Raw genomic sequence first — 57,671 nt, 5'->3', positions numbered from 1 at the left:
CTTATATTGGTACTTTGTTTACCGAAAAAAAGGAGTAGAGTTACCGAAGTGGCTTCTTTGGGGAGCTGCCGCCTGTGGACCCGTTATGTTGCTCGGTATTGAATTCGGATGGATTTTTAGTTGTAGTGGTCGTCAGCCATGGACAATTTATGGCATGCAACGCACGGTAGATGCTTCTACGCGCGCTGATTTCGTCGGTCCTTTATTTGTTTTATTCATCATTTTATATATCGGACTCGGTATTTTAACAGTCTTTGTACTACGGACATTCTTTAAGAAACATCCATTAAAGAATGATTTACATCACGAAGGAGGCGATTCTCGTGCATGAGGAAAGCATTGCAATCATCATCTTATGGGCTCTTATTTTCGTATATAGCATACTAGGTTCTATTGATTTTGGAGCTGGTTTTTGGGGCATGGTATACGCTAAACACCCGACACTTGCTGCCAAGCTTGCTAATCGGTACTTATCACCAACTTGGGAAGTAACAAATACGTTTCTTGTCTTTGTCGTCGTTGCTTTTCTCGGTTTCTTCCCAAAAGCGGCCTTTACCCTTGCAACCGTTATGTTTGTACCAGTTATGTTAATTTTAGTACTCGTTGCGATTCGTAGTACTTTTATGGTATTTGCTTACTCCCTGCCAAAATACCAACACCTTCTTCGGATTATTTCAGGTATTACTGGGCTCTTAATCCCAGCTCTATTAATTACCGTTCTGCCAGTTACAGAAGGTGCCTATATTACGATGTCTGAAGGAAAAGAAGTGCTCCTTTATGGAAAACTTCTTTCTAGTCCCGTTATTTATTGTTATATGCTCTTCGGACTAACTTCGGAACTATTTCTATCATCTCTCTTTCTTACTGATTTTGCTAGGGAACAAGGTTCTGAAGATACGTACCGAATTTATAGAAGAAATGCCATCATACTTGGTCCTGCAACGCTCGTGACTGCTATTATCGCTCTCGTTGTAATGGACCCTGAAACACACTGGCTTATGCAAGGACTCATAAAGCAATTCCCATGGTTTACAGTCTCTATCATTTTATTTGTTATCGGATACTCTTCCCTTTGGTGGACAAATAAGAAATATGGCACACTAGGCTTTCCTCGCATTGCAGTTTTAGCTGTCGTCGCTCAATATGCATTTGCAAGCTACGCTTACGGCGTCGCCCATTTACCTTATATCATTTACCCGGACGTAACTGTATTTACAAGCTTTACGACGGTCGAAACATTCTATGCACTTCTTATTCTTTACGCAATCGGGATTGCAATTTTACTACCAGGATTTATTTTCTTCTGGAATTTATTCTTAAAAGATCGAACATTTTTAAAGGAAAAATAGTAAATGAGGGGCATTCACACATTGAATGCCCCTCATTTATTAGACTCCTCTCCTAATAGTTATTACACTACTACTTATACTTGCCTTATTGCTCAAAATACACATATTCACTAGATTCAGGTAGATGCCTAGTTCTTCTTATTTTCTTTTGAATATAATGCTATATAAACTTGAGACAAGCTACATTTGTTCAAGGGAAAATAGAAAGGTAGGTTAAATATGAGCATTGAAATATGGATTACTATTATTGTATTCTTCTTAACGATGATTGTTATCTTTTGGCGCCCTCGTGGTATAAATGAGGCGTGGCCGGCAGCAGTCGGCGCCGGCATTATCCTCATTACTGGACTTGTATCAAAACCAGACGTCATAGACATTATAAGTAAAATTGGAGGCGCCTCCATAACGATATTAGCGACCATCGTTATGGCAGTTATATTAGAAAGCTTCGGCTTCTTCCACTGGTCCGCAGCAAAACTCGCAAATTTAGCGAAAGGTTCCGGACACCGCCTATACTGGTACATTCAATTACTATGTTTTCTTATGACTCTTTTATTTAATAATGACGGTAGTATTTTAATTACAACTCCAATTTTAATCCTTCTTCTGAAAAATCTTCAATTAAAACCTCATCAACAAATCCCTTATTTATTAAGTGGCGCTCTAATTGCCACTGCATCTAGTGCACCAATCGGTGTAAGTAATATCGTAAACTTAATCGCATTAAACATCGTCCATATGACTCTTTATATGCATACTGCTATGATGTTTGTACCTGCAACATTAGGACTACTGTTTATGTCATGGCTTATGTATACAGTTTTAAAGAAAAAGCTACCAGAAAGATTACCTGTTTCTTCATATGATATTGAAGAAATTTTCTTCACGAAAAACTTCCATCCGTTAAAAGGACAAAATTCTGTTAATACGAAACAAAAACGTACGAAATTCATGTTAAAAGTATTAGGCTTCGTCTTCCTTATGCGCTGCCTTCTATTCGTTGCATCCTTCTTATCGATTCCAATCGAAATTGTTGCCGTACTCGGTTCACTCGTTCTTCTCATCTGGAGATGGTACTACTTACGAACAAACCCAGTCGATATTTTGAAAAAGACACCGTGGCACATTTTAATTTTCGCCTTCTCTATGTACGTAATTATTTACGGGCTTCATAACGCAGGATTAACAGCGGCGCTTGTCCATTGGCTCGAACCAGTTGTAAGTCAGCATCTACTCTATGCCAGCTTTGCAATGGGCGGACTCGTTTCCCTCCTCTCTAACGTCTTCAATAACCACCCTGCACTTATGATTGGTACAATCACATTAACAGAAATGGGACTAGATCCAGTCACATTAAAAACGATCTACCTCGCAAATATCATCGGTAGTGACATCGGTTCACTATTATTACCAATCGGTACACTAGCTTCCCTCATTTGGATGTATATCTTAAGACAAAACAAAATTAAAGTGAAATGGAAAGATTATTTAAGCGTATCTCTCATCGTAATCCCACTCACAACAGTCGTCACATTATTCCTCTTATACTACTGGGTACAATTATTCTTCGCCTTATAGACGACAGAAGCCCCCTTTGCTACCGTCTTAGCAAAGGGGGCTTCTTCTATATTTAAGTTAGGTACAGTGTGATCAATCAAGTAAAGAGGTGTGACGTGTTATTGATATAAGTGACTACCAGTTTCTTTGAATTCTACCGCTTTCTCTTTCATTCCTTTTTCAATTGCTTCTGTCGTTTCTAAGTCATTTTCTTTCGCATATTCACGAATATCATGTGAAATTCTCATACTACAAAACTTTGGGCCACACATTGAACAGAAATGCGCTGTTTTCGCCCCTTCTGCTGGCAACGTTTCATCATGGTACTCCATCGCGCGTTCAGGATCTAAAGATAAATTAAATTGGTCGCGCCAACGGAATTCAAATCGTGCTTTTGAAAGTGCATCATCACGCTGATGAGCCGTTTTATGCCCTTTCGCAAGATCGGCTGCATGCGCAGCGATTTTGTACGTAATAACCCCTTCGCGAACATCATCTTTGTTCGGTAAACCTAAATGTTCTTTCGGTGTTACATAACAAAGCATCGCCGTTCCAAACCAGCCGATCATCGCAGCACCAATCGCTGAAGTAATATGATCATAACCTGGTGCAATATCTGTCGTTAACGGCCCAAGTGTATAGAACGGCGCACCCTGACAAATATCAAGTTCTTTCTCCATATTTTCTTTAATTAAATGCATCGGTACATGCCCAGGTCCTTCAATCATAACTTGCACATCATGTTTCCAAGCGATTTTTGTTAATTCACCAAGTGTTTCAAGCTCAGAAAACTGCGCTTCGTCATTTGCATCTGCAATAGAACCTGGACGTAATCCATCTCCAAGAGAGAACGAAACATCGTACTGCTTCATAATTTCACAAATCTCTTCAAAGTGAGTATATAGGAAGTTTTCTTTATGATGGAATAAACACCACTGTGCCATAATCGAACCACCACGCGAAACAATACCTGTCATACGCTTTGCAGTAATTGGAATGTAACGAAGTAATACACCAGCGTGAATCGTGAAGTAATCAACGCCTTGCTCCGCCTGCTCAATTAACGTATCACGATACACTTCCCACGTTAAATCCTCTGCAATTCCGTTTACCTTTTCAAGCGCTTGATAAATTGGCACAGTTCCAACTGGTACCGGAGCATTACGAATAATCCACTCACGTGTTGTATGAATGTTTTTACCTGTAGATAAATCCATAATCGTATCTGCACCCCAGCGAGTCGCCCACGTCATCTTCTCTACTTCTTCTGCAATAGAAGACGATACAGCAGAGTTTCCGATATTTGCATTTACCTTCACGTGAAAATTACGTCCAATTATCATCGGTTCCGCTTCAGGATGGTTAATGTTCGCCGGCAAAATCGCACGACCTTCTGCAATCTCCTTACGAACAAATTCAGGCTCTACCCCTTCACGAATCGCAACATATTCCATCTCAGACGTAATAATGCCATTACGCGCATAATGCATTTGCGAAACATTTGCACCTTGCTTCGCTCTAAGCGGCTTACGATCCATTTGCGGGAAAACAGGTGTATGTTTTGAAGCCACTTTCACACCGTCATCCTCTGGTTTCACTTCGCGCCCTTCGTATGCTTCTACATCACCACGCCCCACAGTCCAAGAGTGGCGCGGCGCCTGCAACCCTTTTTCCAGCTCCACTTTATACTCTGGATCTGTATAAGGTCCACTCGTATCATACACACGGATTGGCGGATTTTGAACACCGTTCGTATCGCTTTGTTCAATCTCGCGCATTGGTACTTTCATACCTTCACGTGTTCCATCCACATACACTTTCTTACTTCCTGGTAAACTCGATTTCAATTCAATTTGCTCAGCTGAAACAGACTGTTTCATAACCTTTGTTGCCCCCCCTGTTCGTGACAAGGACAAGATATGGCCAGCGCATGCCAAAATAAAAAGAGCCAGGTCCATAAAAGAATAAGGACCTGGCTCATAAAGACATAATTATGTAAAGCCGTTAACTTCCCTACGCTGGTACGAGCCAGATCAGGTCCAAAGGGTTAAGAAGTTCACACGCTTCTCTCTCAGCCTACGCATACGTTAGGCACCCCTAGTTTATCACTGATTTAATTTTCAATACTTTCCCATCATACACTATAATCTGAAAAATGCAAAGTTTATTTCTTTTGTTGTTTACGGAATCATCCAAGTTAAATAATAAGCCTGCACATACGTCATAATCCCAACAATAGTAACGAAGAATAAACTATGCTTCAATGTAAAGCGGAACAAATCTGACTCTTTCCCAGCAAGTCCAACTGCCGCACAAGCAATCGCAATTGATTGCGGAGAAATCATTTTACCTGTTACACCGCCCGTTGTATTTGCTGCAACGAGAAGTACTTCAGATACACCGACTTGCTGCGCTGTAATTGCTTGTAAATTCGAGAACAGTGCGTTCGCTGACGTATCTGATCCTGTTAAGAATACGCCAATCCATCCTAAGAATGGTGAGAAGAACGGGAATAGTCCGCCAGTTCCTGCAAGTGCTAACGCTAATGTAGAAGATAGACCAGAATAGTTTGCGATAAATGCGAATCCTAATACGAATCCAATAGATAGAATTGGCATTTTTAGTTCATTTAACGTTTCTTTAAATGTTGCTACTGCATCTTTTGCACTCATTTTCAAAATAAAGATAGAAATGATACAAGCAATTAAAATTGCTGTTCCAGTCGCTGATAAAACATCTAATTTCAAGATTGCTTCATAAGGTGTTGGTTTATTTACAATAGGCTCTGCTTTCATTACTAAATTGTGCAAGCTTGGAACTTCAAATTTAAATACGAGACTTTCTAAAGCGCCGCCCGGGGCGAATAACGCTTTAAAGAAACTCTGGCTCCAGATGACTACCATCACAGTCAAAATAATGAACGGAGACCACGCTTTTACTACTTTTCCTACCGTTAGTTTCGGCATAGATGTCGTTGTCGTCGCCGCGGCTACTTCACTATTCGCTTGCTTAGTTTGATAAATTTCTTTCGGCTGCCAAACTTTTAAGAATAGCGATAAACTTACTAAACTTACAAGCGCTGACGTAATATCCGGAAGTTCTGGTCCTAAAAACGTCGCTGTAATAAACTGTGTAATTGCAAATGAACTACCCGCTACAAATAAAGCAGGCCACGTTTGTTTTACTCCTTTAAAGCCATCCATTAAAAATACGATAAAGAACGGAACAAATAAAGATAAGAACGGTAATTGATGCCCAGCCATTTGTCCAATTTTATGCGGATCAATGCCTGTTACTTGTCCAGCAACTGTAATCGGAATCCCCATCGCTCCGAACGCTACTGGTGCAGTATTTGCGATTAAACAAAGACCTGCTGCATATAAAGGATTTAGCCCAAGGCCTGCCAGAAGCGCTGCCGTAATCGCTACTGGTGCACCAAATCCTGCTGCCCCTTCCAAAAATGCTCCAAATGAAAATCCGATTAAAATAACGAGTAAACGATGGTCATTCGTAATGGATAATACAGATGCACGAATGACATCAAATTGACCTGTTTTCACAGAAATTTTATATAAAAATACTGACATAATGATAATCCACGCAATTGGCCATAATCCGTATAAGAAACCGTATCCGGTCGCTGCCATTGCCATTGCGAATGGCATTTTATACGCAAATAACGCCACCAAAATCGTTAATACAACTGTAATAAATCCTGCCACATACCCCTTCATGCGGAAAACTGCTAAAGCTAAGAAAAAAAAGATGATTGGAATAAGTGCGACTGCTGCCGAAATCCAAATGTTACCGAACGGATCGTAAACTTGTGTCCATGTGTTCATTGTTCTCTCCCCCTAAAGAATCCCCTTTTAAATAAGATATAACCTTATCAATAGACTACCAGGTCATCATACCTTTGAGTCTAAAAAATATAAAACGTTTAAGAAAACGTTTTCAATAATTTTATCACAACAATTTTCATTTAAAAAGATTTTTTTGAAAATTTTATCATTTAAAAAGGAAATCTTACAAAAGCGTCACGTTCTTGTAATGTTAATCGATAGGAAGCTCGCCAAATCTACTGCATACTAAAGGTATAACAACGAACATTACTTATGAGGTGATATATATGAACGGAAACAAAATATTAGCAGCTTTATCATACTTTAGTGTATTATTTGCGCCTATCTTATTCCCTATTATCGTGTGGATTGTGGGCGATTCTGAAACGAAACCACATGCAAAACGTGCTCTGTGGACACATATCGTTCCAAGTATCGCAACATTTATTGGATTAGTTATTTTAGGAATTATGGGCATCGGATCTGATCAACCAGACGTAACACTTGGAATTGGAGCAATCATCGTCTTATGCATTTGCGGAATCATTAGCTTATACTACTTCATTTGGAATATCGTGAAAGGTATTAAGATACTGAAAGCTTAGTTTTAAACAAACGTTTGATTAAAAAGAAACTGTCCAAAAATTAATGTCGCATGATCGTAAATGAAATTTTATCGGCGATTCGACAAGGAATATCGACTTAACTACAAAATACGACAAGAATAACCTACCTATTAATAAGAAAAAACCGTCCCAAAATACCTTTTGGGACGGTTTTTTTATCTTCTGCGTTTCTTCTTTTTTCTCATCATTTTCTTTCGGCGCGTATTCGCTTTATCCGCTATAATGTGGAGCGTACTCGCCACAACAATCCCCATTACAAACGTTACAATTTCAACCTCGTGTTCCTTCGCAATTTCTATTAAATTTCCACCGAATGCGATTATATTTAATAGGAATAAAAACGGAGAAAACACGATTAACATGTATGCAATACGAATAATATCACCAATTATAATCGTATGTGTGAAGAAGGAACGATGGGGCATTACGCTCCTATATGGATACCAAAAAATACGGAGGAATCCCCATTTATTATACGCATTACTGTACGTATCTAAATCCGGTGTTAGAAATGAAGTACCTACTAAAAAGCCAATTGCAAAAGTTAATAAAAAATCAAAACTTGTTAATCCATACGAAAAGAGCATAAACAAAACAACCGGAAGGGATATTAAGTTTATTTTCGTATGCGTTCTTCCTGATGGCATAATGCACTTCCTCGCTTACGTTCGCCCTGTCATCCTATGACAGTTCTCACCTATTGATCTAATTTTTGATCGATAAATGATGTGTCTATATCCGAACCAAACCATTCTGCCAACTTCACTCGTGCCTTATCTTTCACATCTTCATTTACGTATATCGATGCTTGTAATAGTGCGGCCATTAACGCACCTAAATCATCCGTATAACCGACTCCAGCAATGAAATCTGGAATGGCATCAATCGGTGCAATGAAATAAGCAAGTGCTCCGATTACAATAATTTTCACTCGTTTTGGAACATCCGGTCTTTGCAACACGTAAAACAACAATAAACTCGCATAGATTACCGACTGCCCTGCCTGCTTCGCAACATGTTTTATTTTCTTCCAAAACGCTTCAACTGAAAATTTTTGTTTCATTCAAAAGCCTCCCTATTTTCAAAAGAAATAAGCTACAATATGTTATGTTATCAGTAAAAGTTCATCAAAATTACACATAATCTATCAATGAAATTTCATTGTAACAAACAAAACCAAAAAGAACAAGTGTTCGTTAATTTTTTCATATTTTCCTTCATATAATAGTTTTCTAGACAACCACTTAAAGATTTCTATTCCATATTTCTCAACCAAAAAACTTTCAATTCCGCTTAACATTCTTTTCTATTTTTGTTATATTTTCTAGTTGACGGGCATATAAACGAATGTTAAAGTTTTCTCTGGTAGTGACAAATCACATACAAAAAATGTAAAATGTTATAGTGTTTCTCAGAAATGAATTTTGTTGTATAATACAGAAATGACGTTATGCTTATGAGCAGCACAAGAAACCAAAAAGGGTATGCATAGTTAAAGTCGTATATGGGTGAATATAGAAACTCTAATTATGGCCAAGAAAACTATGTATTTTTTATTTTAGCATTTTTCGCTCCAAAATCGACCAAGCCTGATAGAGAAAGGGTGGAAATGAATGAAAGAAACCATGAAATCACAATTTCAAAATGTGCGTTTCACTTTATTCGTAGCTTTGGCCGTATGGCTAAAATCCTACATCATTACACGCACTAGCTTCGATTTAAAACTTGAATCTTTCATGCAAGAATTCATTTTATTCATTAGTCCATTAGCAGCATCATTACTGTTTGTGGGTCTTGCATTATTTGCAAAAGGGAAAAAACGTAACTATATAGCACTAGGAATTAACTTTATCTTAACGTTCATTCTTGTTGGTAACGTAATGTTCTACGGATTCTACAATGACTTCGTTACTTTACCAGTACTAGGACAAACGTCTAATTTCGGAAGTTTAGGTTCTAGTGTGAAAGAATTATTTAACTTCAAAATCATCCTTGCATTTGCGGATATTATCGTATTCTTCGTTCTATTGAAGAAGAAGAAAAATTTTGCACCGACAGAGCGTGTAGCACGTCCGATGCGTTCTCTATACTTCGTGTCAACAGTTGCTATTTTCTGCGTAAACCTAGGATTTGCAGAAGCTGAGCGTCCAGAACTATTAACACGTTCATTCGACCGCGTTATGCTTGTTAAAAACTTAGGATTATATGTACACCAAGCATACGATCTTGGCCTACAAGCAAAATCAAGTTCACAAAAAGCGTTTGCTGATAGTAGTAAATTACAAGAAGCAGAAAACTATGTGAAAACAACACAAAGTAAACCAGATCCAAATATGTATGGTACTGCAAAAGGGAAAAACGTAATTGTTGTCTCTCTTGAATCATTACAAACATTCTTAATTGGTGCGCAAGTTAATGGACAAGAAGTTACACCATTCCTAAACCAATTTGCGAAAGAAAGTTATTACTTCGATAACTTCTTCCATCAAACTGGGCAAGGTAAAACATCTGATGCTGAATTCTTAGTAGATACTTCGTTATATCCACTAGACCGTGGTGCTGTATTCTTCACACACGGTAACAACGAATATACAGCAACTCCAGAAATTTTGCGTGAGCAAGGGTATCACACATCAGTATTCCACGCAAACAACGCAACATTCTGGAACCGTAATATTATGTATCCGGCACTTGGTTATGATCGTTACTACAACGAACTTGACTACAAGATTACGCCAGAAACAAAATTAAACTGGGGACTAAAGGATATCGAATACTTCGATCAGTCTATCGATATGTTAAAACAAGTGAAGCAGCCGTTCTATACTCGCTTCCTTACTTTAACAAATCATTACCCATTCACTTATGATGACAGTACGAAATTAATCGACGAGTACAATTCTGGTGATGGAGTATTTGACCGCTATATGGTAACAGCTCGCTACTTAGACGAAGCAATGAAGCACTTTATTGAGCGTCTAAAAGCTGAAGGTATTTACGACAACTCTGTTATCGTATTCTACGGTGACCATTATGGTATTTCTGAGAATCATAACCGTGCAATGGCACAGTTCTTAGGAAAAGAAGAAATCACTACATTTGACCATATGAACTTACAAAAAACACCGATGTTTATTCACGTTCCAGGTCAAAAAGAGGGTAAAACAATTTCAAAACCAACTGGTGAAATTGACATTAAACCAACAATTCTAAACCTACTTGGTGTAGATTCTTCGAATCAAATCCAATTCGGTCATGATGTATTCTCACCAGACAATAAAGGATTCGTTGTTCTTCGTGACGGTAGCTTCATTACAGATAAGTACATGTACACAAACAGTACATTCTACGATCGTAACACAGGTGAAGTTGTACAATTACCGAAAGAAGAAGCTCAACCACTTATTGATCGTGCACAAAATGAATTGCACATGTCTGACAAAATCATTGAAGGCGACTTACTTCGCTTCTCTGAAAGCAATAAGATCAAAACTGGTGAAGTAAAAACGGTTATTAAAGAAGAAAAGAAGAGCGCTGAGTAACCTCAGCCTCTTTTTTATTTTCCTCTCTACACATTCTTCTATACATTAACTTTAAAATTACATAACCTTCACCTAATATTTACACCACATTAACGAAACATCTTTATAATAAAATATGTAAACAAGGTTCTACATATTTCTTATCTCTCATCTTCAATAAGATCCCTTAAAGAAATATGTTCATCATTTGTTTTCAACTTTCTTATAATTGTCTTTCCAAGTGTTTTGTTTGCATAAATGAAACCTTTAAAGACGATGTCCCTATGAAAGATAGCTACCCTCCTTGTGCAGCATTCCATACGAATGTTGCTTTTTTTTTCAAAAAGCAGGATTCTTATTTCTCATTTCCGAATTTGTATATACAAAATGCTATAAAGTGAAACTTTAATCAGCGGGGGGTTTGTTCATTCCCACTAATTATTCGCCCTCACCAATCGGGCGTTTACGGGCAGTTAATGCGGGATAAATCACCACCACTTCTCTGTGATTTACAAAATACATATACGTCATATGTATAGAATTGCTTACATAAAAATTACTATAGTGATTTTTATTCATGTACTAACGAAAGGATGGGACGAAAATTGGCATACGAAAGATTTGTACTATGGAATGATGCAGTTATTGATACAACAAAACATCGCGCGTACATAGAACTTGAAGAAAGAGGTTTACAATTTGGCGATGGCGTCTATGAAGTTATTCGCCTTTATAACGGAAACTTTCACTTATTAGACCCACATTTAACAAGATTATATCGATCCCTTGAAGAAATAGAATTATCACTTCCTTTCTCAAAAGCCGAACTTATCATCTTACTCTACAAATTAATTGAAAACAATAATTTCCACGAAGACGGAACAATTTACTTACAAGTATCTCGTGGTGTACAAGCTCGAGCACATGCATTTTCATATGACACATCTCCGACAATCTATGCTTATATTTCAAAAAAAGAAAGACCATCTTTATGGATTGAATACGGTGTACGTGCTATATCAGAACCTGATACACGCTGGCTCCGCTGTGATATTAAATCGCTAAATTTATTACCAAATGTATTAGCTTATACGAAAGCTGAACGCAAAGGTTGTAAAGAAGCACTTCTCGTACGAAATGGTATTGTAACTGAAGGTAGCCACTCTAACTTCTTTCTCATAAAAAACGGAACACTGTATACGCATCCAGCCAATCACCTTATTTTAAACGGCATTATTCGTCAGTACGTCCTTTCTTTAGCTAACACTCTTCAACTTCCTGTACAGGAAGAGCTTTTCAGCGTTCGCGATGTTTATCAAGCAGATGAATGCTTCTTTACGGGAACGACTATTGAAATTTTACCGATGACCCATCTCGATGGAACTGCGATTCAAGATGGTCAAGTTGGCCCTATCACCAAATTACTACAAAGGTCATTTTCTCAAAGCCTTTTAAAATCCAACAGCACATCTTCCTAAATACGAATAATCTTCTCATTTTCCACATCAAATATATGTATTTAAATGGACATCAAGGTGCAGGTTTATACCTTGATTTTTTTTTGTAACCTTTTTGTCATATTCAGATTACCACATAAGTCTTGACAGTAATCGACATGCTCTTTAGAATTTTTAACAGTTGGTAAATATTTCTTCACTACATTACAGACAGAAAGGAATCGACAAATTATGAAAAAATACCTTGCCGGTCTTGCGGCAGTGTCTGTAGCAGGAGGAGCAGCCCCTACACTTGATAGTGTTCAAGCTGCCCCTGAACAAAATACACAAAAAGCTGCTACACAAACTGTCCAAGCTTCCGCATCAAACAGTTCATCATATACGGTGAATGCTAGCGTACTACATGTTCGTACAGGATCAAGTACTTCTCACGACATCATCTCTCGCGTTTATAATGGTCAGTCATTAAACGTAATTGGAGAAGAAAATGGTTGGTTCAAAATTAACCATAACGGTCAAACAGGCTATGTTAGTGGCGAATTTGTATCAAAAAATGGTGCAAAAACAAATAACAATGTAAGTACAGGTGGAAACAATAAAGTTACTGCTGATGTATTACGTGTACGTACAGCTCCTAACACTTCTAGTTCTGTTTCAGGACGTGTATATGAAGGACAAACTTTAAACGTAATTGGAGAAGAAAATGGTTGGGTGAAAATCAACCATAACGGACAAACTGGTTATGTTAGTAGCCAATTTGTATCAGGCACTTCTTCAAATACTGGCTCTACAAGCAATAACAACAATAACAATGAAACAACTGTTCAACCAGCAAGTGGAAACTATACAGTAAATGTATCTTCCCTTCGCGTTCGTACAGGTCCTAGCACTTCTCATCCAACTGTAGGTTCTGTTAAACAAGGACAAGTAGTACAAGTTGTAGGCGAAGTTCAAGATTGGTTCAAAATCAATTACGCAGGACAAACAGCTTACTTAAGCAAAGACTACGTAACAAAAGGCGGTTCTAACGAAAACGTCACTCAAGGTAACAACCAAGAGCAAAATAATAATGGAACTGTTCAAACTGGCGGTACTTACGTTGTTAACGCAACATCTCTACGTGTTCGTACAGGCCCTGCTGCTTACCATAGTGTAATTGGCGGCGTGTTAAATGGTACAACATTAAACGTAGTTGGATCTGAAAACGGCTGGTTTAAAGTAAGCTACCAAGGAAAAACAGGCTATGTTAGTAGCGAATTTGTAAAATTCGTTAAAGGTGGCACTGCTACTCCTGAACAACCGAAACAACCTGATCAAGGTGCAATTGGCGACTACTACATTAATGCTTCTGCACTAAATGTACGTAGCGGCGAAGGTACAAATTATAGAATCATAGGCGCACTTCCACAAGGACAGAAGGTTCAAGTAATCTCTGAAAACTCTGGATGGAGCAAAATTAACTACAACGGTCAAACTGGTTACATCGGAACACGTTTCCTATCTAAAACACCAGTTGGCGGCGCAGTAGATAATAAGCCTAACGACAACCAAAATAACAATCAAAACAATAACAACAATAATAACACTAATAATAGCGGTGACAGTTCTTCTCTACTTGCATACGCGAAATCTATGCAAGGCGTACCATACGTTTGGGGCGGTACTTCTGCTAATGGTGTTGACTGCAGTGGTTACATCTACCACGTATTTAAGAAATTTGGTCATAACATTAGCCGCCAAAGTGTTGCTGGATATTGGAGCAGCTTACCACAAACTTCAAGTCCACAACCTGGAGACTTAATTTATTTCAAAGATACTTATAAAGCAGGTCCTTCTCACATGGGTATCTACCTTGGCGGGGGATCATTCATCCAATCTGGAGATAAAGGTGTAGCAATCGCTTCATTAAACAATTCTTATTGGAAAAGCCATTTCTTAGGGTATACGAAAGCACCTTAATTTATAGTTTCAGAGCCTTCTAGTTTACTAGAAGGCTCTTTTTAAAAGACTCAACATAGTAATCCCCTTTCATTCTCTCTACGAAAAAATTATGCGTTCATTCTCCTATTTCATACACTATATTCTATAAAAATTGTCCAAAACGTTATCATAATGAATATATTTCAACAAAAAACATAACATATTTCATGTCTATTCATTTTATATGTGTTTTTTCAAAGAATTTTCTTTTTATTTAAACTTTTCGTTAGACGTTTGACCTCCGATGTCCATTATGATAAGTTACTTAAGATGTTATATTCGCAAAAGTATAGACAACTGGTTTATACACTTTTTTACTATGAGGAAGGAGCATACACTGCATGAATGTTTTATGGGGAATTGGCGGCGTGATTGGAGTATTAGCAATTGCTTTCTTACTATCTTCCAACCGCAAAGCTATTAATTGGCGCACAATTTTAATCGCGCTAGCATTACAAATGACATTTTCATTTATCGTATTACGATGGGATGCTGGAAAAGCAGGCTTAAAAGTTGCTGCTGATGGCGTTCAAGGATTAATTAATTTTTCTTACGAGGGAATTAGGTTCGTTGCTGGGGATTTAGTCAACGCAAAAGGCCCTTGGGGATTTGTTTTCGTTATTCAAGCACTACTTCCAATTGTATTTATTAGTTCATTAGTTGCAATCTTATATTACTTAGGTATTATGCAGAAATTTGTTAGTATCGTTGGTGGTGCATTAAGTAAACTTCTTGGAACTTCTAAGGCAGAAAGCTTAAATGCAGTAACAACTGTATTTTTAGGACAAACAGAAGCACCAATTTTAATTAAACCATACTTAGCACGTTTAACTAACAGTGAATTCTTCACTATTATGGTAAGTGGTATGACAGCTGTTGCCGGATCAGTTCTTGTCGGATATGCAGCAATGGGAATTCCATTAGAACATTTATTAGCAGCAGCAATTATGGCAGCTCCATCAAGTTTATTAATTGCAAAACTAATTATGCCAGAAACAGAAAAAGTAGATAATAATGTTCAACTTTCAACAGAGCGTGAAGACGCAAACGTTATCGATGCAGCTGCACGCGGTGCATCTGAAGGTATACAACTTGTTATTAACGTAGCTGCAATGCTAATGGCCTTCATTGCATTAATCGCTTTATTAAATGGCTTATTAGGATGGGTTGGTTCTTGGTTCGATATTAAACTTAGCCTTGATTTAATCTTCGGTTACTTATTATCACCATTTGCAATCTTAATCGGGGTTTCTCCAGGTGAAGCTATCCAAGCAGCAAGCTTTATCGGTCAAAAACTTGCAATCAACGAATTCGTTGCATACGCAAACTTAGGACCACACATGGCAGAGTTCTCTGCAAAAACAAATATGATTTTAACATTTGCAATCTGTGGTTTTGCAAACTTCTCTTCTATCGCAATTCAATTAGGTGTAACAGGAACGTTAGCTCCTACTCGCCGTAAACAAATTGCACAATTAGGGATTAAAGCAGTTATCGCTGGTACACTAGCGAACTTCTTAAACGCAGCAGTCGCAGGTATGATGTTCCTATAAACTCATGTAAAGTCTCCTCTTTTAAAGAGGAGGCTTTTTTATATAACATAAATATAATTTTCATATATATTAAATACTTTATATATAGATGTGAAGACGCTATGTTGCAATAATTAGTATGTCTGTTTATTTTTTCTTATAAAAGAGGGATACTACTTGATGTATCTCGCCCCAAAAAACTTCCAGCTACATGGTCATTTCTTAATAATTGTGCATACTACAAATATCCAGCACGAATTATTTTTAAGGAGGAAAGTTTCGTGAAAGATAAGTCCTATAAAGTCCTCTCTATGTGGATTTTACAAATTTTATTTTATTTTACTACTGTACATGTGACGAAATATGAGCACGCGCTCATTTTTACAATTATATATGTCATCATAAATGTACTATTCTTATTTTTACCTGATAAAACAGCATTTATTTTCTTCATACTGGGAACAATCATTTCAGTATTCTATTTATTTTATCAAGCGTGGCTTCACTTATGGAGTACATCAGATCAATGGGAATATATTATTACCCACTTCCTGATGGCAGCTAACTTCTTCATTGTTTATATTTCAACCCATCTATTAAAAAAGGTTATCCTTAAAAATAAAGAGTTAACTGAACGGGTAAGAGTGCTTGAGCAATACATTGGAGAATCAAAATTATTAACAAGACAAGAATTCGAAAGACGACAAGCTTTATTAACAACTGCGATGAATCGTCGTAATGAAACAGGCATTATCATTTTCTTTGATTTCACTTCCTTTAGTAAATATACGAAAGAAAGTGTCATGGATCGTGTAGCTTCATTATTAGTTGATACAGTCAGAGCTGACTTTGACCTTGCTGCTGAATATGACAGCAACACATTAGTTATTTTATTACAAAATACAAATGAAGCCGGTGCTGACATTGTAATGAACCGTCTACATCCAAAAATGGCACAATGGCTTGCTGCTGAAGCAATTCAAGATATTAAAATAAAACGAGAACAAATCAATACAAAAGGACATATCACATTATGATGACACTCGTTATGCTTCTTTTATTTATTTTGTTTTGTGTACTTGTTTTCTGGATCAGCATCACATTTTCAATTAAATATGTATTGATTTTTACGGCCTTTCTATTCTCTGGTTTACTCGTTTATTACTCTTTCTTAACAATTGCGGGTTTAATTCATCGAAATAGTAAACGAAAAGATCGTACGCTAGAACATTATCCAAGTGTAGATATTTTAATACCTGCCCATAATGAAGGGGTTGTTATTAAAGATACATTAGAAGCAATGGCAAAGATTGAATACCCAGGCAAACTAAACGTTTATTTATTAAACGATAACTCTCAAGATGAAACACCTGAAATTGGAGATGATTTCGACAAAGCTTATGCTCATATTCATCACATTCGTGTACCACCTGGCGAACCGAAAGGAAAATCGCGTGTATTAAACTACGGCCTTAGCATTTCGGATGGTGAATATTTCTGTGTTTACGATGCAGATAATCAACCTGAACCACATGCACTGCGAATGCTCGTAGAACATGCTGAAACAACAAAGGATGCCGTTGGAGCAGTTGGACACGTTCGTACAGTAAATGAGAAAAGAAACTGGCTTACACGAATGATTTCATTAGAATTTCAGATTTTCCAGCTCCTTATGCAATCTGGACGCTGGCTATTATTCCAAACAGGTTCACTAACCGGAACAAACATGCTTCTTCGTCGTTCCGCATTAGAAGAACTTGGCGGCTATGATCCTTATGCAATTGCAGAGGATGCCGAATTAACATTAAGAATTACCCAAAAGGGCTATCTCTTACCAATCGTCCCGGAATCGATTACATGGGAACAAGAACCTGAACATTTAAAAATCCTTATAAAACAGCGGACACGTTGGCTTCAAGGAAACTTATACATTTTAGAAAAAATGTTTTCTTCGTTAAGCTTCTTTAAAGGAAAACTTCTCGTCCATTCCTTACAACAAGTTTTAGTGTATGTCGTATTTTGGCTATTCCTAATCATTTCAAACGTTTGGTTTGTAATTGGACTGCTCGGCATATTCCAAATTCAATATAGCATTCCATTACTATTTATGTGGTATGTCGCATATATTACATATGTTTCTCAATTATTTAGTGCCCAGAGCGTCGAACGAACCTTTACACCGACCAATATTTTCATAAGCGTCATTATGTACTTTACGTACGCACAGCTCTTTACGTATTTGTTTATTCGCAGTCTCATTCTTTACTTACGTGCAAAGAGCAAGAAACAAGTAATTGGTTGGGATAAAACGGTACGATTTAAAAAAGAAAAATAGATTTCATTAAAAAATAAGCACAGAGCGCCGTATGCTCTGTGCTTATTTTTTACCGTAATACTATATATATCAGACAATACCCCTTAGCTGAAAGTTATTTCACGTCCATCCCCCAACGAACGATCGACCTTCATTTATATACGAAAAAGTGATTGCTATTTTTGTAGAACCAATTGCTTCTCTTGATGCTCTTTACGAGTTTCAGTCTTTGGTTCCGTGCTTTCTTGGGCATTTCGATGTGCCACACGTTTCAAACAAATATGCTTCCACTTTCTTTCGTAACGTTTCATTATTCTAGTTGTCCCCCTTGAATGCGCTTTAAAACTATTTGAAATCGCTTACAGGAAATAATATAGCACATATACATAAAAGTAACAACACATTTCCGACATATTTTTGTCAAAAATATGAATATAATGTGTAAAATATCGGATATTGTCGAACTATATCGATTTTTCTTTTTAAATTACCGATATCTATTCCGCAACAAAGTAATGCTTTTCCTACAATAGTATAGAACAGTGAAAAAGGACTGCCGAATGTCGGCAGTCCTAATACTATTTATATATACAGAATTTTTTTCTTCTATTATTAATGTTGTTTCATACGTCCTTCTTTTTGCAACTCTTTAAATAGTGCTGCAATCATAAAGAAAATAACAAATACGAACGGGAAGGCCGCAATAATCGACGCAGTTTGCAGCGCCTCTAATCCTCCGACATACAATAAAATCGAAGCTAACGCCGCTAGAACAATACCCCAAACCATTTTAATACGATTTGGTGGGTTTAAGCTACCATGTGTCGTTAACATCGCTAGAACAAACGTAGCAGAGTCTGCCGATGTAATAAAGAATGTTGAAATAAGTAAAATAGCTAACACACATAAAGCCGGTCCTATACTACCCATTTGGTCTAACATAGCAAACAATCCTACTTCTGTGCCCATTTCTTTAATTTGTCCATATATATTTGCACCATCAAATAGCTCCATGTGAATACCTGTTCCTCCGAAAACAGAGAACCAAAGCGCACCAATTACTGTTGGTACGAGTAACACACCAACAACAAATTCACGAATTGTACGCCCGCGTGACACACGAGCAATAAACGTACCTACGAATGGTGACCATGCAATCCACCATGCCCAGTAGAAAATTGTCCATGACTGAATCCATTGATTTCCGCCTTCATTTAATGGACTTAAACGGAAACTCATACTTGGCAATTCTTGAATGTATGAACCGATTGTTGAAGTGAAATAATTCATAATAAAGTTTGTTGGACCTGCAAATAATACAATTATCATAAGTGCAAACGCTAAAATAATATTCGCATTACTTAAATATTTAATTCCTTTATCGAGTCCCGTTTGCGCAGATAGCATATAAAGAACAGTTACAATTCCGATGATTACTAGCTGTGTCGGTAATGAGTTTGGAATGGATGTTAAATAACTAACACCACCCGCAATTTGCTTTGCCCCAAGTCCTAATGATGTCGCCACACCAAATACTGTTGCAAACACAGCTAGAACATCAAACATATGGGCAATACGGCCATGTTCACCGCCTTTAAATAGCGGACCGACCGCCGCACTAATTGTACTTGCTCTTCCTTTTCTAAATGTAAAATACGCAATACATAATGCTACAAGTGCATATAATCCCCACGGATGTAATCCCCAATGGAAAAATGAGAAACGAAGTGCAAGGCGTGCACTCTCTTCAGTCGCACTCTCTCCAAACGGAGGTGTGTATAAATGGTTCATCGGTTCTGCGACGCCCCAGAAAACCAAACCGATTCCCATACCGGCACTAAATAACATAGCAAACCATGTCATATAACTATAATCAGGTTCATCATCATCTTTACCTAAACGAATCGAACCGTACTTAGAAACAATTAAGAAAATAGCAATTCCTAAGAAAATAGAAACGGAAATAATATAGAACCATCCAAACTTACTAACTAACGCAGCTTGAATTATAGTCGTTACATTTCCTAAGCTACCTTTTCCAATAATAGATTCGGGAATAATCCCCCAAAGTGTAAATGCAATACATAATGTTAATGAGACAATAAATGTTTTCGTCAGTTTCCTCATCAAATCCCCCTTCGTATGTTTCATTTCTTGTAAAAATCATAAATTCCGATATGTTAAATCGGATAGAAAACCATAGTTTTTTGTGGTGATTTTCTTTCGGCTCTCTCAAGTTTGCCTTCACCAATTAGAGTTCTTATGGACAGCCTTACCTTCCGTACAACCTTTCCACTCTGCAAGAGCTACAAGATTGGAATACTACTGTCAAATTGTGTGAGAAAAATGCGGATGGGAAGAGATTTTCCCAAAAAAGGATGTGTTACAGTTTTAAAAAAGGGCAGATTTATTCTTTACAACCCTTTCTTCTTGTAACAATTATGCGGTTTTTTGCTAGTATATAGCGCGTGTTTATAACTTCACAAACGAGATGTTTATGTTTATATAACTATATTACCCATAAAACGGTAAAATACTCAAGGAATGTAACTGTATAGTAATCATTATGTAACACCCTTGTAATATTTTTATTTACGCCGAAAAAAATACGTTGTATTAAATATTTTGAATATAACTAGAAACCTACTAATTATATGGAATGAAAAACGCTTTCCTCTCATTCTAGCTATATTACAAAGTGTTAACGACTTATTACGAATGGTTTGTAATTGTGTGTTTTCCCAAAATCCGAAAAAATCTGTTGCTATAATGAGGACACGAAAACAAACGCAATGGAGGCTATCATGAAAAAATTAATTGGAATAGCAACAGCAGCAGTTTTTGGTCTTGGGATTTTCACCGCATCTGCTAATGCAGAAACTGTTGTAACAACAGACGTACTAAACGTACGAGAAAACCCTACTACTGAATCAAAAGTTGTCGGTAAATTACAGAATGGTCATAAATTAGATGTTCTAAATACAGAAAACGGATGGTCACAAATCAAATTAGATGGTAAAGACGCATTCGTAAGTGCAGAGTTTACAAAGAACTCTTACTATGTAACAGCTAACGTATTAAATGTACGTGCTGAAGCGAACACAAACTCAGAAATTCTTGGAACGCTTAAGAAAGACGATATGATCGAAACAACGAACCAAGTACAAAATGAGTGGTTACAATTTGAATATAACGGGAAAACGGCTTATGTTCATGTTCCTTTCTTAACAGGTACAGCACCTGTTATTGAGAAACAAGAAACACCTGCTCCTGCTAAAGCTCAAGCACCAGCTAAGGCTCAAGCAGCAGCTAAGGCTCAAGCACCTGCACCAGTAAAAACAGCTGCTAAGCCTGCTGTGAAAGCTGCTGAAACTAGCGAACCTTCTAATGGTCGTGAGTTAACAGTTGTAGCTACAGCATATACAGCTCATCCGAGCGAAAACGGTGGCACATACGGCGGCCGTGTATTAACTGCAATGGGTCATGACCTAACAGCGAACCCAAACATGAAAATGATCGCTGTTGACCCGAAAGTAATCCCATTAGGATCTAAAGTATGGGTAGAAGGTTATGGAGAAGCAATCGCTGGTGATACTGGCGGTGCAATTAAAGGTAACCGTATCGACATTCTACTTGGATCAGATAGCGCTGCTAACAAATGGGGACGCAAAACTGTTAAAGTGAAAATTTTAAAATAACCAATGACTGCTAAGTTACAGCCGGTTCTCTTTATTGAGAGCTGGCTTTTATTTTTTATATAATACATATAAGGAGGTGACGTCCATGAATTTACAAGCTAAGGTAGACTGGGTCGGTACACCAAAACCGTACATATATAAAGATGATATAACATATGATGCTATCGCAATTGACTTCTCACTCGCAAGTGATGACAATCGCTATAAATTAATTGTGCTCAAGTCTGAAGAAAATACACATTACAAACTCGTACAATACGGAATAAAACCAGGCTCTCAAAAGCCATTCCCTATTGATATTCCATTCGAGCAAAACATGTTACCAATTATAAAACAAATATTACATGATCCATATGTAAAAGCGGTATTACAAGAATCACGCTCTTAATTCCCAAAAAGGATGCTACCTAGTAGGAAAGTTCAACTAGGCAACATCCTTTTTTGTAATCCAAATTTCATTTTTTCTGTTTTGAGCATTTTTTGTTTATAATGGTAAAGGAAAGAAATCTGTGTACGGAGGAATATTATGCTGCAAGACTCAATTACGAAAGATGAAATTATGATGATTGCGAATGAGTTCGTTCAAGGGCTTGATCCACAGCAAGTTGCTGATCAAGAGCATGTCGCTACAGCTCGGCAACTATATCGTAGTGGTGTTGTCTATAACGTTGACTTTGATGGCTATACGCTATCCGGAACTGTAAATGCTGAAGGCAGTGTATATAGCGTTCACATCCCGATTCGTAATGTCACTGAAAGCTATTGCGATTGCTTCGCGCCAACGCAATGTCAGCATATGCTTGCTGTGTTACTATCTGCAGCTTCTAGTTTTGGGCAAGTAGGAGATGTATTAACTTTATTCAAAAATAATACAAAACCTTCTCTTCCTCCTATTCGAACTGCACGACAAGTATTGCAATCATCAGCTTTTGAAGAAATGGATTATAAAAGTTGGCAAACATACTTTGAAAATGAATATGAATCATTTAAAAAAGAACAAGCGCGGCTCACTTATAAACAAATGTATTTTCTTATGAGTCTTTTTACAGACTTCTATACAAAATTAGAACGGAAAGCTCCGCGCATCGTTGCTATTCATGAATTATTTAAGTTGCACGCGGCACTTTATTGCTTTCAAAAATTATTAGAAGAAATTCAAGAATTTGAAGCAAACAAACTATATTCTTATCACCAACCAGTTAACGTCGTTCGCCTATTCGTTGATAAAGTTGAATCTACCGTTAGGGACCTAAAAACAGAGGCGATTCCAGAAGAATCCAAACCGATTTTAGAAGAAACAGCGCGGCTCATACATGAATCATTCTTCTCTACCGATGCCTATACACAAGAGCGATTCTTCATTTATCGTCACGTATGGGGTGAACTGTTAAGAACAGAAGAGCAGCTACAAGAAGAAAAAAAACGAATCGATACTAAAATCAATCCACTTTCCAAAGCATTAGCATCTTCTCACCTGCTCTTTTTAAACGGTGAAGATGTATCGGCAATGGAATTACTGGAAAAACAGCCTTCTTCTGTTGTGAGCCTTTACTTCTATTGGTTAGAAGAGTTATTAAGTGCGATGGAGTGGGACCGCGCTAAAGATTGGCTTTCCTTTACTTATAAACAAGTAAAAGAAACGATAACGGAACAAGAAAATACCGTCTTCATACAAGATATCGTTCGATTATTTGTGATGATGTATGAGACATATGCAACGCATACGAATGAACAAGCGGGATTAGAAATGATTTTACAAGAACTATTACCGTATAGTTTCACAAATTATGAACAATATGTACTTGCGAAGAAACAATACCATGCATGGACAGAACTTCAGCTCTTATATGGATTCGAAGTAATCGAACTTTTGAAAGAACCATTGAAAGATATTGAAAAAGAAGCGCCCGAAGCAGCACTTCCTCTCTATCACCATGCCGCAATGGAAGCAATTGAAGAGCGAAATCGCAAATCATATAAACGTGCCGTTCGTTACTTAAAGAAATTACGTATGCTTTATAAACGACTGAAGCGAACTGATGAATGGGATGCTTTCATTATTCATATCGCTAACTTACATTCACGTCTGCGTGCACTACAAGAGGAATTACGGAGAGGAAAATTAATCGATGATCATACAAACTGAAGTAACAATTAGGCTCCAGCACGTTAGTCAAGGTTGGTTCCTTTGGGGAGAAGATGATAGCGGTACTCTCTTATCCGTAGCAACTTGGAAAAAAAATGCATTCGCATGGCACTCTACTTCTTTCTACGGAACGTTTTTAAAAGAAGCAACGTACGAGGGAAAACAAGGCGTTATGTTAACGAATGCCCAGGCATTTGAATACATCGCAAATAAACCGATGAATTCATTTGCAAATATGCAAATGAACGGTCCTATTACGGCACTTACAAAGGACGCAAGTGAATTATGGGACGCTTTCGTCAGCGGCAGCTTCGCACCTGACATGAAGCATTGGTCTCAGCAGCCATCTTGGAAAGTTCAGAATACCTCAATTGAAGATGACATGTTAGCATCTCTTTTCTCTGCCGCTGTGAACGAAAGTATTTTGCAAGATGCTCGCTCAAATGACGGATGGGAAGATGCAAAGAGACTATATGAACATTACGACTTTACGAAAAGGCAATTGGAAGCAGCACTACATGAAGAAGATTGGCTTCGAAAAATTGGTTACATTGAAGATGACCTTCCATTTACAGTCGGCTTAAGACTACAAGAACCGCAAGAAGAACTTGAAATGTGGAAGCTTGAAACAATCGTTACACCAAAACGTGGTGCGCATCGCATATATGTATATGAAAGTATCGATTCCTTGCCAAAACGATGGCACGATTACGAAGAACGTATCCTTGAAACACAAGAAGGATTCAGTAAGCTCGTACCGTGGATAAAAGAGGACGACAAGTTCCGGGAAGAACTCTTTGAAACGGAAGCTTGGAACTTCTTAACCGAAGCAAGTAATGAATTACTGGCAGCAGGTATTACAATTTTACTACCATCATGGTGGCAAAATTTAAAAGCAACAAAACCGAGGTTGCGTGTACAGCTGAAGCAAAGTACAGCACAAACACAGTCTTTCTTCGGCATGAATACGCTCGTTAATTTCGACTGGCGCATTTCAACGGACGGAATTGATTTATCAGAAAGCGAATTTTTCGAACTCGTTGAACAAAACAAACGTCTTTTCAATTTAAATGGTCAATGGATGAGACTTGATCCTGCCTTTATTGAAGAAGTAAAAAAACTAATGCACCGTGCCGATAAATATGGACTTGAAATGAAAGATGTGTTGCAGCAACATTTATCTAATACGGCAGAAACAGAAATTGTAGAAGACGATAGTCCGTTTACCGATATTGAAATCGAGCTAGATGGATATTACGAAGAGCTTTTCCAAAAACTTCTGCACATTGGAGATATTCCAAAAGTAGATGTACCATCTTCACTACAAGCAACACTCCGCCCGTATCAACAACACGGTGTTGAGTGGTTGCTATACTTACGAAAGCTTGGATTTGGAGCGTTATTAGCCGATGATATGGGACTCGGAAAAAGTATTCAAACGATAACTTACTTACTATACGCTAAAGAAAACAATCTCCAAACAGGTCCTGCATTAATTGTGGCACCAACATCAGTCCTTGGAAATTGGCAAAAAGAGTTTGAGCGTTTCGCACCAAGCTTACGTGTTCAGTTACACTATGGTAGTAACCGAGCTAAGGATGAGTCATTTAAAGATTTTCTTCAATCAGCAGATGTTATATTAACTTCTTATGCATTAGCTCAGCTTGATGAAGAAGAACTTAGTACGTTATGCTGGGACGCTGTTATTTTAGACGAAGCACAAAATATAAAAAACCCACATACGAAACAGTCGAAAGCAGTAAGAAACCTACAAGCAAATCACAAAATTGCTTTAACCGGTACACCGATGGAAAACCGACTTGCTGAGCTTTGGTCTATTTTCGACTTTATCAATCATGGGTATCTCGGAAGCTTAGGACAATTCCAGCGCCGCTTCGTCACACCGATTGAAAAGGACCGCGATGAAGGAAAAATCCAGCAAGTTCAGCGGTTTATCTCGCCGTTTTTACTGCGTCGTACGAAGAAAGATCAAACGGTCGCATTAAACTTACCAGATAAACAAGAACAGAAAGCTTATTGTCCACTAACTGGTGAACAAGCTTCCTTATATGAACAACTTGTTCAAGACACATTACAAAATGTAGAAGGATTAAGCGGAATTGAAAGACGCGGATTTATATTACTTATGCTGAACAAGCTAAAACAAATTTGTAATCACCCAGCCCTTTATTTGAAAGAAGAAGAACCACAAAATATCATCGAGCGCTCTATGAAAACAAAAACGGTAATGGAGCTCATCGAAAATATAAAAGACCAAAATGAAAGTTGCTTAATCTTCACTCAGTACATTGGCATGGGGAACATGCTAAAAAGTATGTTAGAAGAAACATTTGGTCAGCGCGTCCTCTTCTTAAACGGGAGCGTACCGAAGAAAGAGCGTGACAAGATGATTGAGCAGTTCCAAAACGGAACGTATGACATCTTCATCTTATCGTTAAAGGCCGGCGGAACAGGATTAAACTTAACTGCCGCCAACCATGTCATTCACTATGATCGTTGGTGGAATCCAGCTGTAGAAAACCAAGCAACAGACCGTGCTTATCGCATCGGTCAAAAACGCTTCGTTCACGTTCATAAGCTTATTACAACGGGAACACTTGAAGAGAAGATTGATGAAATGTTAGAACGAAAACAATCATTAAACAACGCCGTCATTACAAGCGATAGTTGGATGACCGAACTATCAACCGACGAACTAAAAGAATTACTTGGCGTATAAGGTGGATAAATGAAAAAGGAGCAAATCTCTAACTGAGATTAGCTCCTTTTTCTATGCCAAAACCAATTGCTTATTATAATTCCTGTTAACCCGCCGCACGTATCAAGCAATGAATCTTGCCACATCGGTGTACGGTCTCCTGTAAACCATTGATGAATTTCATCAAATGTTGCATACCCCGCAACGAAAAGGAGGGCGTATGCAAAGCACCTTTTTCTCGAATAACCCGATCGATGAAAAGCATAATACGTCAATGAACCGAGCATAAAGAACACCATAAAATGAGCACCTTTACGAAGGAAAAACTCAACAAATCCACCTACACCTTTATTTGCGATACTAACAGGCGTACCTCCACCATAATCAATAGATACCCATGAAAAATGCTCTTTCACAAACTCAACATTTACATATTGCTCAATATCCGAGCGCATATCCTGTTTTTTATATGGCTGTGCTGAAGAATAGAAAATAATCCCCATCCATAGTAATACAGGAATCCAAAATAACCATTTACGATTCATTCTCCCGAAAGCTCCTCTCTTAGTCTTTTAAGAGTACCAAAAAAAAGAAAAAATTTCACGCCAAAACATGACATTTACACCCTATTTATAAAGTGAAAGGGGGTGATAAACATGGCAGTTGAAACAATCGTAATGGATTTAACTTTACGCCTTGTATTAAACGGAGGATTAGACAAAAACGGTAAAACAGTTTTTAAGAACAAGCAATTCAAACGTGTAAAAACAAATGCAGATTTAGGAAAAGTACATGAAGTAACACGTGCTCTTGCTTCACTACAACAATCATCACTTCACGCTGTACAACTTGTAAGCACGTCAGATCTTTCTAATCTATAATTAAAAGGAGGGAATAAAACATGCAAGTACTAGAGTTAGTTTTCGTGAAAGAAGATGGGAAAACAGTTGTCTTGTCTATCGATAATCCCATTACACCAGTAAATGAACTAGTCGTAAATCAAGTAATGGATACCATTCTTGCTTCATCTGTATTTTCATCAATTAGTGAAAATACTCGTAAAAAAGGGGCTCGCCTCATAGAAAAAAACGTATCTGAAGTTCAAATCACTCCGTAAATCAAAAAGACGAATCTGCATTATTTTGCAGATTCGTCTTTTTTCTTCGGCATTTCAATTGGAATAAAGATGTTTGAAAAACCAACACAAACATACTTATAATTCTCTCCGCCTAAATCAAACTCTGTCGTATATGTTGAGAAGAAAATATAATCATTTCGCTTTGTATAATGCTCAATTAATAATCCAACTTGTGGTTCAACATACTTATTTGCCAATTTTTTTCCCGCCGATGCTAAGTCGCCAAGTATACCCTCTTTGTTTTCTTTCTCAACCTCTTCTAGCTTCTTACTCACATCATTACGCTTCATAAATTGTTTTGCTGCCCAATCCGTATATTCTCCCTTACCCGGATTACTGTTTGCTAAATAAACTAAGAGAACAACAGCTAGAGCCATAATAATATACTTTTTCTTCATGCTATATCACCGCCTACTCTTTTCTATTTTCATATATATGTACAAGCGATGCAAATTAGAAAGACTATCATCTATTGATTGTAAACGAACCGTAAAAATTTACAATACGAAACAAAAGATTATAATAATTTTACATAATTCGTATATAATTATATTCAGAATAACAATTTTTATAAGGGAGGATTTTAGAATCATGGATAATGAGAATGATATTTTTATTTCTAGTTCTACAATGATGCTCGAACCTTGCAAACACCCTTATTACCGGACAAAAATTATCGACAGTAGCAGAAACCCTCTGTACTCTTGCCAAACAGCTATCCAACTCATAAAGAAATCTTGTCTAACACATGTTCATTCTACTTATCAAGGTAGACGTCATGCAGTCCAAATAAACTTTAAGCTCAAACAAAATGTTCCAATTCCGATTAATCACAAAGAATATATTTGCGTTTTCCCTACAGAATCTCCTTCTTCTCCAAACTGCATTTGGTTGTTCTATAACCATATAGAGGAGATAGAGTTTCCCAAAAAAACTAACAAAGCAAACATTCATTTTTTTAACGGAACTACCATAACAATACAAATAGGCTCTCATAAGTTACAGCAACAATTTTTGAAAGCTGGACATATATTATCCCGAATGAACATAAAAGATTCACTACACTTAAAAAACCCCTTGCCACATTTACTGCCTTAAAATAAATAGAATGGAACGCAATATTTCCTTTGCCTTCCATTCTACTTATTATTCTTATCCCCTTACACTATCTCTCATTTTCTCAAGTGCTTGTCGATATACCCATCTCACTTGATAGTACGTCATCCCCATTTCAGAAGCTATCTCTCCCATATTTTCCCCTGTAAAAAATCGCTCTGAAATGATATGCTTCTCCCTCTCATCTAACACACTCATAAAGTCCTTCGCCCTCGTTCCAGCATCGTCACACTCAAATCGTTCCTCATACTCGTCCGTGCATACATAGCGCTCTTGCACTACGCATTCTTTCTTCAACCTCTCCAATATATAACCACGTACCGTTACAACCGCATAAGCAGGAAAACTCCCTTTCTCCTCCTCATACCTTTCATACGCATGCCAAAGACCAATTAAACCACATTGATAATACTCTTCATAATCCTGGTAAATATTTAACCTCTTTATTTGATTTACAATCATACCTTCATACAAAACAACCGTATCTGCAAAAGTTGCTGGCTTCACACAGTGCCCGTTTCTAAAAGGTATACCTCTTAAGTATTCCGCGGTACCTCTACAATATAAAATGAGAAAGGAAATTTCATTGTGGGTAATTTTAAATACTGCTGCCGTAATTTGAAATTACACTAGGCAGTATTTGAAATTCTAATAGGGGTATTTGAAATAGGGGTAAAAATAAAAAAGGTTCCTCCTATACATTAGAAGCAACCTTTTGTTTATATATTGGCAAACTATATTACTCTTTAGCTACGCTTTTGAAAAATCTATCGATCGCATATAAACCAGTAGCTAAAATACAGCTTGTAACCCCAACAAATATATAAGGATTTTTATTCGGCATATATTCTACAGCTAACAACGTTACGACTAACATAAACAAAACATTTGCTAAAAACTTCTTAAGCATATTTATCTCTCCTTACAAAAATAATGCAGCAATTATAAAAATAATTGCTGCATTATTTTCTAGTGACGTAAAACATCACTATTATTGGAACATTCCTTTTACTGCGCCAAATCCAATAGTTAAGATAAAGAAGACAACCATAAGAATTGTTGCTTTCTTTTTACTTAAACCAGCCGTAATTTGAAGACCTAACCATGTAATAACAAATCCCCAAATCGTGAACACTTCAATGCTATTTGCAATACCTTTTGCAACACCACCACTTGAAGCAAAAATCGGTCCTAAACCAGTATACATTTCTTTCCCTGATCCGCCTAAAACAAGTGCTAATACTGTGTTTATTAATAAACCAAGTAATGAAATAATGCTTGAATACACACTAATCGTTAATAATTTCTTATAAGAAGTATCATTGCTCATAAACATCATTAATACTTTATACACCGCTGCACTAATGAAGAAACTTATCCCCATACCTAAAGCACCAATTCCGAATCCCATACCAAACGTCACTGCAGGTGGAACGTCAAAACCTAACTCCTTATTAAGCTTAATAGCTTCTGGGGTTAAGGAGCCTACATAAGCAGCAAGTCCACCAATAACTGCTCCTAATAAAACAAGTATCCAAAACGCACCCCATACAGCATTACTCGTTTTCATTCTCTCAAACTGCAAACCTGGAGATGTAATCATTCCAAATAATGACGGCTTCTCTCCACCAACTTTTTGCGTATTCAAATTCGCTTCCATCATAACGCCTCCTTCTATTTATATAACCCGTTCTAACGGGCGGTTCACATCCTCATGCAAGAGGCTACGAACCGCCCACTAGAACGGTAATGTGTATTAGAGAGTTTTCTCTCTAATACACTAGTAAATTACTCATAACGCAGTGCTTCAATCGGATCTAACTTCGCAGCTTTGTTCGCTGGAATTAATCCGAAGATAATACCTAGTGTCATAGAGAACAATACGCCCCCAACGACAACTTCCCATGAAACGAGCGGTGGCCACTTCGCAAATGTGGAAACGATATATGCCCCGCCATACCCAAGACCAATTCCGATTAAACCACCTAGAAGCGTTAACATAACTGCTTCAATTAAAAACTGTAATAAAATTTTACTACGCGTTGCTCCAAGTGCTTTACGTACCCCAATTTCACGCGTACGCTCCGTTACAGATACGAGCATGATGTTCATAACTCCAATACCACCAACGACTAATGAAATACCAGCGATACCGCCGATGATCATCGTCATGATATTAGTAACTTTAGAAACATTTTCTTGGAACTCTTTTAAATTCACCAGCTCATATTTACCTGGAATTTCACTTGGCTTACGACTATTTAATACATCAACAGCTTGTTTCCCTGCTGATTCTAAATTGTCTACATTTTTAGATTGAATTGCTATACTTTGAATCTCATCTGTTCCGTATAAAACAGGCCATAAAGTAAGGGGAATTAACGCTTCCTCCATTTCAAATCCCATAAACTCATTGTCAGATGTATACACACCAATAATTTGCATTGGCTGCCCCTTCATCTCAATAATTTGTCCAACTGGGTTTACGTCCTTAAATAACGTCTCTTCTGTTTTTGTACTAATCATCACAACGTTATTTGCATGAGAAATATCGGATTCATTTAAAGTACGTCCCTTTACGACCTTTACTTTATTAACCGCAAAATATTCATTATCAAGACCAATAACATTTAGATTTGCTTTTTTATCATTTACATCAAGTACCTCTGAATTCTGGTTTGTCGTAATAACGTGTGAAACATCTTTCACTTGTTTTACTTCCAAAATATCCTCTTCAGTTAACTTCGGTATTTGAAATCCACCTATAGCAAACTCATCATTAATATCTGGTTTAAATTGAATTGGCATAAGGTTATTACCACCAGAACCTGCGAATTTCGACTTCAGCATCGCTTCCCCGCCTTGCCCAATCGCAACGACAGTAATAATAGAACCAACACCAATAATAATACCGAGCATCGTAAGAGCTGAACGCAGTTTATGAGCTAAAATAGAAGATAGGGCAATTTTTATACTATCTAGTAAACTCATACTGCACACCTTCTATCTTCTGTAATTTTCCCGTCTCGCAGTACAATGCGGCGGGAAGAATACGCCGCTACCTCTTCTTCATGCGTAACCATAACAATCGTCGTACCTTCTGCATTGAGCTTCGTGAAAATATCCATAACTTGTGCACCAGACTTCGTATCAAGCGCACCTGTCGGCTCATCGGCCATAATGAACGTTGGATTATTCGCAATCGACCTCGCAATAGCGACACGTTGCTTCTGTCCACCTGATAATTCACTAGGTAAATGGTCTACTCTATCTGATAATCCAACTTTTCCAAGCGCTTCAAGAGCTCTTTGACGACGCTCTGCTTTCTTCACTCCACCGTAGATGAGCGGAAGTTCAACGTTTTCCACTGCGGAAAGACGCGGCAGCAAATTAAAGTGCTGGAATACAAAACCGATATATTCATTACGAATTAAAGCTAGTTTTGACTCGTCTGCTGTTAAGATATTCACATCATTCAACATATATTCACCTTCTGTTGGACGATCTAAACAACCGATAATATTCATAAGCGTTGATTTACCAGAACCAGACGGTCCCATAATAGAAACGAACTCACCGCTTTGAATTGTTAAACTAATACCATGTAAAATCGGAACTGCCAATTTTCCTTGATAATATGTTTTAGCAATATTATTTAACGTAATCATTTCTCTTTCACTTCCATTCCGTCATACACGTCGTCGGAAGGATTTTTAACCACCTTTTGCCCCACTGTTGCGCCTTCAACAATCTCTGTCCAGTCTCCATCAGTAGAACCTTTTTTCACATTTTGTTTACGAAGCTTTCCTTTCTCTTCAATATAAACAAATGCATCTTCGCCTTTTTCTACAATGCTCTTACTTGGAACAGCAATCATCGTCTTATTCTCTAAATTTACTTGCAGAGAAACGTGATAACCTGGAGATAAACCATCTTGGCTATCAAGACTTGCTTTATATGTATATTGAGACATATTTTGAGTTCCCTCACCAGCAGCTTGAGCCATCTCTGCACTCGTTGGGAATTCACTTACTTCCGTAATCTTACCTGTCCACTTTTTCTTATTATTTGCTTTCGCAGTTACAGTGAACGTTTGATCTTTTTGAATTTGTGACTTTTGAAGCTCTGTTAAAGTCCCTTGAACTTGGAACGGATCTTTAGAAGCAACTTGTAAAAATGCTTTCCCTTGACCACCTAATGCCTGAGATGAACTTTGCGCTGCATCCTTATCTAATTTCTGTACAACACCAGTGAAATTACTATAAATCGTAAGTTCTTTCTGTTTTTTACTTAACTCTTCTTTTTGTAACTTCCCTTTTTCTTTCTCAAGATCAGTTGTCTTTTGTGCCATTTCTAACTCACTTACTTGCTCTTCCATTGGGTCTGTTACTTCTTTCCCAGCCCCACTATCTTTTACCTTCTTAATTTCTTTCTTCAATGAATCAATCTTCTTTTTCCCTTGATCATAACGCATATCAGCCATCTTCTGATCAAGATCAGCTTGCTTCATTTGAAGATTAATTTCTTCATTATCATAAGAGAATAATTTCGTTCCCTTTTCTACCTCTTGTCCTTCTTTCACCGCAATATCTTTCACTTTTCCTTTAGTCGGATCCGCATAGAAACTTTCAATATTTCCTGGCTTCACTTGACCAGAAATTAATTTCGTATTATTAAGCTTACGCTCTGTCACTTTCTCAAAACTTACAGCATCTGTCTTCGCCGTACCTTTCTTCTTACCTTGCATAACAAAAATATTAACTGCTGCTACAATAACAATTAGTGCAATAACTCCGATGATAATCCATTTCTTCTTCTTGTTTGGAGTACGAACCGTATTTGGTAACATATTCTCTCTCCTTTTATATCTTAATAGTTTAATAGATATTTAATTATATAAAACTTTCGGAAAATTTCATGCCCACTTACATTGTTACACTCATTTTACAAAGTTTTACACAATCATTTATATTGTAACAAAAATACCAATGATTAGAAATATGACATCCTATCTTTTAAGATAGTTTTAAGGAAAGATTATATTATATAGAAAAAGCCATCCAAAATAATAATTGGATAGCTTTTCTATATAAACTATTACGCCACTTTAGGACCTTTTCTCTCATGCCCACGTTGAACGATAAATAAGAATACTGTTGATAAAATACCGCCTGCTAATAGTAAGATGAAGCAGCCATCCCAGCCAGAACGGTCAACAATAACACCAATTGCTGCGTTTGCTACAAGACTTCCGCCTACATAACCGAACAGACCACACATACCAACTGTTGTACCTACTGCAAATTTCGGTACTAATTCCATCGCACTTAAACCGATTAAGAACTGTGGTACGTAAATTAAACATCCGATAATAGAAACTGCAATACTTACAACAAGTACGCTAGATGCTTGCCAATATACAACTGTACCAACAACAACACCAGCCATACTCATAATACATAATGGCATACGTTTTCCTTTAAATAACTTATCACTTAAAAGACCAACGATTAATGAACTTGGAATCGCCATCCCTTCAAAAATCGCGTATGCAGCATGTGCTTCATTTTTTGAAAAACCTTTAACTGTTGTTAAATACAGCGGAACCCAGTTAATAACACCGAAACGAATTAAATAAACAAATGCATTTGCAATACATAAATACCAAACGAACTTATTTGTCACTACATATTTCATCAAAATTTCTTTTGGTGACATCTTATTAGCATTATCTGCTTTTTCAAGATTTTCATAATCATTACGATACTCATCAATTGGAGGAAGACCTTCAGATTCTGGTGTATCCTTCGCATTAATCCAAACAAGAACTGAAATTACCATTGCGATAATCGCTGGGAAAATAAACACGCCGCCTTGCCAATGATTTTCACCAAAAATACCTACACCAATTCCAACAAGTGGTGGCACTAGCATTCCACCAACGTTATGTGAAATATTCCAAATACCTGTTTTCGTACCACGTTCTTTCTTCGAGAACCATTTCGTCATAACGATACTACAAGGTGGTGCTCCCATACCTTGTACAATACCATTTAAGACAAGTAATGTAACAATCATCCCAAATGAAGATGCAAAACCGAAGCAAATATTTACAAGCCCTGATAAGAATAATCCGACTGCGATAAAGCGCTGGGCGAAAGCTTTATCGGATAAATTCCCCATAAAGAACTTACTGAACCCATAAACAATTGCCATTACTGAACCTAGCAATCCAATTTCAGCTGTACTAAAACCATATTCTTGTACTAAATACGTACTTGATAACGTAAAGTTACTGCGCACTAAATAATAAGCAGCATACCCAACTGAAATTCCCATTAGCACACGAATACGCAGTAATGTATATACTTTAGCGATCATATCCGCTGGTAATCTCTCAATTGCAGGTGCTGGCTTAAGCCATTTAAACATATATTTCCGTCTCCTTTTCTCACTTCTGAGAGAGACGCTGTCTATTCCATATCTCGATTATTCCGCTATTTGATATATTTTGGTTTGCCCTTCTAACCGGCTGTCCTTCTATTTCTTTCTCATTCTTCGCAAACATCGTCGGTACGCCAAACGAAACTTTTTCTAAAATATGCCCCGCTTCTTCCGATAAACAATAATCAATAAATAAATCCGCAATAATACCACTCGGTGCACGCTTTAGTTTCGAAATCGCATTAACGGACAACCCTGTTTGCTCAGGTTCGTTACTTAAAATAGGAAAGCCTCGTTTTTGAAGCATTCTCTGATCTCCCATAAAATTGATGCCTACCATATATTCACCGCTCGCAACTAGTTCTGCGGGCATATAACCATTCACCGTTACTTCACCAACTTGCCTTGCAAGATTCTTAACATACTCTTTCGCTTCTCTTTCACCTAAAGTATCAATAAGTGCTTGAAACAAAGTATATGCTGTACCAGAAACATTCGGATCAGGCATTGCAATCTTACCCGTATATACCGGATCTAATAAATCTTGCCACCTTGATGGATACGGAAGACCGAGCGGCGCTATTTCTTCATTCCACCGCTCTTTATTAATCGCAATTGCTAGTTTCTCCACTTCATAACCGTACCAATAACCATCTTTATCTTTAACAGTCTTTGAAATACGATTCGCATGCTGGGTCGTAACAGGAATAGAAAGGTTCTTTTGCTTCATCATTTGATGCGCATCTACTGTACCGCCAATAATAATATCCGCCTTCGGATTTCCAGCTTCCTCTTCAACTCTCCGAAGAAGTTCTTCTGTCGATAGGCGAATAAATTCATATGTACACCCGCGTTGTTTACAAAATGACGAAAGCAAAGCTTCACCAACTTCCTCGCGGGCTGCTACATACGCAACGAGATGACGATCATCCAAAATAGGGAGACCACTTTTATTATATTTAATAGAGGTTGTATCTCGAGAGCAACTAGACATCGCTCCTCCGATTACTAGCAAAAAGAAGAAAAAGGCTATCTTTCTCATGACACATTCTCCTTTACAAGGAATTCTGCTAGGGAGCCCTTCATATACATGACATTCCCGTTATTATCACCGAGATATTGCACAACAAAATACGATGGATACACAGAAATAGTTAGAATATCCTCCCGCTCATTCTTTACACGTTTGCCTGTTTTATAGGCAGTAATATAAGCAATCGGCTCATTCTGTGATTGTAATAATTTCTGAATTTCTCCGTAATCTGTAATTTGCTTTGCGTATCGAATAGAATCAAATATTTGCGTAAGATCTATAGTACGTATTACATCCCCTTGCCTCACTACAACTTCCTTTGCCTCCGCAAAGAAATTACTAATGCGCTCTGGTGTATAATACAGACTTAACAAATACGTTTGAAATGCTGAGATCATCGGATCCGTACCATTCTTTCCGTATACATTAGCCTCGTACTGGAACAAGTCACCTACTGCAAAAGTACGTTTATGTCCATTCAAGTACGTTACTTCTCCAGTAAATACTTGTTCTTGATTCCTCGCTTCTCTCGGTTCTATTCGAATTCGGTCAAAGAATGAAACAATCGTATGCAAACGAACTTCATCCGTTACAACAATTTCTCCCCACTTCTCATGCCTTACTTTCACTTCAGTAGGAAGGGATTCATTCACTCTTTGTAAAACGGCTTGTTTGTCATCCACAATTGTAATTCGATTATATATTTGCTTCTCAATAACATAAAACAAAATAAGAGAAACGATCATACAAAAGACAAACATAAGAATTTGAAATGATAGCCTTTTCATTTCTGCCTACCTCCAAGATAAAAAAACGTTGTTTCGAAAATACCGCATAATTGTTTCATAAATGTATCATTTAACCGCTTTCAAGTTTTTTATGTCTTCCATCCGTCTCGGAAGTAAAAATGTAATGCATATTGTAGTTCCCATTTCTTCACTACTCTCAATTCGCATACTTCCGCCTTGCTTCTTCATAATCTCCTGACAAATGTATAAGCCATAGCCATTCCCGTAACTTGAAGGAAGCACCTTACCTTCCGAAGACTCATTCCATTCTGCAAGCACACCTTCATCCATACCAATACCGTCATCATGAACAAAAACTTTCGCTTCCTGCTCATTTATAATTACATTCATACGAACTTGCGTAGCATCACTATATTTAATCGCATTATCAAGTACATTCAAGAATATTTGCTTCGTCTTATCAAAATCCGCAACGACGTGTACTTCCATTAACTCATTCATAACTTCAATTTCAAACTGCTGCAACCTGAGTTTCACAATCGAAACCGCTTCTTCTGCCAATTCTTTAATATTCACGACTGTAGGTGACACTTCAAACGTACTCTTCCCGTACTTTGAAGACTTAAGTAATTCCTCTACAAGTGATAATAGACGCTCACTTTCTACAGACACATAACGGAGGCTCTCCTGCACATCCTCCTTCGACTGCAACTTCGGAATTAAATCTACATAACCGATAATTGCCGTAAGCGGTGTTTTCAGCTCATGCGTAATGCGGTCCAAGAAATCTTTCTGTTTCTCTTTCTCTTCCTTCAGCTGCTTAATATGCAGCTCAATCCCATCAGCCATCGCATTAAAGGACGCTGAAAGCTGCGCAATTTCCACATACTCATTCAACTCAATCTTACTTTCATAATCTCCATTCGCAAGCCGATATGCCATTTGCCTTAACTGATCAATTGGTTTATGAAGAGACTTCGCCAAACGAATCGCAAAGAAAATACCAGCAGCTACTAAACAAAGCGACGTCATTAAAAACGTCCAACTCACATTTGTTAAAACTTCCTTCTCATCCGTTAACTCATTTATAAAACGAATACTTCCAATGACATCGTTTCCATAATAAACCGGACTTGAAAACAAAAGAATTGGAGCTGGGTCTCCCTCCTCGAAAACATACGATTTCTTTCCCTTCAAAGAACTCTCAATGTCAATATTCCGATGAAGTAACGCTCCCTTTTGTGTATCTGCAACAACATCTCCATTCTTCCCAATCATCTGCACCCGGACATCCATTCGCTTCGCTAAATACGAAGCAATTAAAAGCGAATTAGGACCTAACGTCTCTACTTCTGCTTCCTTCTCTAAATAATTCATCGTATAAATTTGTGCTTCCACACTTAACTTTTCTAAGGAATCTGCCGCATTATGATACACATTCTTCTCCAGTGCAATATAAACAACCGCATATAAAAGAACAAGAATTGGAATCAACAATCCGACTATTCCAAACACCATATTTCGTTTTAAAGACATATCATCACCTTTTAGCAATCAAGCTTATAACCTACACCATAAATTGTCTTAATATACTCTCCGCTCGCACCGAGCTTCTTTCGCAGTCTCTGCACCATAATATCAACCGCTCTCGTATTTCCGATATACTCAAACCCCCATACCTTCTCGAGTAACTCATCCCTCATAAATACACGCTGCGGATTCGAAACAAACAACTGACATAAATTGAACTCTCGGTACGTTAACTGAATCTCCTGCCCACTCACATGAAGCTTTCGTTCCTTTGGACAAATAAGTAAATCACCAGCCCCAATCACCTCATGATTTAAAGGAACCTCCTTCTTCTTCACGCGCCGCGCCATATTCTTCACCCGAAGAATAAGCTCCGCATAATTAAAAGGCTTCGTCACATAATCATCAGCTCCAAGCTGAAGACCAAGTAACTTATCATTCATCTGACTCTTCGCTGTCAACATAAGCACCGGAATATCACGCTCCTTCTCTCTGAATAAACGTAACAACTCATACCCATCCGTATCAGGAAGCATCACATCTAAAATAAGTACATCCGGCTGCTCATTCCATCTCTCTAAAGCTTCTCTCCCATCAGCCGCCGTCAATACTTCATACCCTTCCATCTCTAACTGCATCCGAATCAAATTACGAATACTCGATTCATCATCTACTACAAGTATTTTCATCATTCTCCTCCTTCCATCCTGTATTATAGTACAGTTTAGTATAGCAAAAATAAGACAAAAAAAGAGAGGGTATTGTCGAACATATGTTGAACGACAGTACCCTCTCTCATTTATTAAACTTATTTCTCATACCCATTAGGTTTCTTCTGATGCCAATCCCACGCATGCTCGATAATTGTCTTCACATTTACATACTCAGGATTCCATCCTAACTTTTCTTTCGCCTTTTGAGAAGAAGCTACTAAGCGTGCTGGATCTCCCGCACGGCGTGGTGCCATCTCCGCTGGAATCTCATGATTCGTAACTTCACGAACTGCATCAACGATTTCTTTTACACTAAAGCCATTACCATTTCCTAAGTTGTAGAAATCACTCTCTCCACCATTTTGCAGGTCCTTAAGCCCTAAGAAATGAGCTGCCACTAAATCTTCAACATGAATATAATCACGGATACAAGTACCATCTGGTGTATTATAATCATCACCAAACATCATAATCTTCTCACGTTGACCTAGCGCCACTTGTAGCACAAGAGGAATTAAATGTGTCTCTGGACGGTGATCTTCCCCAATAATACCACTTGGCGTTGCGCCAGCTACATTAAAGTATCTGAAAATCTTATATCTTAAATTTGAAGCTTGGCTATACCAATGAAGCATCTTCTCAATCGCTAACTTCGTCTCTCCGTACGTATTCGTCGGATTTGTCATCGTTTCCTCAGTAATAAGGTCTACATCTACCTCACCATAAGTTGCCGCAGTAGAAGAGAAAATAAACTTATCTACTTTAAACTCATCCATTACTTCTAGCAGGCAAAGTGCACCATACACATTGTTATTATAATATTGAAGAGGCTTCTCCATACTAACTCCAACTAAAGAATCAGCTGCAAAATGCATAACCGCCTCGATATTCTCTTGTTTAAAAACATCTCTTAAAAATGCTTTATCACGAAGGTCGCCATTATAAAACTTCGCACCTTCCGTAATTGCATCTTCATGACCAGTTTGTAAGTTATCTACTACTACAACAGATAAACCTTCATCCACTAGTTTTTTAACAGCGTGAGAACCGATATAGCCCGCTCCGCCGCAGATTAAGATTGAATTCATTGTTTTCCTCCCACATATTTACTAGGGTTTCTTAATTACTTTACTAATATAAAAGGTATACGATTACTCGTATACCTTTTATATACCCTTCATTACTTAGCTACAAAATAATCCGTTACATACTGCGCCCAAACTTCATGCCCTTTTGCACTTGGGAAACCGAACTCTGTTTGTAAGTATGGTAAAATTGCTTTCGTTGCTGCATCAGGCCAAGCTGTCCAATGATCAACATATGTATAACTATTTTGCGTAGCGAACTGCTTTAATGCTTCAATTGCTTTCGGATAATTCTTCGCACCATACACCGGGTTTGATGGTTGAATCATAATTGTAGCGCCTTTTGCACTAGTAGAAAGTGCTTGCACAAACTTCTGTGTACTCGCTACAGAATTTCCATTACCAGTTTTTCCATTATCAGTAATAAATGGTGGCTCAAATAAAATTACATCTGGATTTTCTTTAGCAATCTCTTTATCACGTTTATTCGTGATTAATTCCTCTGTACTTTCACCCTTATATTCCTTTACCGTCACATTCCATAAACCTTTACCGTAAGCAGCTTCTAAATTAGCCGTAAACTTAGCTGCCCAAGCATCTTTTTCAGATGAAGAAGCTTCATCACCAACAATAACAAGATTTACTGCCTTTTTATCCTGAGCAGCTTTCTTTAACTTCTCTTTCACTGCATCTGGCAAGTTCTTTGCGTACGCTTCATTAAAAGATGCCTTTGCATCTTCTTTTTTCTCTTCTTTCTTCGCTCCGCTATCTTTCACTTCAGCCTTTGTCTTCGTTACTTCACTCGTTTGCCCTGTTGCATTCGCAATCTTCTTATTCCAATACAATTTACCGCTCACAACCGAAGCAACAAACAGTACAAAAATAAACAGGACAAGAACTGATTTCTTATTCATCGATTCACCTCATCTATTAATCTCACAATATATAATACTAATATAAATTCATGCAAAAATAAACCCAACTCCTTCCAAAGGAGTTGGGTCATTACATATTACTTAGTCACTTCAAGATGTGCTCTTAACTTATTCGTTAAATCTTGCTTTGCTGCATCTGGAACATAGTAGTACCAAATACCATCAGCGGCTTTGTGACCGTCACCTGGGATTTGGATATCCTCACTGTTCTGCAGACAATTTTTATAATTCTTTTGCATATCAAACATTTGATCTTGCGTTAAGTTTGTCTTCACGTTCTTTTGAATTGCTGTAAGTACATCTCCATAGCTAGCTAGAGAAGAGAAGCTTGCGCCTTTCTTAATAACAGCCTGCATCACTTGACGTTGACGCATTTGGCGTCCGAAGTCGCCTCGTGGATCCTCATAGCGCATACGTGTGAATGATAGTGCTTCTTCACCTGTTAAATGAATATTACCTTTAGCAAAATGATGCTTATCTTGTGTAAATTCTAAATCATTATTTACATCTACACCGCCAACTGCATCGACAATATCTTTAAAACCTTCCATATTCACTTCAACATAGTAATTAATAGGAACATTCAAGAATTTTTCTACTGTCGCTACAGACATGTCTACACCACCAAATGCGTAAGCATGGTTGATTTTATCACTTTTACCTTTTCCAACGATTTCCGTATACGTATCACGAGGAATACTTACAGTCTTCATAGAATTATTTTTAGGATTTAAAGTAATAACCATTAAAGAATCTGAACGGCCTTTATCATCACCACGTTCATCTGCTCCTAGTAATAGGATTGAAACCGGTTCAGATTTATTAATTTTTTCTTCTTGTTTATTATTTCCATCACGTTTCAACGGCTTATGAACTTCATCTAACGTTTTTGAAACAGAAGAATATATATTATAAGCGTAGACTCCCCCACCTATAATTAACACTCCTATGATTCCTAATATCCAAAACAGGATTTTCTTTTTCATCATTTATCCTTCTTTCCACTTAGCCACCTATTTTTTCTACATGCCCTTTTTAAATTGACTATATTAAAATACGTTACTAAGTTTACCTAAAAATACCCTAGGTAAGGTTTTTGTAATCAAAGATTTTCTGAAAATCTGATTTATTATTTAGATTTAATGAGTATTTTAATATTACGCCATACATCAATTATATCATTTTTCTTAATCATTAAGTAAATTGCATATACTGCCAAATAAATAAATAAGGCTGATATAACACTTAAATACCACGATATAACAATGAAAATTATTGTTATAATTACCTCTAATATAATATCTTTCTTAACTTTAATGTTCAAAAACCTTGCTAAATAAATTTCAGCAATAATACATCTAAATGCTAATAACAATATTATACATAAAATTGTTAAATTTAAACTATTTAATAGAAATACACTTATACATGTTAATACTAAACTCATAGCTACAGTAATTAAATTTATTATTAACATCCATTTCTCTTTACGAAGTGTCTTTAAATATGTATTAATTAGCAATAACATTTTACTTTCATACAAACACATCGGAAATAGTAAGGCCATATAATCTAAACTATCAGTGTATTGTGGTAACCACGCTGATAGGATTACCTTGGCTGGATAATAAAAAACTAAAAGTCCTACTAATGGTATCATAATTGTAGTTCTCATAGTTTTATAAATAAAAGGTAGATTTTCTTGCGATGTACGACGTAAAACAGGGAATAAAACTACTGCTATTGCATTAATGAACAGCAGCAACATATTGGCGATACTTAAAGTTAATGACACTTTACCGAATATTTCAATGCTCCAATTACTCTCAATAAAAAAACGTACAATACCAATAATAAGCAGGCTCGCAAAATTAGCAAATAATAATTTACTCCCAACAGATATATTTACATATATCTCTCTAGTACTTATTTTAATAGATTCAAACTTCCCAAACACTAACTCCCTACAAACGAAAAATGAATAAATTATTGAAGAAACCTTTCCAATAATATCCGCAAAAATAAGATATTCAAACTGTTTAATTCCATTCATTAGAAATACTATAACTAATACAAAATAAATAATTCGTTCTAAAATAATAATAATAGAAAACTCTTTAATTCGATTTGTCGCTTGTAGCATAAATGTCAACAATGAACGTGGAACCACTAATACTCCAGTTAAACAAGTTAATGCTACGACAACAGTTTTACTTGTATCTGTTGCAACTGAAATGTAATATAAGAAGATTGCAGAATTCACAATAAGATCAAAAACAACTAGAAACCAATACTGTGAAACAAAAATAGGCTTACGTAAATCGCTATACTCCCAGCCTCCATAACGTAGATATGCACCATCTGTTAAACCTAAAGACATATATGAGATATATGAAGAATAAAAAATATACAGTTGCCAATATCCATAATCACTAATACCAATAAATCTGGGAACAATTAAAAGCAGCACAGTGGAAATAATTATGGACAAAATATTAGCAATAAATGTATAAGAAAAATTACGAGCAATTTTTTTCACTTTGTAGTTCATTTGATTACCTCTTTAATCCTACGCAATAGCGTATATAGCTGAACATTACCTAAATTGTTTAATTCCTAAAATCCACTAAATAGTTAATTTGAATTATTTTCTAAATATATTCAGCAAAACATATTGAACCCTGAAATCATAAAACAGTAGCCCTCTAAAGGACTACTATTCAAAAAAATCTTAAAATCAATTCAAATATTGTATTATTGACTGAATTTCTATATTTTATTTGTTTGTTTTAACATTCTTCCAAATAAAATAATATAGATTAAGATTTAATCTAGCAAGTACACAAGAAAACTTAACAAATTTACTAGTTAAATCACTAATTTCAAATTTAAAAAGATTTTTCTTCAATCTTTCTTTGTCTTGCCTTCTAATCTTTCCTTCGTGAATACCATTCATTAATAAACTAATATTTAAATGCATATAGTAATTTTTATATTGCTCTAATTCAATGCCCTTTTGATCATTAAGTAAGTTTACAATATCCTCCAAAGAATCAAGAGCCGTTAGCTTTTTCAGACTAAAATTTGATTTAGAAGCATTACTATTGTGAATTATATAATGATAATATGGAGTAGAATCATATACAACTTGTTTAGAGTTTAAAATTGCTTGACAACAAAATAATAAATCTTCACAAAAATGTATATCTTCATCAAAGTATATTGTTTTTTTATGAAATAAATCTGCTGAAAAAAGTTTATTACATAAAAAACCTCTAAAACCATTTGGATTAAGAATAGAATTTAATGTTTCTTCCTTATTTAAAATTTTTGTGCTTAATTCACCAGGTCTGCTTAGTGGTAGGCCATGTACATCTTCTTTAACATAACCACACATGGCGATATCTGCTTTGTGCTGAATAATTAATTCATATAGCTTACTAATCATATTGGGCCCTATCCAATCATCTGGATCTACAAAACCAATATAATTTCCATTTGCCTTATTTAATCCTACATTTCTCGCAGAGGAAACTCCTCCATTATCTTTATGAAAAACAATAAAACGCTCATCTTTTTCCACATATTGGTCGCAAATCAATCCACTCCGATCTGTAGATCCATCATTCACCAATACAATTTCTAAATTTTGATATTCTTGTTTTATAATGCTATCTAAGCATCTTGGTAAGAACCCTTCAACATTATATATAGGAACGATAAGAGAAATTAACATTTTAAACCTCTTTCCTATGAATTTTACCCAAAGTTCATATCTGATACTACTACATTGTCGTTTGGGCTCTTTTTTGCTTTTTACCAGATAGTATTATTGACCCTAATAAAATTAAGCATACAGTTAAAATATTTATTAAACTAAATGTGGATACAATAAATGATGTAAAAGTATCTCGTGGTGCATAAAGTAGTAATCGAGTCATAGATAGACACATCCAGGCACCTAAGATACCCGTTCTAAACAATTTATTCATCAATCCTAAAATAATCCCTAAAACAAAGTTCCCGATAATTATACCGAGATAACTAAAATCTTTATATAGTTCGGATACGTAACTTGATCCGTATCCCCATCCGTTCAAGTATCTATTAGGACTTAAAATGTATGAAACTCTTTCCGCAAGGTTATTACCATATAATGCGGAGTCCAGGCTTTGAGGTACATATTTTGGTACATCTATCAAAAATTGAGTTATGGCGTTACTATTAATAAAATCTATAAGTCTCCCAATAGTATATATTTTCCCCTCAGGCAGTTGACTAGCTAACGTTTGAGCATAACCAATCAAATTGACACTTACACCTTGAGCATAGAAAAATTCAATTATACCATCTGAAAATGAGTGTTCTACCGAATTGTCCATGCGTAAATACGAAACTGCATTTAATAACAAAATCATAAAAGGCAACGCACAAATACAAGCAGTTATCTCTTTTTTCCCAAACCATTTTTCCTTTTTATCAGTATAATTTCGCAGACAAAGATATACTAGAACTATCAATATATTTAGAACAAAATTATTTCTCTGCCCTACTGCTAATGATAAGCACCCTAATAGAACGTATAAAATTAAAGGAATAAAAGATTTCTTTTTTGTAGGTAGTGTACCTAGATATATAAATAATGCAGTCGGACACATTTCAGCTAACTTAGTAATCCATATTGGAAATGAAGATGTGTATGAAGCATATAGTTCAGTATAACCAACATTATTTGTAAATTTTGCTTTATCCCATAGCACTAAAACATTAAAAATATACGTAATGTAAAATAATGATTTACTTACTAGAGCTATATTTTTAATGTTATTCTCAGAAAAAAACCTAGACCTTTTACCTTTATAAGCCCTATTATTCTTCACTAGTGCATATCCCAAAAAGAGAAACAGCAAACAGAAAAATAAACTAATAAAAATATTCCATATTACCTTTTCATCATCGAAGTCTAAACCATAATAATTATTATTATATTTATCATAATAACCAAATAATGGCTTAACTACTAACCTAGCTACTAAAAAAGTAAAAAATGTGCTATTAAAAGCAAAAAATATAATTCTCTCACTAAATTTCTCACAAGAATATAATAAATTATGGAGTAACATACCACAAATAGCTATTAAAAGAATATTAAGATTTGAAAATAGGGCCCCTATGCCAAACATACTTACAGCAAAAAACAAAATTATATAACGAATAATTTTTTGCAAGTCCTATTACCCTCCTATAAAATTTATACATAATCATTTTAGATAACATCTACCGGGACCCAGAACTAGACTTCCCAAGCTTAATAGCAAATTCAGAATAAAGAACCTCAGCGTTACTTCTGTCCTTCCAAATCTCTAATGCATTATCGCACATTTTCTTATATTGCTCACTATCCATTCTATGGAGTTCATTAAACGATTCAACTATTTCTGTAATCGTACAATCTTTATCTAATAGATATCCGTTTTCACCACTTTCAACAATTTCCCTCGTACCTCCAACGTCCGTAGCAATAACCGGAAGACCCATAGATATTGCCTCCATAATTGCCACAGGTACCCCTTCAGAGGCTGATAAATTAACAAAAACAGTAGCTGGATTCTCTTTATACCAGTTTAAAACTTCCTGATTTTTAACAAAACCTGTAAACTTAACTTGTTCCATATTAAGTTTACTTTGTGCTAATTTTTTAATACGTTCAAATTCTGGACCTCCACCAATATGAGTCCAAAAATATGGAATATTCTTTTTCTCTAATTCTACTAACGCTTGTATTAGTAAATCAATTCGTTTTACCTTGCGTACTACAGAACAGCTCACAATATATAACTTATCATTCATAGTGTTACTAAGTACATTAGTTGAGATTGTCCCTAATCTTTCTACACTAACCTTTTCTTTATATGCAGGATACGTCTTATTTAAAGCATCTACACCATCTTGTGAACACGGATAAATTGCATCCAAGGATTTTAATAAGTAATCCCGTTCTGGTAAATACTTTAATGGAGCTGCATCTTCGTATAAATCATATCTATGTGCACGTGAAATAGTATATGGATTGTTTTCTTTAAAATATTTATTTTTTAGTTCTACTGCTACTCTTGCAGTAATATATAGCCAGTAACTATACACTGTAATTGAATCATACTGTTCAAAATCATACTCATTCAATTGGTTCTCTACGCGATCGTAAACATCCATTGCACGACTTTCAAAATAATAGCAGTACAATTTATGTGAAAGATTTCCTTTTGAATCTTCTTTAATCATTTTTGTTTTTACTTTGTCTTTACTAATAGTTCTAAATTGTCTTAGAACCATTTTTGCTTTTCCATTAATGGAATGTTTGATTCCTATTGGCAAAACTACAGCATTCTCCGGAACTGATCTAGTTTGCTGCATTTCATTAGATACCATCGTGGAAATGATATAAATCTTTTTATAATTTTTAGATAGGTACTCTATTTCCGATTCTAAATATTCTTCTCCTTTATGAAAAGGATAGTAGTTGGTTAAGAGTATCAAGCAATTATTCACTAATTTCCCGCCTTTTGTTTTCCATCGTTATTTCGGTTTATATTTTTCGAATTCACTACAGAAACCGCTGTTAAAAATATAATCTTAACATCCAACATAAATGATAAATTTTCTACATAATGAACATCATTCTTTACACGCTGCTCCATTGTAGAATTATTTCTTAATATTGCTTGATTATAGCCAGTGATACCAGGACGGACATCAAATTTTTTGAAAAATTCTTTTGGATAAATATCTTTATTCCCTAATGGGCTTGGTCTTGGTCCTACAAAACTCATATCACCCTTCAATACATTAAGTAGTTGTGGGAGTTCGTCTATACTTGTTTTTCTTAAAATATGTCCTATTTTAGTTACCCTCGGATCATTATCAGAGTTAAATGTACTACCATCTTCATTACGAATATCCGGTGCATTTACTTTCATAGAACGAAATTTATACATCGGAAATTCTTTCATACCTTTTCCTAATCTAGGAGCATTATAAAATACAGGTCCTTTATCTTCCAACTTAATCATGATAACAACTGGTATCATAATCAATAGTAAAAAAGGAAGTACTAACAAAGAACCTATTATGTCAAAAATACGTTTAATACCATAACGGTACATCATCTAACCTCCGCATTAATGTATATATTTCTTCTACAGCTGTAGCAAAAGTATAATCTGGTGAAAAATTCAACATTTTCTTCGCCTTATTACTATCCATATAAGAAGAATGTATCCCTTCATTGGCATTAGGATCTTTCACTAATAAGTTATCTTCATTTCCAAATACATTATTAATTGTATTTGCAACTTCATAATTTGTTAAAGCATCCCCGCTACCTATATTAAAAGTCCCTGAAAGCTTTTCCTGCTTTAGTGCATAAATTACAGCTTTCGCTGCATCTTTTGCATATAAAAATTCCCTTTTTGCAACACCATTAGCATGTAAAGTTAATTGTTCACGGTGAAACGCTTGTCTAAAAAATCTATTAATCATATAATTATTTTTCTCATTAAAACCATATAGATGGGCAAATCTTAAATTTTTAATATACAGCCCTTTTTTCCTGGAATAAATATTTCCAATATGTTCACAAGCTAACTTACTCACACCATACATCAAGTCAGGTAAAGGTAGTTCCATCTCATTCCATGGGAGCGATTTTTCATCAGAGTACGTTGATATCGTAGATGCATACACAATATTACCAATATTATTTTCATAACAAGCATCGTATAAATTTTGTGTTAAAATTTCATTATCATGAAACTCAGATACCTTTCCCTGACTACCTCTTGTAGCCGCAAGATGTACCACTGCATCTATATCATTCAACTGTTTTATCAAATCTTCCTTAGTATAGTCTGAAACACGACATTCGTAGTCTCCTATCACCTTACTATTAATACTTCTCGTTAAAATGATAGGAGTATTCCCATCATTTTTTATACTCTCAACAACATACTGACCTAAAAAACCAGTTCCACCTGTAACAGCTACTTTCATTTTAATCTCCATCTCTCTATATCATGTTTTAAAAATGAAAAATAATATTTCCGTAGTATTTAATTACTTTATAAAAATTTATTTAGTCCCTATAAATAAAGTAACCAATTTTATCTAACTTCCCATTTACTGGGCGGATATTATCTCCTTGTTTATAATAGTTGAAACTGTGTAGAGAGTTCTGTATTTGATCTTCAAATGTTGAATACTCTGCTGCAGTATTAGGTTTTTGACAAATAAATTCCAAAACATATTTATCATTTGAATTATTTTTGAATTTTTCTAATTCAGAGGTATCTCCATTTAATAAATGCTCGAATGTAAGTTTCATTAAATTAATTTCATTATAATAGGATAGTAAACTCCACATATGACACCCATCTAAACGAGGGGTTATTTCAATAATATATGGTATTCCCTCTTCCAATTTCATTTGGGCATAAACAGGGCCATTCTTTATTTCCAATTTAGCACATGCTGTTTCTACAATATCATTTAATAAATCTGTAGCATTAGAAGTAAGGTTTATTGTTGGGACAATATGTTTATGAATTAACCCCGTATATTCAAGCCAAGTCTCTCGGTCTGAGGCAACTAAATACTTTACCTTTCCATTTACAAGATAACCATTTACAGAAAGTTCTGGGCCAGAAATATATTGTTCTAATATTACTAATCCTGAACGAGAATATTCTTTGGCAATTTTATAGCTTTCTAAATATTCATCTTGACTTTCAACTAATTTTACTCCCCTTTGCCCTTGTGAGTCAGCTGGTTTTAAAATAAAAGGAAATTCTAATTCTAGTTCATCTTCCTCACTCTTTATAACTTGGAACCTTACATTTCCTTTAAAATTATTACCCAGGGTTTTTCTCATTAAATCTTTATTATTACATATACGAGCCGTTTCTTCTGATACAAAATATGGAATTTGTAATTTTTCACTAATTGAAGATGCTACCGGCATAGCTAAGTCTGAACCTGTAGAGTAAACTACAGAAATTTGATTTTCCTGAATATAATTAATGATTGCTTCTGAATCTAAAATATTTATTTCAACAAAGTGATCAGCTACTTCCGCACCAGGTCCATCTTGAGCCATCGCGCAAGCATAAGTTTCATATCCCATTTTTTTTAGTTCTAAGATTGCATCCATCTGAACAGCCGCAACACCTAAAATTAGAACTCTTTTTTTCATATATTTACAGCTCCCTTTTATCTATTCTTTAAAATTTCTTTAAAAATACCCGTAATATAATCCACCTCTTCATTTTTTAAGCTCGTGTGCAGAGGTAGTGTAATTTCATTTTTATACATATCGAATGCATTAGGATAATCTTTGATATCAAATCCTAGATTTTTATATGCTGTAAACATAGGTAATGGCTTATAATGTACATTACTTGCAATTCCCATCTCCGCTAGCTTAATAATAATTTCATTTCTCTCAGACTCTTCAATTCCAGGTATTCTTACTAAATAAAGATGCCCTGATGAGGCGAAATCATTTCCATAATGTTGTAAAATTTGAACCCCATAAGGTAGCAATTCTTTATCATACATTCCGATGATTTCCCTACGTCTGTTCATAAGTGATTCATATCTATCCAACTGAACTAATCCAATTGCTGCCATAATATCCGTCATATTACATTTATAAGCTGGATAAACAATATCATACTCCCATGAACCCTTCTGAGTTTTCGCTAAGGCATCCTTAGATTGTCCATGGAGGCTATATAACATAAATTGTTGATATACCCACTCATCATCCATACCTAAATCATTTCGCCACACAACGCCTCCACCTTCTGCAGTTGTTAAATTCTTCACAGCATGGAAAGAGTAACATGTGAAATCAGCAACTTGTCCACATTTCAGACCTTGTCTTTTAGCACCAAACGCGTGAGCTGCATCAGTCATTACAATTATTCTATCAAATAGACCTTGAATTATATTATTAGGTTTAAACAACCCTCTCTTACTTTCTACTACACTATATATCGCATCGTAATCACACATTTTCCCCGCAATATCAACAGGAATAATTACTTTTGTTTTTTCAGTAATTGCATCTGCAAGTTTTTCGTAATCCATCTCAAAAGAATCTGGAGCTGTATCAACTAAAATAATTTTCGCCCCCACATGCTCTATAATAGAAGCTGAAGCTGTATATGTATAAGCTGAAGTAATTACCTCATCACCCGGTCCAACTCCTAAAATACGTAGGGTTAATTCCATTGCAGCTGTAGCGGAGTTTAAACAAACGGCTTTATTTACACCAATGTATTCAGCAATTCTCTTTTCTAATTCTTTTGTTCTAGGTCCTGTTGTAATCCAACCCGATTGCATTGCCTTTATAACTTCTTCTATTTCTACCTCTGTAATGTCTGGTGGAGAAAACGGGATATTTCTTACCTTAGTATCAATCATTTAATTTCCCTCACTTCATTTATTAAATTTCTATAAAATACATATCATATCTTCAAAAATCATCCATCTCATTTTAAATATTTGGCACAAAACTCATACTCTACCTCATATTTAAAATCTAACTATTCACTTCAACTTTATTATTCGCGAAATCTAATAAAGTTTCTCTAATACTCTCTTTACTCATCTGTTCGAACTCATCTATAAATTGTTGAATGACTTCAAAATCTTTTAAAACAGCTTTTCCTATATGAATTTTAGGGAATACTTGTTCCTTATGGATTTCATTATCATTCAATAGCTCTTCATACATCTTCTCTCCTGGTCTTAAGCCACTAAACTCAATCCCAATTTCTTCAACAGAGTAACCTGATAGCTGAATTAAATTCTTTGCTAAATCTGCAATTTTAACAGGCTCCCCCATATCGAGTACAAATAGCTCTCCACCTCTTGCCAAAGATCCTGCCTGAATCACAAGTCGTGATGCCTCTGGAATTGTCATAAAATAACGAGTAATCTCTGGGTGTGTAACTGTAACTGGCCCACCTCTTTGAATTTGTTTTTTAAATAAAGGAATTACACTCCCCCTACTCCCTAAAACATTTCCGAATCGAACTACTACAAATCTTGTTTTACTTACCATAGCCATGTGCTGAACAATCATTTCTGCAACACGTTTTGTTGCACCCATTACATTTGTTGGATTTACTGCTTTATCTGTCGACACCATAACAAATGTATTTACTTTAAATGTATCCGCAGCCTCTGCAATATTCCTTGTACCGATAATATTATTTTTCACAGCTTCTTCTGGGTTACGCTCCATCAGTGGCACATGTTTATGTGCAGCAGCATGATACACAATAAAAGGTTGATGTTTTTTTACTACCTCAAACATTTTATTTCTATCTTGTACATCAGCAATTTCTGTTACAATTTCTATGTTATCTTTATATTTTGTTCGCAATTCCATTTCAATATGGTAAATACTATTTTCCCCATGCCCTAAAAGTACTATTTTAGCTGGCTTATACTTTAAAATTTGACGACAAATCTCCGATCCAATCGAACCACCCGCACCTGTTACCAAGATTGTTTTATCATTAATTTTCTCCCCTATTCCAGCATCATCTAACTGAACAGGTTCTCTTCCTAATAAATCTTCCACTTGTACATCACGGAATTCGTTAACAGAAACTTTACCATCTAAAAGATCTTCGAGCATCGGTACAATTTGAGTCTTCGCCTTCGTTTTTGTACACTTCTCAAAAATCTCGTTTATTTGATTTCTATTTAAAGAAGGAATAGCAATAATAATATGTTCTATGTCATTGTCTTCAACAACTTCTTTAATATGATTTGTCGTACCAACAACTGGCACATTATAAATTTCTAATTTTTGCTTATTTCTATCATCATCAACAAACGCAATTGGATATAAATCTGCTTCCTTATTATGCTGCAATTGTCTTACCACCATAGTTCCTGCTGAACCTGCCCCAACAATCAGTGTACGCTTTTTATCGATAGCTTTAGTAGTATACGTATCATGAAGCATACGCCATATAAAGCGAGAGCCACCGATTAGCAATATATGTAGCATCCATGCAATGGCTAAAATACGCACATAAATGTCATGACTAATAATTTGTTGAACAATTGCTGTTACTAAAATCGATAACGTAATTGCTTTAAATATTTGTTTTAATTCTCCAATGCTCGCGTACTCCCAAGCCTTGTTATATAACTTATAAATAGATGCAAAAATATGATGACTACACAATAATGTAATAGAACTTATAACTACTGTCGTAGGAATTTTATTTAATATATTAGGATGTATAAACCAATAACTTAAGTACACGGCAGTTAATACAATAAATGAATCTAATAAAATTAATAATGGAAGCCGTCTTCGATAACTCAATATACCTGTTCCCTTCTTTATATAACTAGTATCTTGTTGGTAATAAAAAATGAAATTCTCTTATGAATGCGCCTCTTCTTTTTTTACGATTTTTTCCATATATCTCATCAAATCTGCTTTCAATTCTTCATTTTGAAGTGCCATCTCAATCGTCGTCTTAATAAACCCAAACTTCTCTCCAACATCATAACGAGTTCCTTCAAAATCATACGCGAATACTCGTTGAATTTCATTTAATCGTTGAATCGCATCTGTTAATTGAATTTCTCCACCTGCACCTGTTTGTTGGTTCTCCAGGAACATAAAAATTTCTGGTGTTAATACATAACGACCCATAATCGCTAAATTAGATGGTGCTGTGCCTTGTGCTGGTTTTTCAACAAATTGACGCACTTGATAACGACGGTCATTTTGTTCAGTTGGATCGATAATACCGTAACGATGTGTCTCATTTTCTGGCACCGTTTGTACACCAATTACAGATGATTGCGTTCCTTCATATTGATCCATTAATTGACGTAAACATGGCGTTTCTGCTTGAACAATATCATCACCAAGTAATACCGCAAATGGTTCATTCCCAATAAATTTACGCGCACACCATACCGCATGTCCTAAACCTTTTGGCTCTTTTTGTCTTATGTAATGAATATTAATTCTTGAAGAAGCTTGTACTTTCTCAAGCATGTCGTGCTTCCCTTTTTCTAAAAGGCTTTGTTCTAATTCAAAAGAATGATCAAAATGATCTTCAATTGCACGCTTTCCTTTTCCAGTAACAATAATAATGTCTTCAATTCCTGATTCTATCGCTTCTTCTACTATGTATTGAATTGTCGGTTTATCGACGATAGGTAACATTTCTTTCGGCATTGCTTTCGTTGCTGGTAAAAACCTTGTCCCAAGACCAGCAGCTGGAATAATCGCTTTTCTTACTTTTTTCAAATTTTGCCCTCCAAAATAATATTATTTTATCTATATGTAGCAATAACAAAAACCCTACCTATAGAGTCATTTTTATAACTCCATAGGTAGAGTTTCTGGCATACATAAAATTATGGGCATCTAACCCATCCTCACGTCATACTCCCGACGACAAGCATCTAAGGTAGGTTGAAATATAATTTCTACCCACAGCACAACCGAGTGCCCCCATTGATAACGGTTAGGAGACATCACCAGAGCTCTTCAATTAAAAAATACCAAACAATTTTTTACGACGAATTAGTTCTGGATCTTCTTTATAAATCGCTCTCCCACTAATTAATAAATACGGATTTTCTCTTAAATCACTCATCACGTTCATTCCGAATTCTTTCCCGATCAATTCGTAGCTTTCCACTAAATGAAATCCCCTTGATGTTGTGTTATGTGCATCTGATGCGATCATATGTGTTAAATTATGTTCAACAAGTTGTAGTGAGAATTTTTTTATCTTTTTGCCGAATTTCCCTAGCAAACTTCCTGCCGTCACTTGTGTTAATGCACCTTTACTTACAAGGCTGTATAACTTATCTGGCCGCTCGATTAACTCGGCATTGCGTTCTGGATGAACGATAATTGGAATCATTCCTTTAACACGTAGTTCATATAATAGTTGTTCTGCATAACGAGGTACATGATTAGATGGAAACTCAATTAATATGTATTTATTCGTTTCGTTTAAAGTAACGATTTTACCAGCCTCATAGTCTTCAAGTAAGTCACCATATAATCTGACCTCTTGCCCCGGTAAAATTTTGAGTGGAATTTCATTTTGTTGTAGTTCATCATTTAATTGTTTCACTTGATGAATAATAGACGTACGTTCGTTTACATATTTTCCATTTTGATGATGTGGTGTGGCAACGATTGTATGAATCCCTTCTTGGACAGCCTTTTGTGCCATCGCTAAACTATCTGTTACTGTTTGCGCACCATCATCGATGCCATGTAAAATGTGACAATGTAAATCAATCATTCTTCTCACCCTCCCTCTCGTATAAAAATCTTTTTTCCCTTGAATATGAGATGTATCTCATATTCAAGGGAAAAAAGGAGATATGTTCTGGCCATATCTCACTTTTTACTTAGTTAGCACCATAGTAATAATATAGGCCATGTTCACGTTCACGGTCATTCAGAACAACACCTAACAATTTACCTTTTGCAGATTCTAATAATCCTTTTGCTTTTACCGCTGTTTCCTTTTCTGTCGATTCACTACGAACGACAAGAATAGATGCATCACATACATTTGCCATAATTTGCGCGTCTGTTACAGCTAAAATTGGTGGTAAATCGAAAATAACTAAATCGTACATACTATATACTTGAGCAAGAAGTTCTTGCATTGATTTCGAACCTAACAATTCCGCTGGATTCGGCGGAATTGGGCCACACGCTAAAAAGTGTAAATTATCTACATTTGTCGTTTGTATACACTTCTCTAAACGTTGACTATGCGTTAATACATTCGTTAATCCAACAATATTGTCTACTTGGAACATTTGATGCATCGCTGGTTTACGCATATCTGCATCAATTAATAATACTTTCTTTCCTTGTTGAGCAAACACAACCGCCATATTCGCTGTCGTTGTCGTTTTCCCTTCACTTGGGTTCGCAGACGTTATCATTAATGAATGTATATTTTTATCAACAGATGCAAACTCAATATTCGTTCGAATATTACGATACTGTTCTGAAATTGGTGATTTCGGTTGTTGATGAGCAATTAGTTGACGACGTTGACGATGATTTTTTTTCTTTTTAAATAAACTATTAAGAACCAATTGTCTGTCCCCTCACTTTTCTTGATGATGGAGCATGTGATTTCACGTTCGTTGTTTCTTCATCCATACGAGCGACAATACCTAATACTGGTAAGCCAAGTAAGTTTTCTACATCTTCTTCTTTTTTCACTGTGTTATCTAAGTATTCTAGTAAGAATGCAAGACCAATTGAAGCCATTAAACCAACAACGAAAGCTATTGCTACATTAAGCATAGGAACTGGCTTAATCGGAGATTGATTTTCCCCAACTTCTGCTTTTGATAATACCGTTACGTTATCGACATTCATAATTTTTGCAACTTCACCTTTAAATACATCTGCAGTTGCATTTGCAATATCACGAGCTACTTTTGGATCTTTATCCTCAGCTGTTACAGAAATGACCTGTGAATCTTTTTCATTCGCAACATTGATCTTTCCTGTTAAAGCTTGCGCTGTCATATTTAAATTTAATTTTTCATTCACTTGGTCTAAGACTACTGGACTTTTAATAATGACCTTATATGTATTCGTTAATTGAATATTTGTTTGTACCTCATTGTACTGAATTGCTGCTCCTTCTTGCTTCTTCTGATTCACAAGAATTTGCGTCGAAGATTGATAGATTGGTGTCATGAAGAAGAAGCTAATGATGGCACTTACTATAGCTGCACCAAAAGCGATGACGAGGATCATTGCTAAACGTTTTTTTAAGATATAAAATAACTCTTTTAAACTAATTGTTTCTTCCATAAGTTCCTCCAACTTTCTAAAATTTGCACATAAGAAAAATTATAACATATAATCTTACATTTTTTTATTTTAGTAATATCTACGTACGATTGTTATTTAAAAACATATATAATCTTACAAAAAAACCTTAAATATGGCAACACATTCCATCAAATTTCCAAAATTTCCTTTGTATCATTTTTTTTGTATAATAAAATAAATAAATAAATATTAAATAACTCAAAAAAGCCAATAAAAATACTTATCGGCTTTAAAAATTGTTATATTAGACATT

General features: G+C 36.0%; 52 protein-coding genes and 1 riboswitch (1 of these 53 running past the window's edge). Of the genes, 17 read left to right on the top strand and 35 right to left on the bottom strand.

Annotated elements, in window-relative coordinates; translation table 11 throughout:
- From cydA to ABH955_RS18790, 3 genes are all read left to right on the top strand, one after another.
- Positions 1–331 carry the 3' portion of a cytochrome ubiquinol oxidase subunit I gene (cydA, locus tag ABH955_RS18800; RefSeq protein WP_002034780.1) on the top strand. The gene continues 1,025 nt to the left of window position 1, outside the view, so 331 of the gene's 1,356 nt are visible here — the last part of the coding sequence; its start codon lies beyond the left edge, outside the window; the stop codon is at positions 329–331.
- Positions 324–1,349, top strand: coding sequence for a cytochrome d ubiquinol oxidase subunit II (locus ABH955_RS18795; RefSeq protein WP_404491471.1), 1,026 nt, complete (start codon positions 324–326; stop codon positions 1,347–1,349). The genes cydA and ABH955_RS18795 overlap by 8 nt, the downstream gene beginning before the upstream one ends.
- Before the next feature lie 219 nt (positions 1,350–1,568).
- Positions 1,569–2,927 carry an arsenic transporter gene (locus ABH955_RS18790; protein WP_113936238.1) on the top strand — a complete coding sequence of 453 codons (1,359 nt, stop codon included), beginning with the start codon at positions 1,569–1,571 and terminating at the stop codon, positions 2,925–2,927.
- 98 nt (positions 2,928–3,025) lie between these two features.
- Here the strand turns inward: ABH955_RS18790 and thiC are convergent, their stop codons facing one another.
- Positions 3,026–4,786, bottom strand: a complete 1,761-nt coding sequence (gene thiC, locus ABH955_RS18785) for a phosphomethylpyrimidine synthase ThiC (protein ID WP_242310176.1) — start codon at positions 4,784–4,786, stop codon at positions 3,026–3,028.
- A 113-nt stretch (positions 4,787–4,899) separates the two neighbouring features.
- Positions 4,900–5,015, bottom strand: a riboswitch (TPP riboswitch).
- A 71-nt stretch (positions 5,016–5,086) separates the two neighbouring features.
- The gene (gene lldP, locus ABH955_RS18780) at positions 5,087–6,748 is read right to left on the bottom strand and encodes an L-lactate permease (RefSeq protein WP_404491469.1); all 1,662 of its coding nucleotides are present in this window, start codon (positions 6,746–6,748) and stop codon (positions 5,087–5,089) included.
- A gap of 287 nt (positions 6,749–7,035) precedes the next feature.
- Here lldP and ABH955_RS18775 point away from each other — a divergent pair, with 287 nt between their 5' ends.
- Entirely contained in the window at positions 7,036–7,353 is a 318-nt protein-coding gene (locus ABH955_RS18775; RefSeq protein ID WP_404442191.1) for a magnetosome magnetite crystal formation protein family, read from the top strand.
- 176 nt (positions 7,354–7,529) lie between these two features.
- Here the strand turns inward: ABH955_RS18775 and ABH955_RS18770 are convergent, their stop codons facing one another.
- Both ABH955_RS18770 and ABH955_RS18765 read right to left on the bottom strand, forming a co-directional pair.
- Positions 7,530–8,021, bottom strand: a complete 492-nt coding sequence (locus ABH955_RS18770) for a metal-binding protein (protein ID WP_002089644.1) — start codon at positions 8,019–8,021, stop codon at positions 7,530–7,532.
- A gap of 50 nt (positions 8,022–8,071) precedes the next feature.
- Entirely contained in the window at positions 8,072–8,437 is a 366-nt protein-coding gene (locus ABH955_RS18765; RefSeq protein WP_002016186.1) for a YkvA family protein, read from the bottom strand.
- Positions 8,438–8,987: 550 nt separating this feature from the next.
- Between ABH955_RS18765 and ABH955_RS18760 the strand changes: the two genes are divergently transcribed.
- The 6 genes from ABH955_RS18760 (at position 8,988) to ABH955_RS18735 (ending at position 18,199) form a co-directional block, all read left to right on the top strand.
- A complete protein-coding gene (locus tag ABH955_RS18760) occupies positions 8,988–10,916 on the top strand; it encodes an LTA synthase family protein (protein WP_404454655.1) in 1,929 nt (642 codons plus the stop codon).
- Positions 10,917–11,488: 572 nt separating this feature from the next.
- Entirely contained in the window at positions 11,489–12,373 is an 885-nt protein-coding gene (locus ABH955_RS18755; RefSeq protein WP_080220993.1) for a D-amino-acid transaminase, read from the top strand.
- A 210-nt stretch (positions 12,374–12,583) separates the two neighbouring features.
- Complete coding sequence (locus ABH955_RS18750) at positions 12,584–14,311, top strand: C40 family peptidase (protein WP_404491467.1); 1,728 nt, start codon at positions 12,584–12,586, stop codon at positions 14,309–14,311.
- A gap of 362 nt (positions 14,312–14,673) precedes the next feature.
- Positions 14,674–15,885: a NupC/NupG family nucleoside CNT transporter gene (locus tag ABH955_RS18745; RefSeq protein ID WP_002016182.1), complete on the top strand. Its 1,212-nt coding sequence runs from the start codon at positions 14,674–14,676 to the stop codon at positions 15,883–15,885.
- Between the two features lie 260 nt (positions 15,886–16,145).
- Positions 16,146–16,901, top strand: coding sequence for a diguanylate cyclase domain-containing protein (locus tag ABH955_RS18740; protein ID WP_201053373.1), 756 nt, complete (start codon positions 16,146–16,148; stop codon positions 16,899–16,901).
- Positions 16,898–18,199, top strand: a complete 1,302-nt coding sequence (locus ABH955_RS18735) for a glycosyltransferase family 2 protein (protein WP_340814356.1) — start codon at positions 16,898–16,900, stop codon at positions 18,197–18,199. The genes ABH955_RS18740 and ABH955_RS18735 overlap by 4 nt, the downstream gene beginning before the upstream one ends.
- A 155-nt stretch (positions 18,200–18,354) precedes the next feature.
- Here the strand turns inward: ABH955_RS18735 and ABH955_RS18730 are convergent, their stop codons facing one another.
- The gene (locus ABH955_RS18730) at positions 18,355–18,489 is read right to left on the bottom strand and encodes a hypothetical protein (protein ID WP_002068447.1); all 135 of its coding nucleotides are present in this window, start codon (positions 18,487–18,489) and stop codon (positions 18,355–18,357) included.
- 301 nt (positions 18,490–18,790) lie between these two features.
- Complete coding sequence (gene opuD, locus ABH955_RS18725) at positions 18,791–20,305, bottom strand: glycine betaine transporter OpuD (protein WP_113936233.1); 1,515 nt, start codon at positions 20,303–20,305, stop codon at positions 18,791–18,793.
- 677 nt (positions 20,306–20,982) lie between these two features.
- Between opuD and ABH955_RS18720 the strand changes: the two genes are divergently transcribed.
- The 4 genes from ABH955_RS18720 (at position 20,983) to ABH955_RS18705 (ending at position 26,762) form a co-directional block, all read left to right on the top strand.
- Positions 20,983–21,876 (top strand): cell wall-binding protein EntA, encoded by an 894-nt coding sequence (locus tag ABH955_RS18720; RefSeq protein ID WP_404491465.1) that lies wholly within the window; start codon positions 20,983–20,985, stop codon positions 21,874–21,876.
- A gap of 85 nt (positions 21,877–21,961) precedes the next feature.
- Positions 21,962–22,264, top strand: coding sequence for a DUF3910 family protein (locus ABH955_RS18715; RefSeq protein WP_404491463.1), 303 nt, complete (start codon positions 21,962–21,964; stop codon positions 22,262–22,264).
- A 138-nt stretch (positions 22,265–22,402) separates the two neighbouring features.
- The gene (locus tag ABH955_RS18710) at positions 22,403–24,022 is read left to right on the top strand and encodes an SWIM zinc finger family protein (protein ID WP_113936229.1); all 1,620 of its coding nucleotides are present in this window, start codon (positions 22,403–22,405) and stop codon (positions 24,020–24,022) included.
- Positions 24,006–26,762, top strand: coding sequence for a DEAD/DEAH box helicase (locus ABH955_RS18705; protein WP_404491461.1), 2,757 nt, complete (start codon positions 24,006–24,008; stop codon positions 26,760–26,762). The genes ABH955_RS18710 and ABH955_RS18705 overlap by 17 nt, the downstream gene beginning before the upstream one ends.
- 38 nt (positions 26,763–26,800) lie before the next feature.
- On the opposite strand, the gene ABH955_RS18700 is transcribed toward ABH955_RS18705, so the two are convergent.
- The gene (locus tag ABH955_RS18700; protein WP_404454676.1) at positions 26,801–27,286 is read right to left on the bottom strand and encodes a VanZ family protein; all 486 of its coding nucleotides are present in this window, start codon (positions 27,284–27,286) and stop codon (positions 26,801–26,803) included.
- 111 nt (positions 27,287–27,397) lie between these two features.
- Here ABH955_RS18700 and ABH955_RS18695 point away from each other — a divergent pair, with 111 nt between their 5' ends.
- Together ABH955_RS18695 and ABH955_RS18690 are read left to right on the top strand one after the other, a co-directional pair.
- Positions 27,398–27,622, top strand: a complete 225-nt coding sequence (locus ABH955_RS18695) for a DUF1659 domain-containing protein (protein ID WP_404491460.1) — start codon at positions 27,398–27,400, stop codon at positions 27,620–27,622.
- Between the two features lie 20 nt (positions 27,623–27,642).
- Entirely contained in the window at positions 27,643–27,858 is a 216-nt protein-coding gene (locus tag ABH955_RS18690; protein ID WP_002089673.1) for a DUF2922 domain-containing protein, read from the top strand.
- Positions 27,859–27,878: 20 nt separating this feature from the next.
- On the opposite strand, the gene ABH955_RS18685 is transcribed toward ABH955_RS18690, so the two are convergent.
- Positions 27,879–28,277, bottom strand: coding sequence for a DUF4359 domain-containing protein (locus ABH955_RS18685; protein ID WP_002034805.1), 399 nt, complete (start codon positions 28,275–28,277; stop codon positions 27,879–27,881).
- Between the two features lie 193 nt (positions 28,278–28,470).
- Here ABH955_RS18685 and ABH955_RS18680 point away from each other — a divergent pair, with 193 nt between their 5' ends.
- Entirely contained in the window at positions 28,471–28,977 is a 507-nt protein-coding gene (locus ABH955_RS18680) for a competence protein ComK (RefSeq protein WP_404454680.1), read from the top strand.
- Positions 28,978–29,031: 54 nt separating this feature from the next.
- Here ABH955_RS18680 and ABH955_RS18675 read toward each other — a convergent pair whose 3' ends face one another.
- The 27 genes from ABH955_RS18675 to ABH955_RS18545 form a co-directional block, all read right to left on the bottom strand.
- Positions 29,032–29,502 (bottom strand): sigma-70 family RNA polymerase sigma factor, encoded by a 471-nt coding sequence (locus ABH955_RS18675; protein WP_404491459.1) that lies wholly within the window; start codon positions 29,500–29,502, stop codon positions 29,032–29,034.
- A gap of 232 nt (positions 29,503–29,734) precedes the next feature.
- On the bottom strand, positions 29,735–29,905 hold the full coding sequence (locus tag ABH955_RS18670) for a hypothetical protein (protein WP_181777898.1): 171 nt from the start codon (positions 29,903–29,905) through the stop codon (positions 29,735–29,737).
- Positions 29,906–29,986: 81 nt separating this feature from the next.
- Positions 29,987–30,655: a YknW family membrane protein gene (gene yknW, locus ABH955_RS18665; protein ID WP_404491458.1), complete on the bottom strand. Its 669-nt coding sequence runs from the start codon at positions 30,653–30,655 to the stop codon at positions 29,987–29,989.
- Between the two features lie 128 nt (positions 30,656–30,783).
- Positions 30,784–31,986 (bottom strand): ABC transporter permease, encoded by a 1,203-nt coding sequence (locus ABH955_RS18660; protein ID WP_002089681.1) that lies wholly within the window; start codon positions 31,984–31,986, stop codon positions 30,784–30,786.
- Positions 31,983–32,663, bottom strand: a complete 681-nt coding sequence (locus ABH955_RS18655; RefSeq protein WP_002089682.1) for an ABC transporter ATP-binding protein — start codon at positions 32,661–32,663, stop codon at positions 31,983–31,985. Before ABH955_RS18655 ends, ABH955_RS18660 begins: the two co-directional genes overlap by 4 nt.
- Complete coding sequence (locus ABH955_RS18650; protein ID WP_098167550.1) at positions 32,660–33,844, bottom strand: efflux RND transporter periplasmic adaptor subunit; 1,185 nt, start codon at positions 33,842–33,844, stop codon at positions 32,660–32,662. Before ABH955_RS18650 ends, ABH955_RS18655 begins: the two co-directional genes overlap by 4 nt.
- A gap of 248 nt (positions 33,845–34,092) precedes the next feature.
- The gene (gene pgtP, locus ABH955_RS18645) at positions 34,093–35,427 is read right to left on the bottom strand and encodes an MFS transporter (RefSeq protein WP_002139072.1); all 1,335 of its coding nucleotides are present in this window, start codon (positions 35,425–35,427) and stop codon (positions 34,093–34,095) included.
- Between the two features lie 19 nt (positions 35,428–35,446).
- Positions 35,447–36,481, bottom strand: coding sequence for an ABC transporter substrate-binding protein (locus ABH955_RS18640; protein WP_404454687.1), 1,035 nt, complete (start codon positions 36,479–36,481; stop codon positions 35,447–35,449).
- Entirely contained in the window at positions 36,478–37,260 is a 783-nt protein-coding gene (locus ABH955_RS18635) for a DUF3919 family protein (protein ID WP_219300894.1), read from the bottom strand. The genes ABH955_RS18640 and ABH955_RS18635 overlap by 4 nt, the downstream gene beginning before the upstream one ends.
- A gap of 66 nt (positions 37,261–37,326) precedes the next feature.
- Positions 37,327–38,757, bottom strand: coding sequence for a HAMP domain-containing sensor histidine kinase (locus tag ABH955_RS18630; protein WP_404491457.1), 1,431 nt, complete (start codon positions 38,755–38,757; stop codon positions 37,327–37,329).
- Positions 38,758–38,768: 11 nt separating this feature from the next.
- Positions 38,769–39,440, bottom strand: a complete 672-nt coding sequence (locus tag ABH955_RS18625; protein ID WP_002166430.1) for a response regulator transcription factor — start codon at positions 39,438–39,440, stop codon at positions 38,769–38,771.
- A 119-nt stretch (positions 39,441–39,559) separates the two neighbouring features.
- Positions 39,560–40,552 carry a UDP-glucose 4-epimerase GalE gene (galE, locus tag ABH955_RS18620; RefSeq protein ID WP_404491456.1) on the bottom strand — a complete coding sequence of 331 codons (993 nt, stop codon included), beginning with the start codon at positions 40,550–40,552 and terminating at the stop codon, positions 39,560–39,562.
- Between the two features lie 92 nt (positions 40,553–40,644).
- A complete protein-coding gene (locus ABH955_RS18615) occupies positions 40,645–41,463 on the bottom strand; it encodes an SGNH/GDSL hydrolase family protein (protein ID WP_404491454.1) in 819 nt (272 codons plus the stop codon).
- Positions 41,464–41,561: 98 nt separating this feature from the next.
- The gene (tagU, locus tag ABH955_RS18610) at positions 41,562–42,470 is read right to left on the bottom strand and encodes a polyisoprenyl-teichoic acid--peptidoglycan teichoic acid transferase TagU (protein ID WP_404491453.1); all 909 of its coding nucleotides are present in this window, start codon (positions 42,468–42,470) and stop codon (positions 41,562–41,564) included.
- A 143-nt stretch (positions 42,471–42,613) separates the two neighbouring features.
- Positions 42,614–44,035: a lipopolysaccharide biosynthesis protein gene (locus ABH955_RS18605; protein ID WP_002144783.1), complete on the bottom strand. Its 1,422-nt coding sequence runs from the start codon at positions 44,033–44,035 to the stop codon at positions 42,614–42,616.
- 225 nt (positions 44,036–44,260) lie between these two features.
- The gene (locus ABH955_RS18600; protein ID WP_404491452.1) at positions 44,261–45,220 is read right to left on the bottom strand and encodes a glycosyltransferase; all 960 of its coding nucleotides are present in this window, start codon (positions 45,218–45,220) and stop codon (positions 44,261–44,263) included.
- A gap of 49 nt (positions 45,221–45,269) precedes the next feature.
- Positions 45,270–46,712, bottom strand: a complete 1,443-nt coding sequence (locus tag ABH955_RS18595) for an O-antigen polysaccharide polymerase Wzy family protein (protein WP_002144780.1) — start codon at positions 46,710–46,712, stop codon at positions 45,270–45,272.
- 49 nt (positions 46,713–46,761) lie between these two features.
- Entirely contained in the window at positions 46,762–48,033 is a 1,272-nt protein-coding gene (locus ABH955_RS18590) for a glycosyltransferase (protein WP_002144779.1), read from the bottom strand.
- Positions 48,033–48,647 (bottom strand): sugar transferase, encoded by a 615-nt coding sequence (locus ABH955_RS18585; RefSeq protein WP_002144777.1) that lies wholly within the window; start codon positions 48,645–48,647, stop codon positions 48,033–48,035. Before ABH955_RS18585 ends, ABH955_RS18590 begins: the two co-directional genes overlap by 1 nt.
- Positions 48,628–49,533: an NAD-dependent epimerase/dehydratase family protein gene (locus tag ABH955_RS18580; protein ID WP_002144775.1), complete on the bottom strand. Its 906-nt coding sequence runs from the start codon at positions 49,531–49,533 to the stop codon at positions 48,628–48,630. The genes ABH955_RS18585 and ABH955_RS18580 overlap by 20 nt, the downstream gene beginning before the upstream one ends.
- An 82-nt stretch (positions 49,534–49,615) precedes the next feature.
- On the bottom strand, positions 49,616–50,731 hold the full coding sequence (locus tag ABH955_RS18575) for an ATP-grasp domain-containing protein (protein WP_404491451.1): 1,116 nt from the start codon (positions 50,729–50,731) through the stop codon (positions 49,616–49,618).
- Between the two features lie 17 nt (positions 50,732–50,748).
- Entirely contained in the window at positions 50,749–51,966 is a 1,218-nt protein-coding gene (locus ABH955_RS18570; RefSeq protein ID WP_002144773.1) for a DegT/DnrJ/EryC1/StrS family aminotransferase, read from the bottom strand.
- Between the two features lie 118 nt (positions 51,967–52,084).
- Positions 52,085–53,893, bottom strand: coding sequence for a polysaccharide biosynthesis protein (locus ABH955_RS18565; protein WP_002144772.1), 1,809 nt, complete (start codon positions 53,891–53,893; stop codon positions 52,085–52,087).
- A gap of 60 nt (positions 53,894–53,953) precedes the next feature.
- Positions 53,954–54,835 carry a UTP--glucose-1-phosphate uridylyltransferase BpsC gene (gene bpsC, locus ABH955_RS18560; RefSeq protein WP_404491449.1) on the bottom strand — a complete coding sequence of 294 codons (882 nt, stop codon included), beginning with the start codon at positions 54,833–54,835 and terminating at the stop codon, positions 53,954–53,956.
- Positions 54,836–55,082: 247 nt separating this feature from the next.
- Positions 55,083–55,850 (bottom strand): tyrosine-protein phosphatase, encoded by a 768-nt coding sequence (locus ABH955_RS18555; protein WP_404491448.1) that lies wholly within the window; start codon positions 55,848–55,850, stop codon positions 55,083–55,085.
- 109 nt (positions 55,851–55,959) lie between these two features.
- Positions 55,960–56,664, bottom strand: a complete 705-nt coding sequence (locus ABH955_RS18550; RefSeq protein ID WP_404491446.1) for a CpsD/CapB family tyrosine-protein kinase — start codon at positions 56,662–56,664, stop codon at positions 55,960–55,962.
- Entirely contained in the window at positions 56,654–57,397 is a 744-nt protein-coding gene (locus ABH955_RS18545) for a YveK family protein (RefSeq protein WP_404491445.1), read from the bottom strand. Before ABH955_RS18545 ends, ABH955_RS18550 begins: the two co-directional genes overlap by 11 nt.
- Between the last annotated feature and the right edge of the window lie 274 nt (positions 57,398–57,671).

Origin of the sequence: Bacillus sp. RC240, from assembly GCF_044907945.1 — a bacterium.
Taxonomy (GTDB): domain Bacteria; phylum Bacillota; class Bacilli; order Bacillales; family Bacillaceae_G; genus Bacillus_A; species Bacillus_A mycoides.
The sequence above is the reverse complement of the archived record's forward strand: the minus strand, read 5'-3'. Positions and strand labels throughout refer to the sequence as shown.

Excerpts from the sequence above, each read along its gene's own strand:
- ABH955_RS18790 (WP_113936238.1), top strand. The coding sequence starts at position 1,569 with ATGAGCATTGAAATATGGATTACTATTATTGTATTCTTCTTAACGATG.
- thiC (WP_242310176.1), bottom strand. The coding sequence starts at position 4,786 with ATGAAACAGTCTGTTTCAGCTGAGCAAATTGAATTGAAATCGAGTTTA.
- lldP (WP_404491469.1), bottom strand. The coding sequence starts at position 6,748 with ATGAACACATGGACACAAGTTTACGATCCGTTCGGTAACATTTGGATT.
- ABH955_RS18775 (WP_404442191.1), top strand. The coding sequence starts at position 7,036 with ATGAACGGAAACAAAATATTAGCAGCTTTATCATACTTTAGTGTATTA.
- ABH955_RS18770 (WP_002089644.1), bottom strand. The coding sequence starts at position 8,021 with ATGCCATCAGGAAGAACGCATACGAAAATAAACTTAATATCCCTTCCG.
- ABH955_RS18765 (WP_002016186.1), bottom strand. The coding sequence starts at position 8,437 with ATGAAACAAAAATTTTCAGTTGAAGCGTTTTGGAAGAAAATAAAACAT.
- ABH955_RS18760 (WP_404454655.1), top strand. The coding sequence starts at position 8,988 with ATGAAAGAAACCATGAAATCACAATTTCAAAATGTGCGTTTCACTTTA.
- ABH955_RS18755 (WP_080220993.1), top strand. The coding sequence starts at position 11,489 with ATGGGACGAAAATTGGCATACGAAAGATTTGTACTATGGAATGATGCA.
- ABH955_RS18750 (WP_404491467.1), top strand. The coding sequence starts at position 12,584 with ATGAAAAAATACCTTGCCGGTCTTGCGGCAGTGTCTGTAGCAGGAGGA.
- ABH955_RS18745 (WP_002016182.1), top strand. The coding sequence starts at position 14,674 with ATGAATGTTTTATGGGGAATTGGCGGCGTGATTGGAGTATTAGCAATT.
- ABH955_RS18735 (WP_340814356.1), top strand. The coding sequence starts at position 16,898 with ATGATGACACTCGTTATGCTTCTTTTATTTATTTTGTTTTGTGTACTT.
- ABH955_RS18730 (WP_002068447.1), bottom strand. The coding sequence starts at position 18,489 with ATGAAACGTTACGAAAGAAAGTGGAAGCATATTTGTTTGAAACGTGTG.
- opuD (WP_113936233.1), bottom strand. The coding sequence starts at position 20,305 with ATGAGGAAACTGACGAAAACATTTATTGTCTCATTAACATTATGTATT.
- ABH955_RS18720 (WP_404491465.1), top strand. The coding sequence starts at position 20,983 with ATGAAAAAATTAATTGGAATAGCAACAGCAGCAGTTTTTGGTCTTGGG.
- ABH955_RS18715 (WP_404491463.1), top strand. The coding sequence starts at position 21,962 with ATGAATTTACAAGCTAAGGTAGACTGGGTCGGTACACCAAAACCGTAC.
- ABH955_RS18710 (WP_113936229.1), top strand. The coding sequence starts at position 22,403 with ATGCTGCAAGACTCAATTACGAAAGATGAAATTATGATGATTGCGAAT.
- ABH955_RS18705 (WP_404491461.1), top strand. The coding sequence starts at position 24,006 with ATGATCATACAAACTGAAGTAACAATTAGGCTCCAGCACGTTAGTCAA.
- ABH955_RS18700 (WP_404454676.1), bottom strand. The coding sequence starts at position 27,286 with ATGAATCGTAAATGGTTATTTTGGATTCCTGTATTACTATGGATGGGG.
- ABH955_RS18695 (WP_404491460.1), top strand. The coding sequence starts at position 27,398 with ATGGCAGTTGAAACAATCGTAATGGATTTAACTTTACGCCTTGTATTA.
- ABH955_RS18690 (WP_002089673.1), top strand. The coding sequence starts at position 27,643 with ATGCAAGTACTAGAGTTAGTTTTCGTGAAAGAAGATGGGAAAACAGTT.
- ABH955_RS18685 (WP_002034805.1), bottom strand. The coding sequence starts at position 28,277 with ATGAAGAAAAAGTATATTATTATGGCTCTAGCTGTTGTTCTCTTAGTT.
- ABH955_RS18680 (WP_404454680.1), top strand. The coding sequence starts at position 28,471 with ATGGATAATGAGAATGATATTTTTATTTCTAGTTCTACAATGATGCTC.
- ABH955_RS18670 (WP_181777898.1), bottom strand. The coding sequence starts at position 29,905 with ATGCTTAAGAAGTTTTTAGCAAATGTTTTGTTTATGTTAGTCGTAACG.
- yknW (WP_404491458.1), bottom strand. The coding sequence starts at position 30,655 with ATGGAAGCGAATTTGAATACGCAAAAAGTTGGTGGAGAGAAGCCGTCA.
- ABH955_RS18660 (WP_002089681.1), bottom strand. The coding sequence starts at position 31,986 with ATGAGTTTACTAGATAGTATAAAAATTGCCCTATCTTCTATTTTAGCT.
- ABH955_RS18655 (WP_002089682.1), bottom strand. The coding sequence starts at position 32,663 with ATGATTACGTTAAATAATATTGCTAAAACATATTATCAAGGAAAATTG.
- ABH955_RS18650 (WP_098167550.1), bottom strand. The coding sequence starts at position 33,844 with ATGTTACCAAATACGGTTCGTACTCCAAACAAGAAGAAGAAATGGATT.
- pgtP (WP_002139072.1), bottom strand. The coding sequence starts at position 35,427 with ATGTTTAAATGGCTTAAGCCAGCACCTGCAATTGAGAGATTACCAGCG.
- ABH955_RS18640 (WP_404454687.1), bottom strand. The coding sequence starts at position 36,481 with ATGAGAAAGATAGCCTTTTTCTTCTTTTTGCTAGTAATCGGAGGAGCG.
- ABH955_RS18635 (WP_219300894.1), bottom strand. The coding sequence starts at position 37,260 with ATGAAAAGGCTATCATTTCAAATTCTTATGTTTGTCTTTTGTATGATC.
- ABH955_RS18630 (WP_404491457.1), bottom strand. The coding sequence starts at position 38,757 with ATGTCTTTAAAACGAAATATGGTGTTTGGAATAGTCGGATTGTTGATT.
- ABH955_RS18625 (WP_002166430.1), bottom strand. The coding sequence starts at position 39,440 with ATGAAAATACTTGTAGTAGATGATGAATCGAGTATTCGTAATTTGATT.
- galE (WP_404491456.1), bottom strand. The coding sequence starts at position 40,552 with ATGAATTCAATCTTAATCTGCGGCGGAGCGGGCTATATCGGTTCTCAC.
- ABH955_RS18615 (WP_404491454.1), bottom strand. The coding sequence starts at position 41,463 with ATGAATAAGAAATCAGTTCTTGTCCTGTTTATTTTTGTACTGTTTGTT.
- tagU (WP_404491453.1), bottom strand. The coding sequence starts at position 42,470 with ATGAAAAAGAAAATCCTGTTTTGGATATTAGGAATCATAGGAGTGTTA.
- ABH955_RS18605 (WP_002144783.1), bottom strand. The coding sequence starts at position 44,035 with ATGAACTACAAAGTGAAAAAAATTGCTCGTAATTTTTCTTATACATTT.
- ABH955_RS18600 (WP_404491452.1), bottom strand. The coding sequence starts at position 45,220 with ATGTTAATTTCTCTTATCGTTCCTATATATAATGTTGAAGGGTTCTTA.
- ABH955_RS18585 (WP_002144777.1), bottom strand. The coding sequence starts at position 48,647 with ATGTACCGTTATGGTATTAAACGTATTTTTGACATAATAGGTTCTTTG.
- ABH955_RS18580 (WP_002144775.1), bottom strand. The coding sequence starts at position 49,533 with ATGAAAGTAGCTGTTACAGGTGGAACTGGTTTTTTAGGTCAGTATGTT.
- ABH955_RS18575 (WP_404491451.1), bottom strand. The coding sequence starts at position 50,731 with ATGAAAAAAAGAGTTCTAATTTTAGGTGTTGCGGCTGTTCAGATGGAT.
- ABH955_RS18570 (WP_002144773.1), bottom strand. The coding sequence starts at position 51,966 with ATGATTGATACTAAGGTAAGAAATATCCCGTTTTCTCCACCAGACATT.
- ABH955_RS18555 (WP_404491448.1), bottom strand. The coding sequence starts at position 55,850 with ATGATTGATTTACATTGTCACATTTTACATGGCATCGATGATGGTGCG.
- ABH955_RS18545 (WP_404491445.1), bottom strand. The coding sequence starts at position 57,397 with ATGGAAGAAACAATTAGTTTAAAAGAGTTATTTTATATCTTAAAAAAA.